Origin of the sequence: Alexandriicola marinus (assembly GCF_004000435.1) — a bacterium.
Lineage (GTDB): Bacteria > Pseudomonadota > Alphaproteobacteria > Rhodobacterales > Rhodobacteraceae > Alexandriicola > Alexandriicola marinus.
The window spans coordinates 55,423-110,852 of sequence record NZ_RBVZ01000006.1; the positions used below are offsets into that span (position 1 = coordinate 55,423).

Consider the following 55,430-nt stretch of genomic DNA (forward strand, 5'->3'; position numbering starts at 1 on the left):
TCCCGACCGGCCGGATCGCAGAGGGCATCGCCCGGATCAGGGCCGCGATGGGATGATCCAAGTCCTGGATATATCACAGGGGCAGTTTTGGCCCTATAGCGAGACCGCCGCCCCTCATTACAGAGAAGGAAAGCGCGGGTCGCCCGGGTGATCCGCGCGCATGCCTATTTCACGGGAGATCAGACCAGATGAAGATGACGACCGAAGAAGCCTTCGTCAAAGTGCTTCAGCGCCACGGAATCGAACACGCCTTCGGGATCATCGGTTCCGCCTTCATGCCGATTTCGGACCTTTTCCCCCAAGCCGGGATCAAGTTCTGGGATTGCGCGCATGAAGGTTCGGGCGGGTTCATGGCCGACGGCTTCACCCGTGCCAGCGGCAAGATGTCGATGATGATCGCCCAGAACGGCCCGGGCATCACCAATTTCGTGACCCCGGTCAAGACAGCCTACTGGAACCATACGCCCCTTCTGCTGGTCACGCCGCAGGCGGCGAACAAGACACTCGGACAGGGCGGGTTCCAGGAAGTCGAACAGATGAAGCTGTTCGAGGACATGGTCGCCTATCAGGAAGAAGTCCGTGATCCCTCGCGCATTGCAGAGGTGCTGAACCGCGTGATCCTGCAGGCCAAACGCGCCTCCGCGCCCGCGCAGATCAACGTGCCGCGTGATTACTGGACCCAGGTGATCGACATCGAGCTGCCCGCCATGGTCGAATTCGAGCGCCCCTCGGGCGGCGATACCGCCATCGCAGAGGCCGCGCGCCTGCTGAGCGAGGCGAAATTCCCGGTGATCCTGAATGGCGCGGGCGTCGTGCTTGCCGGGGCGATCCCGGCCTCTGCGGCACTGGCCGAGCGGCTCGATGCGCCCGTCTGCGTGGGCTACCAGCACAATGACGCCTTCCCCGGCTCGCACCCGCTTTTCGCGGGGCCGCTGGGCTATAACGGATCGAAGGCGGGGATGGAGCTGATCGCGCAGGCCGACGTGGTGCTGTGCCTCGGCACAAGGCTCAACCCGTTCTCGACCCTTCCCGGCTATGGGATCGACTATTGGCCGAAAGACGCACAGATCATCCAGGTCGACATCAACCCCGACCGGATCGGCCTGACCAAGAAGGTCAGCGTCGGCATCGTGGGCGATGCCCGCAAGGTCGCCGAAAGCATTCTCGGCCGTCTGTCCGGCACCGCCGGCGATGAGGGTCGCGAGGCCCGCAAGGCACTGATCGCCGGAACGAAATCCCGCTGGGCGCAGCAGCTGTCCTCGATGGATCACGAGGATGACGACCCGGGCACGACGTGGAACGAACGGGCTCGCAACGCCAAGCCCGACTGGATGAGCCCGCGCATGGCCTGGCGCGCGATTCAGGCCGCACTGCCGAAAGAGGCGATCATCTCGTCCGACATCGGCAACAATTGCGCGATCGGCAACGCCTATCCCTCGTTCGAAGAGGGCCGGAAATACCTGGCGCCGGGGCTCTTTGGGCCCTGCGGCTATGGCCTTCCCTCGATCGTGGGCGCCAAGATCGGCTGCCCCGATGTGCCGGTCGTGGGTTTTGCCGGCGACGGTGCCTTCGGCATCGCGGTGAACGAGCTGACCGCTATCGGCCGGGGCGACTGGCCGCCGGTCACGCAAGTGGTTTTCCGCAACTACCAATGGGGCGCGGAAAAGCGGAACACGACATTGTGGTATGACGACAATTTCGTCGGCACCGAGCTGGGCGAAGATGTGTCTTATGCCGGGATCGCAAAGGCCTGCGGGCTCGAGGGGATCGTGGCACGCACGATGGATGAACTGACCGAGGCGCTGCGCGTGGCCATCGACAACCAGATGAACCACGGCAAGACGACCCTGATCGAAGCGATGATCAACCAGGAACTGGGCGAGCCTTTCCGCCGCGACGCCATGAAGAAGCCGGTTGCCGTCGCCGGCATCGACCCGGCCGACATGACGCCGCAGTCGGCCGCCTGACGGGATGACGCGAGGCCGGACGCCAATTCCACTGACACCGGGCCGACGGGGGCACAGACCCCGGACGGCCCGGGCTCCGGCACCGCGATCCCATGCCTTTTGAACTGAGTATCCTGTCGCTGGGCTGGATCGCCCTGGTGACAACGCTGGCCGGCGTGATCCGGGGCTATTCCGGCTTCGGCTTTGCCGCGATCATCCTGCTGGGGTCCGGCCTTGTGACCAATCCCGTGAATTTCGTGCCTGTCGTCGTGATCGCCGACCTTTTTCTGACGACCGGACAGGCCCGCAGCATCCGCAAGGAGATCGACTGGCGCCGCATTCTGTGGCTGGCGCCCGGCGCGCTGCTCGCAATGCCGGTTGGTATCGCCGCCGTCGCGCAGATGGGCGACGATACCGCGCGGCTGACGATCTCGCTTCTGGTGCTGGCGGTGACTGCCCTTCTCTGGACGGGCTGGCGGACCAGCACCCCCCTTGGGGCACCGGCCCATGTGGCGACGGGCGTTGTCTCCGGTATTGCGCAGGGCGCGTCGCTGGGCGGCCTGCCCGTCGCGGCCTTCTTTGCTGCTCAGCCGTTCCCTGCCCAGACCTTTCGCGCCACGATCATCGCGTTTTTCTTCCTGATCGATCTGGTCGCGCTCCCGCTGATGACGCGGGCGGGCCTTGTTTCGCTTGATACGGTTGTGGCAACGGCGATCTTCCTGCCCTTCATGGCCCTGGGCGTCTGGTACGGCTCCCAAAGGTTCCGGGCCGCCGCGCCCGAGGATTTCCGCCGCTATGCGCTTCTGCTTCTGACGGTGCTTGCGCTGGCGGGCGTGGTGCGGAGCATCGCATGACCGGCCCCGTCGCATCCGTAATGGAGGGCGCGCCGTGATCCTCGTTCTCAACGCGGGCTCGTCCTCGATCAAATTCGCGCTGTTCACCACGACGCTCGAGTTGCGGCTGCAGGGCCTTGCCGCCGAAATCGGATCGGGCGGCTTTCTGGAGGTGAATGGCGCACGCACCCCGATGCCCCTCGTTGATCACAAGGCCGCTCTGTGCGCCGTTCTGCAGGCGCTGAACGCGGCGGGTGTCTCGCTCTCGCATCTCGATGCCGCGGCGCACCGCGTGGTCCACGGCGGCAGCCGCCTGACCGCCCCTGTCCGGATCACGCCGGATGTGCTGGCCGAGATCGCGGCCTGTTCGCCGTTGGCGCCGCTACACAATCCGCACAATCTGGCGGCCATCGAAACGCTTCACGAACTGGTGCCGGAGCTTCCCCAATATGCCAGTTTCGACACCTCGTTTCATGCAACCAATCCGAAGGTCGCGACCCGCTATGCGATCCCGAAGATGATGGAGACCAAGGGCATCCGCCGCTACGGGTTTCACGGGCTGAGCTATGCCTCGCTCGTGGCTGCGCTGCCCCGGATCTCGGGAGGCGCCGTGCCCGCGCGACTTCTGGCCTTTCACCTCGGCAACGGCGCCTCGCTTTGCGCGATCCTCGATGGCCGCTCTGTGGCGACCACGATGGGCTATTCCCCGCTCGACGGTCTGACCATGGGCACGCGCGCCGGCGGGATCGACGCGAATGCGGTGCTGAGGCTGGTGGAGGAAAACGGGCTCGAGAGGACAAAGGCGATCCTGAACCACGAAAGCGGGCTTCTGGGTCTGTCGGGCGGCAAATCCGACATGCGCAAGCTGATGCTGGATCCCTCCGCCGAAAGCGCCTTCGCGGTCGAGCATTTCTGCTACTGGTCCCTGCGCCATGCCGGATCGCTGATCGCGGCGATGGAGGGGCTGGACGCGATCGCCTTTACGGGCGGCATCGGAGAGAACGCCGTCGGCGTGCGGGCGCGCATCCTGCGAGGGCTCGAATGGCTGGGCGTGCAGATGGACCCGATGGCAAATCATCGGGGCGGCCCGCGGCTCCACACCGCAGCAAGCAAGGTCGCGATCTGGATCGTGCCCGCCGAAGAAGAGCGGATGATCGCGCGGGATGCGTTGTCACTGATGACAGGCGCGGCATGACCCACAGGTTCTGCCCTCTCCGCTGGCCCGACGGGCGCGGTCAGTCCGCGACCAATGCGGCGGTCAGGGCCGTCGCCGCGACGATGTCGTTGACCGTGGCTCCCCGGCTCAGATCGCAGACCGGCCGCCGAAATCCCTGCAGCATCGGCCCGATCGCCTGCGCGCCGGCCAGTTCCTGCGCCAGCTTGTACGCGATGTTGCCGGCATCGAGAGACGGAAAAACCAGCACGTTCGCATCACCGGCGCCAAGCCCCTTGGCCGCCGCGATCCGGGGATTCAGCGCCGCATCCGCCTGGACCGGGCCGGTGAAACCGGTGTCTTCCGCCGCGCGGCGGACATCATCGACACTTGGCCCCGCGCCGCTCGCCCCCGTCGAGAACGACAGAAGCGCGACCCGCGCCACACCCAGCAAGGCCTCGCCAGTCGCCGCAGAGGCCCGGGCGATATCGCCCAAGGCCGCCGCGTCCGGCGCCACGTTGACCGCGCAATCGGCAAAGATCATCTCCCGCCCATCGGGAAAGACCATCAGGAAATACGACGAGGGCACCGCAACCCCGTCGGCCAGCCCAATCGCCATCGAAGCGGCCTCGATGACCCGGCGTGTGGGGCTGTCAGCACCCGCGACCATGGCATCGGCTTCACCAGCCGCGACCATCGCGGCAGCCCGATACAGCGGCTTGGCCAGAAGCCTCCGGGCCAGCGCCTCTTTCATGCCGCGCGCGGAAACGAGCGCGCCGACCTGCGCTTCGGTCGTAGGTGCGATCCCGACCGGGCGGCAGATGGCCTCGTCTTCCAGGCGGCTCATCGCCGCCGCGACGCGCGGCTCGTCCGCCTCGGGAAACACGATCCGCGCCTGCCGCGCACGGGCCGTGGCAAATGCCTGTTCGAGGACCGTCATTCCATTCTCCACCTTTCCGCCAAGGAGCCAGCCATGACAGACAGCGTCAAGATCAACCGGGGCCTCAAGGGCGTGTATTTCGAACGGTCCGCCGTCAGCCATATCGACGGCGCAAAGGGAGAGCTGAGCTATCGTGGCTATTCGATCCACGACCTCGCGACCCATGCCAGCTTCGAAGAGGTCTGTTATCTGCTCATCCACGGCGAGTTGCCCGGTGCAGACGATCTTGCCCGGTTCGATGCGACTTTGCGGGCCAATCGTGCCGTCCCCGACGAGGTGATCGAGGTCATCCGAACCTGCGCCGCGGGCCACCCGATGGACGTGCTGCGGACCGCCGTCTCGGCCCTGGCCGCGCTCGACCCGGCAAGCGCGGATGCCAGCGAAGAGGGCTTTCTGGCCAACGGGCTCAGGCTGATTGCGCAGGTGCCCACGCTGATCGCGGCGCACGAGGCGATCCGGACCGGCCGCGATCCCGTCGCGCCGGACCCCGCGCTTGGCCATGCGGCCAACTGGCTCTGGATGCTCAAGGGCCAAAGGCCGTCGGATGACGCGGCCCGACTTGCGGATGTGGATTTCATCCTTCACGCCGAACATGGCGCGAACGCATCGTCCTTTGCCGCGCGGGTGACGGTGGGCACCGAGGCCAACCTGCACGGCGCCATCGTCACCGCCCTGTCGACGCTGGCGGGCCCAGCGCATGGCGGCGCGGCCGAAGACGTGATGAAGATGGTCCACGAGATCGGCACGCCCGAGAATGCCGCCGCCTACGTCAAGGCCAAGCGCGCCAATCGCGAAGCCGTCACCGGCTTTGGCCACCGGGTCTACCGTGCCGAGGATCCGCGCGCACGCCACATGCGCGAAGGCGTCCGCAAGCTGGGCGAGGAGATGGGCGCGCCCGAATGGTACGAGATCCTTCAGGCGGTGGTCGAGGCGATGAAGCCCTATGCAAGGCACGGGCTGAACGTGAATGTCGATTTCTATTCCGGCGTGATCTACCAGCTGCACGGAATCCCGATGGACCTTTACGTGCCGATCTTCGCCATCGGGCGGATGCCCGGCTGGGTGATCCAATGCCTCGAACAGCGGCGCGGCAACATCCTGATCCGCCCGCTCACACTCTATAACGGGCCGGAAATGCGGGACTGGATCCCGATGGATGCGCGCTGACGTTCCTTTGGATAAGTGATTTTCAAAACAATTGTTTGCGCTCGGGCGCGAAACCGGGAAACTCTTCCGGGCCGAGTCAGGGGAGGGACAGGACAATCATGGCGAACGGGCAACCCGATCTCGATCTTTCTCCAAAGATCTCGGACGAAATCCGCCAGACGACCTGCTACATGTGCGCCTGCCGCTGCGGCATCAACGTGCACATGAAGGCCGGCGCCGACGGCAAGAAGAAGGTCGCCTATATCGAGGGCAACCGCGACCACCCGGTGAACAAGGGCGTTCTTTGCGCCAAGGGATCGGCGGGGATCATGCAGGTCAACGCACCCTCACGTCTGCGGGCGCCCCTGAAACGGGTGGGACCCCGCGGATCGGGCGAGTTCGAGGAGATCTCGTGGGACGAGGCCCTGCAGATCGCCACCGACTGGCTCGCCCCCTTGCGGGCCGAGGCGCCCGAGAAGCTGGCATTCTTCACCGGCCGCGATCAGTCGCAAAGCTTCACCTCGCTTTGGGCGCAAAGCTTTGGCACACCGAACTACGCGGCGCATGGCGGATTCTGTTCCGTCAACATGGCCGCCGCGGGTATCTACACCATGGGCGGGGCGTTCTGGGAGTTCGGCCAGCCCGACTGGGACCGCACGAAACTGTTCCTGCTGTTCGGCGTGGCCGAAGATCACGACAGCAACCCGATCAAGATGGGGATCGGCAAGATCAAGGAACGCGGAGCCCGGATGATCGGGATCAACCCGATCCGGTCGGGCTATAACGCGGTCGCGGATGACTGGCTGGGGATCACGCCGGGCACGGATGGCCTGTTGATCCTGTCGCTGATCCATTGCCTGATGAAGGCCGGTCGGATCGACCTCGATTACCTTGCGCGGTTCACCAATGCCTCGTGCCTCGTGAACGAGGACCCGGATTCACCCCAGAACGGGCTTCTGCTGCGTGACGAAGAGGGTGAACCCCAGGTCATCGACCGCCGCACCGGAAAGCTGGCGCCCTGGAACGGTGCAGGCGTGGAGCCCGACCTGTCGGCCACCTGGCGCCACAAGGGCGTGACGCACCGGCCCGTCCTGCACCATATGGCCGACCGCTATCTGAGTGATGACTACGCCCCCGAAGCCGTCGCCGACCGCTGTGGCATTCCGGCCCGGCGCATCCGTGCGGTGGCAGGCGAAATCGCGCGTGTGGCCTTTGACGAGGCGATCACGCTCGACCGGGAATGGACGGATTTTCGCGGCGTGACTCACAAGACGATGGTGGGCCGCCCGGTCTCCATGCATGCGATGCGCGGCATCTCGGCCCATTCGAACGGGTTCCAGACCTGCCGGGCCCTGCATATGCTGCAGATCCTGATCGGCAGCGTCGAGACACCCGGCGGCATGCGGTTCAAGCCGCCCTATCCCAAACCCGCCACCGCGCATCCCAAGCCGCATTGCAAGGTCACGCCCGGCGCGCCCCTCGATGGGCCGCATCTGGGCTACCCGCATGGCCCCGACGATCTGTGTCTGACCGATGATGGCCGCCCGGCCCGGATCGACAAGGCGTTCTCGTGGGAAAACCCGATGTCGGCCCACGGGCTGATGCATATGGTGATCTCGAACGCGCATGCGGGCGATCCCTACAGGATCGACACGCTGTTCATGTACATGGCCAACATGTCGTGGAATTCGTCGATGAATACGTCGGGCACCATGAAGATGCTGACCGATACGGATGAAAACGGCGAATACGTCATTCCGCGCATCATCTATTCGGATGCCTATTCATCCGAGATGGTCGCCTATGCCGACCTGATCCTGCCCGATACCACCTACCTCGAACGGCACGATTGCATCAGCCTGCTCGACCGGCCTATCTGCGAGGCCGACGCCGTGGCCGATGCGATCCGCTGGCCCGTGGTCGAACCGGACCGCGACGTGCGGGGCTTTCAGTCGATGCTTTGCGATCTGGGGGCCCGGCTTGGGCTGCCCGGCTTCGTGAACGACGATGGCAGCCAGAAATACGCCGATTACGCCGATTACATCACCAACCACATTCGCCGCCCCGGTATCGGCCCGCTGGCCGGATGGCGCATGGGCGAGACCGGCCTTCAGGACGGTCGGGGCAATCCGAACGAGGGCCAGATCGACAGCTATATCGCCAATGGCGGTTTCTGGATGAGCCATGTCCCCGGCGAGGCCGCGTTCTACAAACCCTTCAACACCGCCTATCAGGACTGGGCGGTGAAGATGGGCTTCTACGACAGCCCCCAGCCCTACATCTTCCAGCTCTGGTCCGAACCGATGCGCAGGTTCCAGCTTGCCGCCGAAGGCGAGGGCGTGAGGCAACCGCCCGATCACCTGCGCGCCCGGATCGCAGCGACGATGGACCCCTTGCCCATCTGGTACGCGCCGATGAGCGAAGCGCTCGAAGATGACGGCGCCTATCCCGTTCATGCCCTGACCCAGCGCCCGATGGCGATGTATCATTCATGGGGCACCCAGAACGCATGGCTGCGTCAGATCCACGGGCACAATCCCCTATACCTTCCCACAAAGATCTGGGAGGCGAACGGCTTTGCCGAGGGCGACTGGGCGCGGGTCACCTCGCCCCATGGCAAGATCACGGTGCCCGTGGCGCATATGGCCGCGCTGAACGAAGACACCGTCTGGACATGGAACGCGATCGGTAAACGCAAGGGCGCATGGGCGCTGGATGACGACGCGCCCGAGGCCACGAAGGGCTTCTTGCTCAATCACCTGATCCACGAGCTTTTGCCGCCCAAGGGCGACGGGATGCGCTGGTCGAATTCCGATCCCATCACCGGCCAGGCGGCATGGTTCGACCTGCGGGTGAAGATCGAAAAGGCGCCCGCCCCGGCAGAGGCCAAGCCCGCCCTGCCCCCGATCAAGTCACCCGTGGGCCGCGGCCCCAGATCGCTTGCCTGGAAGGTCGGATCATGAAGACACGCCACCTGTTTCTGCTGATGGCCCTTCTCGTGGCGATCATGGTCGGCACCTTCATCTGGTTCGTCGCGACATGGTCGCCCGAGGACAACCCCTCGCTGACCGACCTCGCCCGGCCACCTGTTCATTCTGACCGCATCGACGGATTGACATGACCCAGCTCCCTCCCCCCTCCTCCGTCAAGCTTGGCCTTGTGATCGACCTCGACACCTGTGTCGGATGCCACGCCTGTGTCGTGTCGTGCAAAGGCTGGAACACCGAGAATTACGGCGCCCCTCTTGCCGACGAGGACCCTTACGGCGCCGATCCGGTGGGAACCTTCCTCAACCGGGTGCATTCCTACGAGATCCAGCCCGACGAGGGGGCCGCTCAGCTTGTCCATTTCCCGAAATCCTGCCTGCATTGCGAGGATGCGCCCTGCGTGACCGTCTGCCCGACAGGCGCCAGCTACAAACGGGCCGAGGACGGGATCGTTCTTGTCAACGAAAGCGATTGCATCGGCTGCGGGCTGTGCGCCTGGGCCTGCCCCTATGGCGCGCGCGAGATGGACGTGGCCGAAAAGGTGATGAAGAAATGCACGCTCTGCGTCGATCGCATCTATAACGAGAACCTGCCCGAGGAAGACAGGGTGCCCGCCTGCGTGCGCACCTGCCCCGCCGGCGCGCGGCATTTCGGCGATCTGGGCGACCCCGACAGCGATGTCAGCCAGCTTGTCGCGGAACGCGGCGGACTGGACCTGATGCCCGAGCAGGGGACAAAACCCGTCAACAAGTACCTGCCGCCCCGCCCGCGCGACAAAGCGCCGGAATACGACATCCTCGCCCCCTATCTGGAGCCGGTGACGGATACGCCCAAGGGCTTTGTCGGCTGGCTCGACCGGGCCTTGTCGGCCCTTCCGGGAGGAGAGTGACCATGCATCCCGCACCCTCCGTCATCATCTTCACCTCGCTCTCCGGTCTTGGCTTCGGGCTGTTGTTCTGGCTTGGTCTGGGGGTTCTGGCGCCCACGGGCTGGGTCGCCTTCGTCTTCTTCGTGATCGCCTATCTGCTGGCGGTGGGTGGGCTTCTGGCGTCGACCTTTCACCTCGGCCACCCGGAACGGGCGCTGAAGGCCTTTACCCAGTGGCGGAGCAGCTGGCTCAGCCGCGAGGCCTGGGCCTCGGTCGCCGCGCTGATCGTCATGGCGCTTTATGGCGCGGGGCTGGTGTTCTTCGGGACGCGGATCGCCCTCCTCGGCTGGATCGGCGCGCTTTTGTCGATCGGCACCGTGCTGACGACCTCGATGATCTACGCGCAGATCCGCGCCGTGCCGCGCTGGCACCACTGGAGCACGCCAGCCATGTTCCTGAGTTTCTCGCTGGCCGGGGGCGCGCTTCTGGCGGGCGAGATCATGATCGCCCTGCCCCTGCTTGCGATCGCGGGCACGATCCAGGTCTATACCTGGATCGACGGCGACAGCCGGCTTGCCCGGTCGGGCACCGATATCGCATCGGCCACGGGCCTTGGCACGACGGGCACCGTCCGCGCGTTCGAGCCGCCGCATACGGGCACCAACTACCTCTTGCGGGAATTCGTCCACGTGATCGGCCGCAAGCACAGTCGGAACCTGAGGGTGATCGCGCTGGCTTCGGGCTTTGGCGTGCCGATCCTCTTGATGCTCCTGCCGTTCAGCCACATGCTCGCGGCGCTGGCCGTGCTGTTTCACCTGGCGGGGCTCTTCGCGTCCCGCTGGCTGTTCTTCGCAGAGGCCGAGCATGTGGTGGGCCTTTACTACGGCAAACGCTGAAACGTCGCCTGACCTTTGATACCCGGACAGATTTCCGCGATCCTGATCTTGCATCCCGGACCACAGCGGTGGAACCTCCGCCCGGAGGAGGAGGTGTCGGATGTCAAAGGCTGCGCGCTTCGGCGATCTTGAGGGTGCGTCGGTGTTCATCACCGGCGGGGCCAGTGGCATCGGCGGGGCCCTGACCGAGGGCTTTGCCGCGCAGGGCGCACGCGTCGCGGCGGCCGATCTGCTGGACGGCTCTGATCTGGGCGCGCGCATCCGCGCCGAGCACGGGACCGAACCGATGTTCGTCCAATGTGACGTGACAGACACCCCGGCACTGACCGCCGCGATGGAGCAGGCCGCAGGCGCGCACGGGCCCATCTCGATCCTCGTCAATTGCGCCGCCAATGACATGCGGATGGAGGCCGACACCGTCACACCCGAGACATGGGAAGCGATGATCGCCGTCAACCTGACGCATTACTTCTTTGCCGCACAGACCGCAGCCCGGATGATGCGGGCGCAAGGCGGCGGGTCGATCATCAACTATTCGTCGATTACCTATGCGCTGGGCAGCGAACGGATGTCGCCTTACGTGACCTCGAACGCGGGGATCGTCGGCATGACACGGGCGCTGGCGCGGGAATGGGGCCGGGACGGGATCCGCGTCAATGCGATTGCGCCGGGTATGGTTCTGACCCAGAAACAACTCGACATGTGGGTGACCGAGGAATCGATCACCCGGTTCATGGAAAAGCAATGCCTCAAGCAGCGCATCGGCCCCGCCGACCTCGTCGGCCCGACGCTGTTTCTGGCTTCTGCCGCCAGCGCGATGATCACCGGTCAGGTGGTCGCCGTCGATGCCGGCGTGATCTCGACGGGGTAGACATGTCAGCAGACTGGATCGCATTGGACTGGGGCACGACGCATCTGCGCGGCTGGGCGATGTCGGGCTCGGGCAGCGTGCTGGATGAACGCACGTCCGATGCCGGAATGGGGCGGCTTACGCCCGAGGACTTTGAACCGGCCCTGCTGGACCTGGCCGGGGACTGGATCGACGGCCCCACGACGGCGATCGCCTGCGGCATGGTCGGCGCACGACAGGGCTGGACCGAAGCCGCATATACGCCGGTGCCAGCCGAACCGCTCGGCGCCCAGTTGACCCGCGCACCGACGACGACACCGGGACTGAAGGTCCTGATCGTGCCGGGCATGAGCCAGAAGACCCCGCCCGACGTGATGCGCGGAGAAGAGACCCAGATCGCGGGGTTCCTCGCGCTCAACCCCGGCTGGGACGGGATTCTCTGCCTGCCGGGCACCCATACCAAATGGGTCGAGGTCAGCGCGGGCGAAGTGGTCAGTTTCCAGACCGCCATGTCCGGCGACCTGTTTGCCGCGATTTCCGGCCACACGGTGCTGCGGCATTCGGTCGGCGGCGAAGAATGGTCGGATGATGCCTTCGACGCCGCACTCTCCGACGCGATTTCGCGGCCCGAGCGGCTGGCCTCGCGGCTTTTCGGCATTCGTGCGGCCGGGCTCCTGTCCGATCCGGCGCCGGGGGCGGGGCGTGCCACGCTTTCGGGGCTGCTTATCGGGGCAGAACTGGCGTCTGTCCGGCCCTACTGGCTTGGCCGCCAGATCGCCGTGATCGGGGCACGGCGGCTGTCGTCGCTTTATGTCCGGGCGCTTGGCAAACAGGGCGCGCCGGCGACCATTGTCGACGCGGACCGGATCACGCTTGCGGGGCTGACTTCCGCCTGGCGAAACTGGAAGGGAGGCGCCTGATGCGCAATATCATCGCGATCCTGCGGGGGATCACCCCCGCCGATGCACCATCGGCCTGCGCCACATTGATCGAGGCGGGGATCACCCGGATCGAAGTGCCCCTGAACTCGCCCGACCCTTATGACAGTATTGCGGCGATGGCCCGCGCCCATGGCGACGAGGCCCTGATCGGCGCGGGCACTGTTCTGGCCGTCGAAGAGGTGGGTCGCGTGGCACAAGCGGGCGGCAGGCTGGTCGTGTCCCCGAATTGCGATCAGCGCGTGATCGTCGCGACCAAGACCGAAGGCATGCAAAGCTGGCCCGGCGTCATGACGCCCAGCGAATGCTTTGCCGCGCTGAAGGCCGGGGCGGACGGGCTGAAGATCTTTCCCGCCTCCCTGATCGGGCCCGGCGGCATCAAGGCCATGCGGGCGGTCCTGCCGCCCGGCACACAGGTCTATGCCGTCGGTGGCGCGGGCCCTGCGAATTTCGCCGACTGGATCCGGGCCTCGGCCGACGGTTTCGGGATCGGCACGGCGCTCTACACACCCGGAATGCCGGTGGCGGACATCGCCACACGCGCGAAAGACATCGTATCCGCTTATGACGCGGCCATGGAGGAATGCAGCTCATGATCTATGACGATACCGCCTGTCTTCTGGGGGAAGGCCCCCTGTGGCATCCCACCCGTGGGGAATTCTTCTGGTTCGACATCCTCGGCCAGCGGCTTCACCGCAAAGGGCAGAACTGGAACTTCGGAGAATTCGTCTCGGCCGCGGGATGGGTCGATGACGACACGCTGCTTGTCGCCTCGGAAACCGCGCTGATCCGGTTTTCGCTGTCCAGCGGCGCGCGCGAGACCGTGGTCGCGCTCGAGGCCGACAATCCCGTGACCCGCTCGAATGACGGGCGCGCCGATCCGCAGGGCGGCTTCTGGATCGGAACGATGGGCAAGGAGGGCGAGGACGGCGCCGGCGCGATCTGGCGGTTCTACAAGGGCGAGTTGCGGCGGCTCTATGCCCCGATCAGCATACCGAACGCCATCTGTTTCGCCCCCGATGGCAATACGGCATATTTCGCCGACACACCGACCCAGCTGATCATGCGCGTCTCACTCGACGCCGATGGCTGGCCTGTGGGCGAACCCTCGGTTCACATCGACCTGCGGGAGGCGGGGCACAACCCCGATGGCGCCGTCGTCGATCAGGATGGCATCCTGTGGAACGCCCAATGGGGCAGCCACCGCGTCGCGGGATATGACCTATCGGGACAGGAGATCGGCGCATTCGAGTTTCCGGCCCCCCAGACCAGCTGCCCGGCTTTCGGCGGGCCTGACCTTACGACCATGTTCTGCACTTCCGCCGCTGTCGGGCTGTCGCAGCCGACGGTCGCTGCCTTCCCCCTCTCCGGGCAGACCTTCTCGGTCGACACACCGCATAAGGGACAGGCCGAGCACCGGGTGATCCTCTGACCCGCACCGGAAAGGGTGTCTCGTGAAGCCGACCCTTGGCGTTTGCTATTATCCCGAACACTGGCCCGAGGACGTCTGGGCCAGTGACGCGGCCCGCATGGTCGAGGCCGGGATCCTCTGGGTCCGGATCGGGGAATTCGCCTGGTCCCGGATGGAGCCGGAACCGGGCCGGTTCGACTGGGGCTGGCTGGATCGCGCGATCGAGACCCTGGGCGCGGCGGGGCTTCGCGTCGTTCTGGGCACACCCACCGCAACGCCGCCCCGCTGGATGCTGGATCGCCATCCGGACATGTTGGCCTTGGATGCGAAGGGCCGGCCCCGGGGGTTCGGTTCGCGGCGGCACTATTGCTTTTCCCATATGGGCTACCGCGAGGAAAGCCGCCGGATCACCCGGTTGCTGGCAGAGCGATATGGCCGCAACCCGCATATCGCGGCATGGCAGACCGACAATGAATACGGCTGCCATGACACGGTTCTGAGCTATTCCGACGCGGCCCGCGACGGGTTCCGCGACTGGCTTGCGCAACGCTATCAATCGACGGATGCGCTCAACCGGGCGTGGGGCAATGTCTTCTGGTCGATGGAGTATGACAGCTTCGATCAGGTGGGCCTGCCGAACCTGACGGTGACCGAACCGAACCATCCGCATCTTCTGGCCTTCCGGCGCTATTCCTCGGATCAGGTGGTGGCCTTCAACCGCATCCAGACCGAGGAAATCCGGAAATGCTCTGACGCGCCGATTGCCCACAACTACATGGGCCGGATTCTCGATTTCGATCATTTCGCCGTCGGGGCCGACCTCGATATTGCAAGCTGGGACAGCTATCCCATCGGGTTTCTGTCCGACCGCCTGGAAGAGACCGAGGCCTTCAAGCGCGCCTTTCTGCGACAGGGCCACCCGGACAATCAGGCGTTTCACCATGATCTTTACCGCGCCGTGGGGCGTGGCCGCTGGTGGGTGATGGAACAGCAGCCCGGCCCCGTGAACTGGGCCCCGTGGAACCCCGCGCCCCTGCCCGGCATGTGCAGGCTCTGGGCGTGGGAGGCCTTTGCCCATGGCGCGGAATGCGTGAGTTTCTTCCGCTGGCGGCAGGCGCCTTTCGGACAGGAACAGATGCATGCGGGGCTCTTGCGGCCCGATAGTGCCGCCGCGCCGGCCTTGGCCGAGGTGATGCAGGTCGCAGGCGAAATCGCCGATCTGGGCGAGATCGGGCAGGCGCAGGCACCCGTTGCGCTGATCTTCGACTATGACAGCGCCTGGGCCTGGGAGGCGCAGCCGCAGGGGGCCGATTTCGATTATTTCCGGCTCGTGTTTTCGGCCTACAAGGCGCTTCGCCGGGCGGGGCTGTCGGTGGATATCCTGCCGCCCGACACTGCCGACCTGTCGGGATATGCGCTTGTTCTGGCGCCGGGACTGCTGACGGTCGGGCAGCCGCTTGTACGCGCGATCTCGGCCACCGCTGCGCAAGTCCTGCTTGGCCCCAGAACCGATACCAAGACGCCGGACTTGTCGATCCCCGACCCGATGGGGCCGAATATCGAGGGCCTCGATATCACCGTCGCGCTGAGCGAGAGCCTGCCCCCCGGGATCGAGGTTCCCCTCGAGGGCGGAGGCCGGTTCATCCGCTGGTTCGAACATGTCGAGGGCACCGCCAAAACGCGCCGGCAGACCAAGACAGGCCATCCTGCGATCGCCTCTGCAGGGCCCCTGCATTACCTTGCCGGCTGGCCCGATGACGAGACGTTCCATGGCATCGTGTCAGACCTTGCCCGCGAGGCCGGGCTGAGCCCGCGCGACCTGCCCGACGGGCTACGCCTGCGTGACACCGCCGGGCGGCGCTTTGTCTTCAACTATTCCGCCGAGCCGCTGGACTGGGAAGGAAAGACGCTTCCCGCCGCAGGCATTCTCTGGGAGGAGATCTGATGCGACATTTCGGAACAACGAAGGACGGGCGCGAGGTCCATGCCATCGACATATCGAACGGCAGGCTTGGCGCGACGATCCTGACCTATGGCGGCATCCTGCAGGACCTCCGCCTTGACGGGGTTGATCACTGGGTCACGCTGGGGTCGGACAGGCTGGCCGACTACGAGGCCGGGATGGGGTATTTCGGGGCGATCGTTGCGCCAGTGGCCAACCGGTTGCGCAACGCACAGGCGCCCATTGCGGGGCGGGTTCACGAATTCGAGGCCAATCAGGACGGCAAGCATATCCTGCATTCGGCTTCCTGCGGGACGCATCTCAAGATCTGGACCGTGGCGCAACGCGACGCATCCTCCGTCACACTGACCTGCGATCTGCCGGACGGAGAAGGCGGGTTTCCCGGCAACCGCACGATCGAGGCGCGGTTCGAGGCGATGGCGCCCACCACGCTCAGGATGACGCTTCGGGCAACGACGGATGCGCCCACGCTGATGAACCCGGTCAATCACAGCTATTGGAACCTTGATGGCTCGGACGGCTGGGCCGGGCATCACCTGCGCGTCGCCGCCGAGGATTACCTGCCGGCTGACGATGCGATCCTGCCCACGGGCGAGATTGCGCCGGTGTCAGGCACGCAATTCGATTTTCGCGAGGGCCGGATCATCACGCCCGAGGACACGCAGCTTGATCACAACCTGTGTCTGACGGGTGGCAAGACGGCCCTGCGCGAGGTTCTGTGGCTGCGCGGCACCTCGGGTCTGGCGATGGCCATCGCAACGACCGAACCGGGCATTCAGATCTTTGACGGCCGCGCGCCCGGCAGGCCGGGCGATCCGGTCCATCAGGCGCTGGCGATCGAACCGCAGGGCTGGCCCGACGCGCCCAACAACCCGGCTTTCCCCGCCATCGACCTCGCCCCCGGCGACACCTACGAACAGGTGACGGAGTGGCGGTTCAGCCAGCCCTAGTGCTCGTCGATTGCCAAAGACACGCCACCCGGCACCCACCGGTTGAGCCCCGGACAATCATCTCGGCGCGGTCACAGCGCAGGAGCGCCTGTGCCGGTGTCCCGCCGATGTGGTGAAGGTCGTGATCGATCAGGTCCTGTCGCATAGCTCGGATCAGCATCCGCGGTACATCGAAAGCCGCCGGGACCGCACCAGCCCACAGGCAGAGCGGTATGTCCGGGCCGATCCAAAGCGCGACGGTGGCACGGCGAACATGGTCTTCCGGCCCGATCACAAGGGGGCGACAGATCGCGTTCCCCCATGGTCCGGATGGCCGATCTGCCCAATGCCGGATTCTTGGAGGCCTAGGCATGGCTGCCGGTCAAGGCCCCTCAAGCCGCCCAAGCCGTCGATGTTCCGGAGACCAGGAACGACGATGTCCAGCACAGCCACCGGGAAGCCCCGGCATTCCGGACAGCACGCGACGGATTGCGGTTCGAAGAGACGATCGCCCCCCTTTTCTCCGGCGCGGGCAGCGGCTAGCGTCCGGCCATGAGTGCAACTTCATCACCCCGTCACGGCAGCTACGACATCGTCATCATCGGCGGCGCGATCATGGGATCGAGCGTCGCGTGGTGGACGCTGCGCGACCCCGATTTCACGGGCCGCGTGCTCGTGATCGAGCCGGAACCGGGCTATGAGCGAGCGGCGACAAGCCTGACGAATTCCTGCATCCGGCAGCAGTTCGGAACCGAGGTGAACATCCGGGCCTCGCAATTCGGCGCGGAATTCGTCAATAACTTCCGAAACTTCATGGAAGACGAGGCTGCGCCGGACATTCCCGTCTGGTCGTTCGGTTACCTCTACCTCGCGCAAAGCGAGGCGATGGCACATGTGCTGCGGCAGAACCATGCGCTGCAATCGGGCCTTGGGGTCGCCACGCAACTCCTCTCGCCCGCTGAGATCGCCGAGAGATATCCGTTCTACGACCTGGATGGCGTGACCCTCGGCTCGCATAATGCAGTGGATGAGGGCTATTTCGATGGTGGCACCGTCTTTGACTGGTTCCGCAGAAAAAGCCGCGCGCTGGGGGCGGAGTGGGTCACCGCGCGCGTGACGGATCTTCGCCGGGATGGCAGAAGGATTTCCGCCGTCATGCTCGATACCGGCGACGAGGTGGCCTGCGGCGCGGTCGTGAATTGCGCGGGCACGCGGGGACCCGAGATTGCCGCGATGGCCGGCCTCGACCTGCCGGTCGAACCACGCAAACGCTTCAGCTTTGTTTTCGAGGCCGAGGATCCGCTGCCCGTGGCCCTGCCCCTGACCATCGACCCCTCGGGCCTGCATGTGCGCAGCGACGGGCCGCGCACCTATCTGGCGGGCTGCGCGCCCGCAGACGACGCGCCTGTCCAACCCGACGATTTCGAGATGGATTGGGATATCTGGGAAGACCGCGTCTGGCCCACGCTGGCCGCCCGGGTGCCCGCCTTCGAGAGGATCCGTCTGCGCACCGCATGGGCGGGACATTACGACTATAACACGCTCGATCAAAATGCCGTTCTGGGGCCCCATCCCGAGATCACGAATTTTCACTTCTGCAACGGGTTCTCGGGTCACGGTCTTCAGCATTCGCCCGCAATCGGGCGCGGCCTGTCCGAGATGCTGATCCACGGCGCGTGGCGCAGCCTCGACCTGTCGGACCTGTCCGTCACCCGGATCGCAGAGAACCGGCCCCTGATCGAACCCGCTGTCATCTGAAAGGGAGTTACCATGCTCAAGAAAATCGTCCTGACCGGTGCCTGCGGCGCCCTTGGCACCGTCCTGCGCGAGCCATTGTCCCGGATGGCGGAAACCCTTCTGTCGACGGATATCGCCGCCGCGCCCGAAACACTCCTGCCGAACGAGACTTTCGTTCAAGCCGACCTCGCCGAACGCGACCAGATCGAGCCGCTGATGGAGGGCGCCGAGATGGTCGTGCATTTCGGCTCCTATGTCGATGAGGGGCCGTTCGAGACGCTGCTTGGCCCGAATTTCATCGGTGCCTACAATATCTATGAAAGCGCCTACCACGCCGGCGTCAGGCGGGTGATCTTTTCCTCATCCGTGCATTCGGTCGGGATGTATCGCGCGAACGAAGGGATCGACCTCGATGCCCGACACCGGCCCGATACCTTCTATGGTCTGGCCAAGTGCTTCACCGAGGACATGGCCCGCATGTATTGGGAAAAGCGCGGGCTCGAGACGGTATCGCTTCGCATCTTTTCCTGCACGCCCGAGCCCGGCAACGCCCGGGCCCTGTCGACCTGGCTGAGCTACCCCGACCTTGTCCGGCTGGTCAGCCGGTCGATCGACAGCCCGACCGTGGGTTACACCGAGATTTTCGGCATCTCGAACAATGACCGCGCGCAGGTGTCGAATGCCAAGGCCTCGTTCCTTGGCTACCGGCCGAAGGACAACGCCGAGGATTACGCCGACAAGGTGCTCGGCAAGGGCCTGAAGCCCGATCCGCAGGACCCGCAACACATGTGCCTTGGCGGGCCCTTTGCGATCGTCCCGCTGGGCGAAAGCGGGGTCGCGATGATCCGCAAGATGAGCGAGGCTGCGGGCGACTAGGCGCCCCGGCCCTCAGGGTCAGGCGACGGATTGCCGGATCGCGCGGATGTTCTCGCCGTAAGGGGCCGGGTTGTCGACCGACCCGCCCCGGAACACCGCGGACCCGGCGACAAGGGCATCGGCGCCTGCCGCCACGACCTGAGGTGCGGTTGAGGGATCGACGCCGCCATCGACCTCGATATGGATCTCGCGATCCCCGATCATCGCGCGCAGCTCGGCGATCTTGCCGGTCATGTCGAGGAACTTCTGGCCGCCAAAGCCCGGGTTCACCGTCATCACGCAGACCAGATCGGCCAGATCGAGGCAATGGGCCACCGCAGAGGCAGGCGTGCCGGGATTGAGCGCGACACCGGCCTTCATCCCCGCGCCACGAATGGCCTGCAAGGTGCGGTGGATGTGGGGGCCGGCCTCGACATGGGCCGTCAGGATATCGGCGCCCGCGTCGGCAAAGGCGTCGATATAGGGATCGACCGGCGCGATCATCAGGTGAACGTCCATCACCGTCGTGATGTGCCGGCGGATCGCCTTGCACAGGGCCGGGCCGAAGGTCAGGTTGGGAACGAAATGCCCGTCCATCACGTCGACATGGATCCAGTCGGCGCCCTGTGCCTCGACGGCGGCGATCTCGCGGCCGAAATCGGCGAAATCGGCAGACAGGATCGAGGGTGCGATCTTCACGGAACGGTTGAATGGCATCGGCGAAGCATCCTTTTTGTGCAGACGCGCCTGCAATAGCGCGGTTCGGACCGGACGTCACGATGTGCCGCATGGTCTTGCCGCCGTGTGGACGATAAGGTCCCAGAGGTTTACGTTTGGATACGGTGATGACGGTTGTTACCCTCAGAATAGACGACATCTTGGCGCCCGGCGAAAGTGTGCGGCTGACACGATCGACGCTGTCGACCAAACGGCCACGCGCACTCCATAGTCAGGATTTCTTCGAGCTTATCTGGGTTCAGAACGGGCGGGTGCGGCATCACCTGCCCGGCGGACGGGAAGATCTGGGCGAAGGGTCGTTGCTTTTCGTGAGCCCCGGCCACAGTCACGCGCTTCAGGGACTTGGGGAGGCAGCGATCCTTGTCGCGGTCGTGTTCCGGCCCGAGTTGATCGTCGCAATGGGCGAAAGACACGAAGCCCTGCGAGGTGAATTGTTCTGGGCCGATGGCGATGCGCCGGTCCGGCTCCACAGGGAGCCGCGCCAGCTGGCCGAGATCAACCGCGCGGCGCTCCAACTTGAACGCGGGCGGACCGACGCTCTCGAGGCGGAGGCATTCCTGCTTCCGCTGATGTCCCGGCTTGTCGGGACGGGCCCGAGGATACCGGCCGACGCGCCCGACTGGCTTGTCGCCGCATGTGAGGCCGCGCGGGATCCTGACGTATTTCGCGAAGGGGCCGCCGGTTTTGTGCGCGTGGCCGGCAAGGCCCACCCCCATGTGAGCCGCACGGCCAAGGCGATCCTCGGGCAAAGCCCGACGGATTACATCAACGCCCAGCGCATGGCCTTCGCGTCGCGACGATTGCTTGGATCGGATGACAACCTCGCCGATATCGCGGCAGAGTGCGGCATCCCGAACCTGAGCCATTTTCACAAGCTGTTCCGCCAGACCTATGGCCAGACCCCGCTGAAATACCGTGCGGCCCGCCAGAGGGAACTCGTCCAGCCCGATTAAGGCAACGGCCCGGTCTGCCAGAGCTGAACCTTGAGCGCCCCGTGCGGCACGGGAACGCCAGGTTTCAGGCCGGGCAGCTTCGTTGCCTTGGCAAGAGACGGCTCGCTTGTCACTAGGCCCACGCGCCAGCCCGAGAACCTTTCGGAAAGGGTCCGGCCGAGCGCACCGTAAACGGCCTGCAAGCTGGACTTGGTCCCGATCCGGGCGCCGTAGGGCGGATTGACGATGACGAGACCCGGGGGGCCGTCCGGCCTGCGCAGATCCGACACCGATTGCACCGCAAAATCGGTGGCGCCGTCGACACCTGCGCGGACGGCATTGGCTTGGGCCATCTCGATCACGCCGCGATCCCGGTCATAGCCACGGAAATGGTGCGGCGTCTCGGCTTGGCCGGCGCGCCGCTGGGCCGCCAGTTCATCGGGATCGAAAAGGGCGAGCTTTTCAAAATCGAACGCGCGATCCCGACCCGGCTGAAGGCCGAGCGCGATCTCGGCCGCTTCGAGAACGAAGGTTCCGGAACCGCACATCGGGTCGATCACCGGCTCGTCTCCGCGGTAGCCACATTCCCGCAGGAAAAGGGCGGCAAGCGTCTCGCGGAGCGGCGCCTTGCCCACGGCCTCCTTGTGGCCGCGACGGTGAAGCGGCTCACCCGAGGTGTCGACGCTGATGGTCGCGCGGTTCTGCTCGATCCGCACCTTGATCGACAGGCCGTCCGCCCCGATCTGGACGCCGGTCTGACGCGCAATGGCATGGCCCACGCGTTCGGCAACGGCGCCCTGATGATAGATTTTCGACGCCTTGCAGGTTGCATCGACGCGGATCGGCACATCGGTGCGCAACAGGGCCGCCCAATCCACGGCCTCTGTCCGCTCATGCAGTTGCGGCAGGTTCATCACCTTGAACGAGGCCACCCGCGCCAGAACCCGGCCCGCGCCGCGCAGCTCGAGGTTTGCGCGCATCACATCGCGCCACCCGCCGGTCAGCGTCACGCCGCCCGGAACTGCACCACGCACGGCAAAGCCCGCCTCGCGGGCCTCGGCCTCGAGACCGGGCTCGAGCCCCGGCGTTCCCATGAGGAAGATTTCGAACTGACCCTTCATCCCCTCGCGATACAGCGAAACGCCCGTCTCTGCGAGGGCCTTCGCTTCATCTTGCGAATCCGTCCTTCGGCCCCTATGTTCTGCCTCGAGAGGTTGGCGCGGGCAGGCGCCTCGCCAACCCGGTCAGGTCCGGAAGGAAGCAGCCGTAACGAGCCCCGCTTGGGTCGTTGTCCAGCCTCTCACCTCGATCCCTTGCCAAGGAGGATATCATGGCCATTGTCGTCAGCCTCCGGGCAGGACGGGCGTAAGACCCGCCGGCCCGAAGATGCCCTGTCCGGAACGCCGGGAGCGAACCGGATCACGCTGTCTTCTTTCGGGATCATTCCTTTGAACACATCAGAACTCGCCGTCCTGGGATGGACGGATCATTTCGCGCGCCAGATCAACGATGAGACGGTCGGCGCGCCCGCGCGTGTCATCGAGGTATCACGCGACCACCTGACGGTGCTGACACCAGAGGGCCAGATCACACTCGTCACGCCCGACGAAACCGGACTTTACGCCGTGGGGGACTGGGTCCTTCACGACGGGAGCCGCGTGATCACCCGGCTCGACCGGATGACAGAGATCGTGCGCAAGGCCGCCGGACCACAGGCCGGACGCCAGCTGATCGCGGCCAATGTCGATACGCTTGCGGTCGTCACCTCCTGCAACGCCGATTTCAACGAGGCCCGGCTGGAACGATATCTGGCGATGACGGCGCAGGCAGGGTGCCTGCCGCTGATCGTCCTGACCAAGGCCGATCTGTCGGATGACGCCGATGAACTGGTCAAACGCGCGGCGCGCCTGTCGCCGCTGGTGACCGCCATCGCGATCAACGCCAAGGACCCGGAGGATGCCAATCGGCTGGCCCCGTGGTGCAGCAAGGGGCAGACCCTTGCACTGGTCGGATCGTCGGGGGTGGGCAAGACCACCTTGCAGAACCACCTCACCGGTCTGAGCGAACTGACGCAGGATATCCGGGAGGATGATGCCAAGGGGCGGCACACGACAACGGCGCGCGCCCTGCGTCCGACGCTGGCCGGCGGCTGGCTGATCGACACCCCCGGTATCCGCGAACTTGCCCTGACGGATGCGTCCGATGGGATCGACGCCGTCTTTGCCGAGATCACCGATCTGGCCGGGCAATGCCGGTTCAACGATTGCGCCCATGAAAGCGAGCCCGGCTGCGCCATCAAGGCCGCGATCGAGGCCGGCGATCTGGACCCCGACCGGCTTGAACGCTGGCGCAAGCTTCAGCGGGAGGACCGGTTCAATTCCGAATCCGTGGCCGAGGCCCGGGCCCGGTTCCGCAAGTTGGGCAAGATGTACCGCATCGGTAAGGATCGCGGCGAAACAAAGCGCCGCTAGGGCCGGGCCGAGGTGAGTTGGCCGCCGGTTGCCCAACTCATCTGGGCATCGGTTTCGACGGCACAGGGCCGGGCGCGGCGGAGGCTGACCAGCGCCGCGCCCGACTCCATCCCGCCATCGACGAGGATGCGCAGGGCGGCCATGCCCGACCTGCCGCACCCGCCGAAGCAATGGACAAGGACCCGCCCACCCGCCGCGAGCGTTTCGCGCACCTGATCCGAGATCGCGGCCCACGCCCCCGCGTCAGACGCCGGCACGCCGAAATCGGCCACCGGCACATGCAGCCATGTCCCGCCCTGGGCCGTCACATCCTCGCCCAGGCCCGCCGATCCCTTTCGCGCGAGTTCGGGCAATTCGCACATGCTCAGCACGATATCGGGCCGCCACGCCAGAAGCCTGTCGCGATCCGCCCCATAATGCCGGGTGCGGCCCGGCATCGGCGACAGGGCAAGCGTCCCGCCCAGTGCCTCCAGCGGGTAGATCGCGAAATCATCCATTGAGCTGATCCTTCTGAACGCACATCAGGCCACTCCCTCCACGACCTGTCCGGGATGCGCTTCTGCCCAGTCCGACAGGAAGGCCGCAACCTCCGGATCGCCGGCGAACTCGATCGCTTGCCGCGGCAGCGCGACCCCATGGTCAAGCACGAGGCGCAGGCATTCGATGTGGTCGCGATCGGGCCTTGCCAGCGCATTTTCCGATCCATGCAGGATCGTGGTCAAGAGCGTGCCACCATATCCGTTGATCCGTGTCAGATCCGGACGCAGCGAGATCAGCCAGCCCAATGTCGCGGGAAGACCCTCCCATCCGGCGATCTGGACCGGCGGCAGGCCCATCTCGTCCGGCCGGTCATATTCGACCCCCAGTGCGACCAGCGCCTTCATGTGATCGAGTCTTCCGGGCAGGGAGACGAGGTCGCGCAGTATATCGCGGTAGGCCGGCGCAAGCCGTTCCGGGTTGATGTACTCGCCTGCAGGAACGTCCCCGCGAGCGGCGCCGGCCAGAAGCGTTTCTTCCCGCGTCAGGTCAACCGTGCCCCCCGCCTCGGCAATCATGCGGGCGAGGTCTGCGTGGCCGAAAACCTGCGCATAGGCATGGGCCGAGGCACCCTGCCATTCGGCCCGTGGATTGGCCCCGGCCCCGAGGAGGCGTTCGCATAGCTCGGCCGAGGCGCCCCGCCGGGCAAGCTGATGCAACACGGGGATCACGAAGGGCGGCTCGCCCCCGATCACGCGTGCGTCGTATTCATTGGGATCAGCGCCCGCCTCAAGCAACAGCGAGACCGCCTGCACATCGTCGAAATCGATCGCACGCAGGAGGGCATTTGTTCCCGAGGGCCGGGCCCCGGCAGCCAGAAGCAGCCGCAGCCCCTCGTGATGGCCAAGCTCGGTCGCATGATAAAGCGACTCCCCGTCATCTGGCTCGGCCCCGTGATCCAGAAGCCATTTGCCCAGCGTCATGTTGTCGGCATGACCGATCGCCAGATACAGAACCGAGAGCCCATTGTCCGTGCCCTCTTGCGGCTGGGCATCGTTCACATCGGCGCCATGCGCCAGCAGCATCTCGGCAATGGCCATCATGTCTTCTGCCCGGTCGGGCCAGACATGGATCATGCGCGAACGGGCCAGATGAACGATGGGGCGGACAGGGCCCGCCAACCGGGTCGCCAGTCCGGGGTCGCGGTCAAGCGCGCGGGCCACCGCCTCCCGGTCATAGATGGCGACTTCCAGCCCGAAGACGCCCTTTGCCAGATCGGGCGTGTCGTCCAGCAGGGATTTGGCAACGCCGGTCTGCCCATGAGCAATCGCGATCTTGAGCCTTTGCAGGCGCGCCGCGCGATCAAGGCCAAGCGTCTCGATGCTCAGCTTGAGTTGCGGCCAACTCGGGTAGCCGGCCTCGCGGGCCACGACATGCAGACAATCGGCATGACGCAGCCTGTCCGGCCCGGGGGGCGGGTCCAGCTGCGCGGCGATTCGGTTCTGCGCGGCGGCATCGCCGTTCAGCGCCGAACGCCGCAGGTCTTTCGCCGAACGGCGAAGCTTGTCGAGGGAATGGGTCATCGTCTTCCTCATCCATCGCCCGCCGGTCCGCCAAACCGGGCATGAGAAAGACCGTGATGAAACGGCTTTCGGTCAGTGCTTGGGGTGCCGGAAACGGCTTTCCGCGGACCAGGATGCCTCCCCTTGGGCAGGACCAGCCTAGCCGCGCCGCGCCTGTCAGGCAAGCACAGCGCTTTACCCCCGCCTCCCCCGACCTTAGGTTGCCTCTGCCGCCCCAAGGAGCCCGCGACATGTCCGACGCCCCCGTCTACCAGGTGCTTGCCCGCAAATACCGGCCTGAAACCTTCGCCGACCTTGTCGGGCAGGACGCTATGGTGCGCACGCTGCGAAACGCCTTCGAGGCGGGCCGCATCGCGCAGGCCTTCATCATGACGGGCATCCGGGGAACGGGTAAGACGACGACGGCCCGGATCATCGCCAAGGGTATGAACTGCATCGGCCCGGACGGAACCGGCGGTCCAACCACCGATCCCTGCGGCAAATGCGAACATTGCGTGGCGATCATGGAAGGCCGCCATGTCGATGTGATGGAGATGGACGCGGCGTCTCGGACCGGCGTGGGAGATATCCGCGAGATCATCGACAGCGTGCATTACCGGGCGGCGTCCGCGCGCTACAAGATCTACATTATCGACGAGGTTCACATGCTCTCGACAAGCGCGTTCAACGCGCTTCTCAAGACGCTGGAGGAGCCGCCCGCGCATGTGAAATTCATCTTTGCCACCACCGAGATCCGCAAGGTGCCGGTCACCGTCCTGTCGCGGTGCCAGCGGTTCGATCTGCGCCGGATCGAACCCGAGGTGATGATCGCCATGCTGCGCCGGATCGCGGATGCCGAAGGCGCGCAGATCGCGGATGATGCGCTGGCGCTGATCACCCGGGCCGCCGAAGGCTCGGCCCGGGATGCGCAATCGCTTCTGGATCAGGCGATCAGTCATGGCGCGGGGGAAACGACCGCCGATCAGGTGCGCGCGATGCTGGGGCTGGCGGATCGCGGACGGGTCATGGACCTCTTCGATCACATCCTCAGGGGCGAGGCCGCAGCCGCGCTGACCGAACTCGGTGGCCAATATGCCGACGGCGCCGACCCGATGGCGATCCTGCGTGATCTGGCGGAGATCGCGCATTGGGTCAGCGTGATCAAGATCACGCCCGAGGCCGCGGATGATCCGACCGTCGGCCCGGACGAACGGGCACGTGGTCAATCGATGGCCGAAGCCCTGCCGATGCGTGTTCTGACGCGGATGTGGCAGATGCTTCTCAAGGCGCTGGACGAGGTCGGCACCGCGCCAAACGCGATGATGGCCGCCGAGATGGCCGTGATCCGGCTGACCCATGTGGCCGATCTGCCCAGCCCTGAAGAACTGGTGCGCAAGTTGCAGGACAGCCCTCCCCCGACAGGTGGCGGGGGCGGCGGGCAACCGCGCGCGCCGCAGGTGGCGCCCCCCGATCCCGGTGGCCGTCAGCCCGGCCCGACCCACAGCGCGCCGTCGGGCCCATCGGCCCGCCTTGCCGTTGCCGTTGATGCCGAAGAGGCGCTTGCCCGGTTCGGCCGGTTCGAGGACGTGGTCGCCCTGATCCGGCAACACCGCGACGTGAAGCTTCTGGTCGAGGTCGAAACGGGCCTGCGGCTTGTCCGGTATTCCCCGGGGCGGATCGAGTTTCAGCCGGCCGAGGGCGCGGTGGCCGATCTGGCGCAGCGGCTTGGCTCGCGCCTTCAGGCGTGGACAGGCAATCGCTGGGCGATCTCTGTCGTCAGCGAAGGTGGCGCCCCTACCATCGCCGAAACCCGCGACGCCGAAGAAGCCGCCCTGCGCGCCGAGGCCGAGGAACATCCCCTTGTGCAGGCAGTCTTTTCCGCCTTTCCGAAGGCCCGGATCAGCGCGATCAAGAGCAGCGAAGACATCGCGACCGAGGCCAGCGAAGATGCCCTGCCCGAGGTCGACGAGGAATGGGATCCCTTCGAGGAAGACTGAACCGGAACCCGGACGCCCCGCGAGGATGTTTCGCCTTGTAGAGCAGCCCCGGCAAACCTAGTTTGACTAAAGCGCACGAACGAGGAGACCGTCGATGTTCAAGGGATTGGGCCAGATGGGCGACATGGCCAAGATGATGAAGGCCGCCCAGGAAATGCAAAGCAAGATGGCCCAGGTCCAGGAAGACCTCGAGACGATGACCGTCGAGGGCGAAAGCGGGGCCGGGCTGGTCAAGGCCACGGCCACGGCCAAGGGCGAATTGACGGCGCTGAACATCGACCCATCGATCTTCGACGCCTCCGAAAAGGAAGTGGTCGAGGATCTGATCCTTGCCGCGATCAAGGATGCGCAGGTCAAGGCCAGCCAGAAGGCGCAGGACGAGATGCGCAAGATCACCGAAAGCATGGGCCTGCCCGCGGATATGAAGCTCCCGTTCTGAGGGGGCGCGAACCGGCGGAGCGCCCGGCATGACGGACGGTCCCAGCGAAGATATCGAGGCGCTGATTGATCTTATGGCGCGGCTGCCGGGGCTTGGCCCCCGCTCGGCCCGGCGTGCGGTTCTGCACCTGATCCAGAAACGTGGAAAGCTGATGTTGCCGCTTGCGCAGGCAATGCAGGCGGTGGGCAGCACGGCCCGCGAATGCCTGAATTGCGGAAATATCGGCACCTCTGACATCTGCGGCATCTGCGACAACCCCAAGCGCGCCTCGGGCCAGATCTGCGTCGTAGAGGATGTGGCCGATCTCTGGGCGATGGAGCGGGCCAATGTCTTTTCCGGGCGCTACCACGTTCTTGGGGGCACATTGTCTGCCCTCGATGCGATCGGCCCCGAAGATCTGCGCATACCCAAGTTGCTTGACCGGGTCATCACCGAGGAAATCACCGAGGTGATCCTTGCCCTTTCAGCCACGATCGACGGGCAGACGACGGCGCATTACATCGCCGATCAGCTGCCGGGTGTGTCGGTCACCAGCCTCGCGCAGGGCGTGCCGGTCGGGGGGGAACTGGACTACCTCGATGACGGCACGATCACCGCGGCATTGAAGGCCCGCCGGAGCCTTTGATCCGCCGGGCCGGTCGCCGATGTCAGGCCTTGGCCTTTGCCTTGCCCGACGTCCGTCGCGACAGCTCGAGCCCGAGACCCGCCTTTGCCATCAGCGTGTTGAAGGCATCCAGGCCGTCCTGCTGGGCCTCTATCTGCGAGACCAGTCCGACGATCAGGCTGTCATCGAGTTCAACCTGTTCGAGCGCCGGGCGGATCCGATCCAGATCGAACGCCCCGGGCTTGCCGATCAAGAAGGGCGATTGCGGCGGCACGTCAAGCGCGCCCGTGCCTGAGGCGAGCGGGATCGACGATTGGGTCTGATCACTGATCGCGCCATCGGTCGAGAGATAGGTCGCGCGATGCTGCGGCGTGAGCAAGACAGAGACCGGATCATCGCTCTGCTTCCGCTGCAGGAAGAAATCGCCGACCGGGCGAAAGACCGGTGGCAGCGTGATGTTCACATAGCCACGGCATTCGAAGTTGGGATCGGGAACCGGGTCACCCGGCATGACGAAGGGATCGGACGGTAGCAGCGCCACGAGTGCCGTGCCATGGGCCGGGATCGTCACCACCTTGTTCAGCTTGAACGACTTGGCGTCGCTGTTGCCGCTCAGGCTGTATTCACCCGGCATCTGGTTTTCACCCGCGATATCGACGAACACCAGCGTATTGCCAAAGAGCGTCCGGTCGGCATCGGTGATCGGAGACGTCACGAATTCCAGCTGAAAGGAATAGGCCACGTCCTCGAGGTTGCTGATCTTGAGGAAATATCCCTGAAGGACAGTATCGGCCGGCCCTTCCGGAGATTGCGGTTTGTAGACGAGTTCAAAGTGAGAGACATTCATTGCGAAAACCTCGCTGTCTGCAGATGAAATGATAGGCCGCGGCCCGTGAATACGGGGGGCCGCGTGAATCCGGAGCCTAACCGGGCCCAATACTCACCGAAATGCAGGATTCCATCCGTTGACCCGGAGAACCGGTGTCCTAGCCAGCAAGCGCGGAACAGGTCGCCTCGGACCATTCCGGCGTTGGCACCCAGCCAAGACCCTGCCCCTGCGGCGTCATGGAATAGAAACTCCAGCCATCGACATCGGCATGAGTTGCCAGCAGGTCGTCGCCGGGCCGGACAAAGCCGCTGGGCTGGGCATCCTCGCGGCGTGCAGCGCGCAACATCAGCATCCCGCCCTTCCATCCGAAACACGAACTCTCATACCCGGTCGGAACCGGCAAATCCTCGATGAAGGTCAGAACCTGCGTATCGAAGGGCGAAAGCTCGGTCTGCTGGGTATCGACGTCACATTCCCATTCCTCCTCGACCTCGCGGATCATCGCGACGAGGGCCTGCGCCTCGGGATCGAGGTCGGGTTCGGTGGTGGTGCAATCCGCCGGGAACTGGGCGAGACCCAGAGGCGAGGAAAAGCAGTATCCGGCGCGGTCGAAGACAAGGTTTCGGGTGAACCAGAGCGCGTCGCAGATCTCTTGCGCGGCGGCCGGTACGGGCGCCGAGAGCAGCGTGGCGGCGAATGCGGCGGATACGGAAATGCGTGAAAATGGAACAGACATGAAAAGGCCCTCGCGAATGACACCTGAGTGTCGCCCACGAAGGCCCTTTCGATCAAGTCACGGGCGTGGCCCGGATCAATCCTCGTCTTCGTCGTCGTCATCCCCGCCGGACGGCAGGTTGAACAGGCTATCGGCATCGATGACCCGCGGCATCGACTCGTCGTCATCGTCGTCCACAAGGTCGTTCCGGTCGTCGTCGTCATCAGTCAGCGAGAATGTCTCGAGACCGGCGATGGCTGTCGGCATCTTGGGCTCTGTCGACATGCTGAGGCTTTGTTCGGTCGAGACCAGCTTGCGACGCTCGTCATCAGACATCACCTCGCCTTCGCGGGCCTTCTTCGCGGCGGCCTTCTGGACGGCGGCGTCCAGCTCGGACTGCTTGCACAGGCCCAGCGCGACAGGATCGATCGGATCGATATTGGAGATGTTCCAGTGGGTCCGTTCGCGGATCGACTGGATCGTCGGCTTGGTCGTGCCGACCAGCTTGGAGATCTGGCCATCGGTCAGCTCGGGGTGGAACTTCACCAGCCACAGGATCGAGGCGGGCCGGTCCTGACGCTTGGACAGCGGGGTGTAGCGCGGGCCACGACGCTTTTCCTCGCCGACGGCGGCGGGGTTGAACTTGAGCTTGAGCCTGCGAGCGGGATCCTGCTCGGCCTTGTCGATCTCGTCCTGGGTGAGCTGATTGTTGGCGACCGGGTCAAATCCCTTCACACCAGCGGCGACATCGCCGTCGGCAATGCCCTGCACTTCCAGCTCATGCATCCCGCAGAATTCGCCGATCTGCTTGAACGTAAGCGTCGTGTTGTCCACCAGCCAGACGGCGGTGGCCTTCGCCATAATCGGTTTGTCAGCCATGTGCGGCACCTCTCGAATACACGTCTTTCCCCTGCCCCGGTCCGGGGCGAGCCGCGGAGGCTCGGGTTCTCTTTGTCGGGGAACTCGGAGCGTATATAGTGACGCGGCCCTTCGGAGGAAAGATGAAAATGCGTTACCTGTTGGCTGTTTTCCTGTGTCTTGCCGCGCCGCTTCGCGCCGAGGATACCGCCGGGGAGTTCGATTACTATGTCATGGCGCTGTCTTGGTCGCCCAATTGGTGCGAACGGGAGGGCGATGCGCGCGACAGCCCGCAATGCGATCCGGCGAAGGATTTCGGATGGGTGCTGCACGGGCTTTGGCCGCAATACGAACGCGGATGGCCGCAGGATTGCTTTTCCCCGCATCAGCCGCCCAGCCGGGCTATGACGCGCGACATGGCGGATATCATGGGCACATCCGGCCTTGCCTGGTACCAGTGGAACAAGCACGGCAGCTGTTCGGGGCTGTCGCCGGCCGAGTATTACGATCTGGCCCGCGCGGCCTATGACAGCGTCGTCCGGCCCGAAGTCTTTCGAAGGCTTCCCGATGCCGTGCGGCTCCCGGCCGCGCTGATCGAAGAGGCCTTCATCGCCGACAATCCCGAGATCACGCCCGACGGTCTGACCGTGACCTGTCGCGACGGATACATCCAGGAGGCCCGGATCTGCCTGACCCGGGACCTCGAGTTTCGTGAATGCGGGGCGGATGTGGTGCGGGACTGCACGCTCGACGACGCGCTTTTTTCACCCGTCAGATAAGATGAAGGGCAGGCCCGTGGGCCCGCCCCTCCGCTATTGTCAGCCGATCGCGGCAGCGCGCACATCGTCGTCGATGTGGTCGACATATTGTTCGAAGTTCTCGGCGAACATCTCGAGCAGACGCTTGGCCTGGGCATCATAGGCGGCCTTGTCTTCCCACGTCTCGCGCGGATCGAGCAGACCGTCATCGACGCCATCGACCGAAACCGGAACGTCGAAGCCGAAATTCGGATCCTTGCGGAACTGCGCCTCGGCGAGCGAACCGTCAAGCGCCGCGGCCAGAAGGGCCCGGGTTGCCTGGATCGGCATCCGGCTGCCTTCGCCATAGGCGCCGCCGGTCCAGCCGGTGTTGACGAGCCAGCAGGTCGCCCCATGCTGGGCGATCTTGTCCTGAAGCAGCTTGCCATAAACCTCGGGACGGCGCGGTGTGAACGGTGCACCGAAGCAGGTCGAGAAGGTGGGCTCGGGCTCGGTCACGCCACGCTCTGTGCCGGCGACCTTTGAGGTGAAGCCCGACAGGAAGTGATACATCGCCTGCGCCGGTGTAAGCCGAGCAATGGGGGGAAGAACTCCGAACGCATCACAGGTCAGCATGATGATGTTCTTGGGATGCCCGCCAAGACCCGTCTTCGACGCGTTCGAGATGAATTCCAGCGGATAGGCGCAGCGCATGTTGGCCGTCAGGCTGTCATCTTCATAATCAAGCTCCCCGGTTTCGGGGTCGGCGATCATGTTCTCGATCACGGTGCTGAACTTGGTGGTCGTGGCAAAGATTTCGGGCTCGGCGTCGGGAGAGAGCGAGATCGTCTTCGCGTAGCAGCCGCCTTCGAAGTTGTAGGTGCCACGTTCGGACCAGCCGTGTTCGTCATCGCCAATCAGCGTGCGCGACGGGTCGGCCGACAGCGTCGTCTTGCCGGTGCCCGAGAGGCCGAAGAAGATGGCAGTGTCGACCGGGTTGCCCGGCGCATGGTTGGCCGAGCAATGCATCGGCATGATGCCTTTTTCGGGCATCAGGTAATTCAGCAGGGTGAAAACCGATTTCTTGTTTTCGCCGGCATATTCGGAGCCGCCGATCAGGATCAGCTTCTTGTCGAAGTTGAGGGCGATCACTGTCTCGGTCCGGCAGCCGTGCCGTTCGGGATCGGCAAAGAAGGACGGGCAGTTGATGATCGTGAAATCGGGCGTGAAGGTGTCCAGCTCTTCGCGCTCCGGCACCCGCAGAAGGTGACGGATGAACAGGCCGTGCCACGCGTATTCGGTCACCAGCCGCACATCGAGACGATGGGAGGGGTCGGCACCGGCGAACAGATCCTGCACATAGTAATCCTTGCCCTTCATGTGCTCGAGCATGTCGGCATGGAGGATATCGAATTTCGACGGCTCCATCGGCGGGTTGTTTTCCCACCAGATCGTGTCTTCGACCGACGGTGTCCGCACGACGAATTTGTCCTTGGGCGACCGACCGGTATGCTTGCCGGTGGTGGCCAGAAGCGCGCCGCCGGGCAGAAGCCGGGCCTCGCCCCGGCAGACCGAGGCCTGCACCAGGTCGTGGTCAACAAGGTTATAATAGACCGAGCCCAGCCCCGCGATGCCTTGCTGTTCAAGGGTCATGTCGGAATTGACGCGTCCATGGGTCATTACAATTGCTCCTCGCTGTCCAAGGGCGATCATCGCCCGGATCGGAGTCGCATAACATGATGTTTTCCAAGGTGAACAGGCCCATGACGGCCCGTTAGCGCAACCATTCCCATGTTAACGCCAACAGCCTCACGGCACGGTTCACGGGTGAGGCATTTTAGCCATTCAGAAGGAGTTTTCGCGGCAAATATGACGCGCCTGCCTGTTCGAAACCCGTTTAGGGATTGATTCGCGGCCCGGTTTTGGGCTTCTAGTCAAAGAAAAACAGGCAATAACAACGATTGAGCAGCAGAAGGTTTCGTTCCCATGTCGAAAATCGCACTGGTGGACGACGACAGGAATATCCTGACGTCGGTATCCATGACCCTTGAGGCTGAAGGCTTCGAAGTAGAAACTTACAATGATGGCCAGTCGGCTCTGGATGCGTTCAACAAACGTATGCCCGACATGGCCGTTCTGGACATCAAGATGCCCCGCATGGACGGCATGGACCTGCTTCAGCGGCTCCGCCAGAAGACATCCATGCCCGTCATCTTTCTCACCTCCAAGGACGACGAGATCGACGAAGTCCTCGGCCTTCGGATGGGCGCGGACGATTATGTCAAGAAACCGTTCTCCCAGCGGCTTCTGGTGGAACGCATCCGCGCGCTTCTGCGCCGCCAGGATGTGATCGCAGGCGACATCGTGGAAACCGGCGAAGATGCCAAGGTCATGGTCCGCGGCCAGCTGACGATGGACCCGCTTCGCCATGCCGTGACATGGAAAGGTCGCGATGTTTCCCTAACGGTGACCGAATTCTTGCTTCTTCAGGCATTGGCGCAACGGCCCGGCTTCGTGAAGTCGCGCGATCAGCTGATGGATGTGGCCTATGATGATCAGGTCTACGTCGATGACCGGACGATCGACAGCCATATCAAGCGGCTGCGCAAGAAGATGCGCCAGACGGACGAGGAATTCTCGGCAATCGAGACGCTTTACGGTATCGGATACCGCTACAACGAAGAATAGGACATGACGGCTACGCCGCATATCGACGTTCGTGATCTCAACTCGGTGCGCCGCGCTGCAAAGCAGGCGGCGTCCGAGGAGGGCGAAGTCATTCTCGGGGACGACTGGCTCGACCCCGACAAGACAAGCAGTGAGATGGTCGAACGCCGGCGCCGCCGGTCTGTTCTTGCGCTTCACAAATCGCCGCTGGCGCGCAAGATCGTCACGTTCAACCTCGTGGCCCTGATGATCATCGTGGCAGGAATGTTCTTCCTGACACCGGCCCGCGACAACCTGACCTTCCAGCGCGCGAACGGCCTCGTCAACGAGGCCGAACTGATCGCCGACGTGTTCGAAGCACAGCTTCCCGGAACATCGCCCGTCAACCTTGTGACCGGCGATGGCATCGACATGCGCGAGACGCTGACCGGGCTGAGCCTGCGTGGCGGGCTTGAGCTCTACGTCTTCGACCCCACCGGCGCCCTGGTGGGCGAGGCGCTTGGCCCCGCGGTCGTGGCCGACGTCCCGGGCCTTCAGCGCGACGATTCCGGGATGTTCATCACCCGGACACTGAATTCCCTTTGGGAAGGTTTGGCGGGGCTTTTCTCACCGACATTGGGCCAGGATACAGCGTTCGATACGCGCGACACCGCACGACGGCTTGTCGAGACCGCAATGGCGCGCGGCACCATCGTCGAGACCGACCAGGATCCGCAGGGCAAGACGATCTTCGCGGTCGCGACCCCGATCATCCAGAACGGACAGCCCGTCGGCATCGTGGCAATCACCAGTGCGGCGGGCGAGGTCGATGCTCTGGCTGCGCAGGAACGTGAACAATTCTTCCAGATGCTTCTGATCGGTATTGTTCTGTCGATCGCTCTCAGCCTTGTTCTGGCATCGACCATCGCCAATCCGATCGCCGATCTGGCCGCCGCCGCAGAACTGGGCCGCGATCGCAACGCCCGCAAGATGCAGCCCGATCGCATCCGCATCCCCGATCTGACCGCCCGGCCGGACGAGATCGGCCGACTGTCGGGTGCCCTGCGCGGCATGGTGACCGCGCTCTATGACCGGATCGAGGCGAACGAACAATTCGCAGCCGATGTGAGTCACGAGATCAAGAATCCCCTCGCCTCTCTCAGATCGGCCGTCGGCACCATGCATGTGGCCAAGCGCGACGATCAGCGCGAACGCCTGCTTGAAGTGATCGAGCATGATATCCAGCGGCTTGACCGCCTTGTCACCGATATCTCGGCGGCATCGCGCCTCGACAGCGAACTTGTCCGCGAACAGGAAAAGCCGTTCGACATGCTCAAGATGCTGCGCAATCTGAACGAATTCCTTGCCAAGGAAGCCGAATCCAAGGGCGTGGATTACATCACGGACCTGCCGGCCCATTCGATCGAGATGCAGGGCCTCGAAGGACGACTGGCCCAAGTCTTTGTCAACCTGATCACCAACGCGATTTCCTTCTGCGGTGAGGGTGACGCGATCCGCGTCTGGGCCCGCAGGCGCGAGAACCGCGTTCTGATCGTGGTCGAGGATACCGGCCCCGGCATCCCCGACAACGCGCTGACAAAGGTGTTCCAGCGGTTCTATTCCGAACGGCCCGCAGACGATTTCGGCAACAACTCCGGGCTTGGTCTCGCGATTTCGAAACAGATCGTCGAGGCACATGGCGGTGTCATCTGGGCAGAGAACATCCGCCCGACCGATGCCGATATCACGTCAGAGCCGCTTGGCGCCCGCTTTGTCGTCGGTCTCCCGGTCTGAGCCATGTCCGCGGACATGTCGTCCGACGCCGAAACCCTGCATGCCTCCTGCGTTTCCCTGGATGGGCGCGCCGTCCTGATCACGGGGGCCTCGGGTTCCGGGAAATCCGCACTGGCGCTTGGACTGATTGCACGCGGCGCGGGGCTGATCGCGGATGACAGAACGATCCTCACGCGGCGCGGGCCGGACCTGATCGCAAGCTGCCCCGAACCGATCCAGGGCCTGATCGAGGCGCGCGGCGTCGGCCTTCTGAATGCAGCGCCCCATCCTCCGGCCCCGGTATGCCTCGTGGTCGATCTCGACATGTCGGAAACCGAAAGATTGCCACCCGCCCGGGAAGTGACAATTCTGTCGATATCCCTGCCCCTGATAAACAAGGTTGAGAGCAGCCATTTTATTGATGCGGTCCTGCTCTATCTTCGACAGGGACGGAGTCATTGATGAACGAGCCTGCCCCCTCCCCCGCGGCGCCGCACGCCGACGACAGCCGCCAGCACGTTGTGCTGGTTACGGGACCCTCCGGCGCGGGAAGGTCAACCGCGATCAACGCGCTTGAGGATCTGGGCTTCGAGGTGATCGACAATCTGCCACTGAGCCTCTTGCCGCGGCTGATCGACGGACCTCCCCTCGATCGACCGATCGCTCTGGGCATCGATGTGCGAAACCGGGATTTCGGAACCGAAGCCCTGATCCAGACAATCGACAATCTCGCGTCACGTCCCGGCATCCGGGAGACGGTCCTGTATATCGACTGCGATGTGGACCGGCTCGTCGAGCGGTATTCGGAAACCCGTCGCCGCCATCCGCTGTCACCGAACGAGGCCCCGTTGATTGGGATCCGCCGGGAACAGGAGCTTCTGATACCGATACGGGCCCGGGCCGATATCCTGATCGACACCTCGGGCAACAATCCCCACGATCTGAGGGCCGAGATCGACCGATGGTTCGCGGCACCCGGGGGACGCTCGCTTTCGGTCACGATCCAGTCCTTCTCCTACAAGCGGGGCCTGCCGCGGGGGATGGATATCGTCCACGATGTCAGGTTCCTGAGCAATCCGCATTGGCAGCCCGAGCTGCGCGCGCTTGACGGCCGCGACGCCGATGTTGCGGCCCACATCGAGGCCGACCCGAATTTCCGCCCGTTTCTGGACAGGGTTCTTGATCTGACGCGGTTCCTGCTGCCGGCCTATCGGGCCGAGGGAAAGACCTCTGTCACCATCGGTTTCGGATGCACCGGCGGCAAACACAGGTCGGTTGCGCTGGCCGAACAGGTCGCGAGCGCCCTTGCAGAAGATGGCTGGCCTGTGTCTAAACGTCACCGGGAATTGGAGCGTCTGGACGCGGCACTGGCCGACAACAGGGGGAACAGGGATTGATCGGTGTCGTGATCGTGGCACATGGCGGACTGGCCCGTGAATATCTCGCGGCGGTCGAGCATGTGGTCGGACGACAGGACGGAATCATCGCCATCACGATCCTGCCGGACGACGATCGCAACGCCAAACAGGCCGAGATCTGCGACGCGGCCGACAGTGTCGATACGGGTGACGGCGTGGTCATCGTGACCGACATGTTCGGCGGATCGCCGTCGAACCTTTCGCTCAGGGCCTGCAGCCCCTCGAACCGCCGTATCCTTTATGGCGCGAACCTGCCGATGCTGATCAAACTTGCCAAATGCCGGGCCCGACCTGTGCCCGAAGCGGTCGAAGCTGCGATGGCGGCTGGCCGGAAATACATCGATTTTCACGTCGGGACCGACGATGTCGGGGCCTCCCAGAAAGCAGGCTAGTGTATGGACATGAACGGTACGACGAGAGACCTCAAGATCGTCAACATCAAGGGATTGCACGCACGCGCCTCGGCCAAGCTGGTCGAAGTCGTCGAGGCCCACGAAGGTTCCGCAACGATCCGCCATAACGGCGCCGAGGCGTCAGGTGACAGCATCATGGGGCTTTTGATGTTGGCAGCTTCGAAGGGAAGCACTATTGAAGTGGAAACTTCCGGGCCCGATGCTGCGGCTCTGGCGGATGCCATTGAACGACTTGTGGCGGACCGGTTCGGAGAACCTGATTAACGCGCGCCGGCCATGCCCGGCCTGCCGGTAGAATGAGGCGCAGATTGACGGATCGCACGGACTATATCTCCGTCGACCCCAAATCGGACGGTCCCACCTATGACCGTCGGAACCTGACCTATTCAAACACATTCGACAGCACCATCAAGCGGAACACGATCCGGACGATCGAATGGCTGACCGGCAAGCTGGCGATCATCCGGATGCTGCGGACGTTCCAGAGAACGGGCCCACATGAGCGGCGGCGGATCTGGAGCGATGCGCTCGACGTGATGGGGATCGAACTTCTGACACCCCCCGAGCAGATCGCGAACATCCCCCCCAAGGGCCCGGTCATCTTCGTTGCAAATCATCCGCACGGGTTGGTGGATGGCATGGTCATCGCGGCCTTGGTCAGCAAGGTGCGGCCGGATTACAAGATACTCGTCCGCTCCATTCTGACGGGGATCGATGAAACAGCGGCCAGTTTCCTGATCCCTGTGCCCTTTCCACACGAAGACGATGCTCAGAAGAAGGGCATCGCCATGCGGGCCGAGGCAATGGCCATGCTCGAATCAGGGGGGGCAATCGCGCTGTTCCCGTCAGGGGTGGTTGCCGCATCGGAAACCATGTTCGGCCCGGCGGTCGAAGCAGAATGGAACGTCTTTACCGCGAAGATGATACGCCGGTCCGGTGCAACGGTCGTGCCGATCTTCTTTCCCGGATCAAATTCGCGGCTCTATCTGATGGCAGACAAGATCTCGGCGACGTTGCGTCAGGGTCTCTTGCTTAACGAGATCGTGGCCTCCTGCAAGAAGCCACAGGCTCCGGTGATCGGCGCCCCAATCCCTCAGGACGAGATCGACGCCCGCATCGGCGATCCGCGCGCATTCATGGCCTGGCTGCGCGATCACACCCTCGCCCTGGGCAAGTGACGCGTCACCGGGTCGGAACCGGCGTCTCCCCGCGATAATCGTAGAACCCGCGCCTTGTCTTGCGACCAAGCCAGCCAGCCTCGACATACTTTGTCAGCAGCGGGCAGGGGCGGTACTTCGTATCCGCCAAACCGTCGTGAAGAACGTTCATGATGGCAAGGCAGGTATCGAGCCCGATGAAATCGGCCAGCTCGAGCGGCCCCATCGGGTGGTTCGCCCCGAGTTTCAGCGAGGTATCGATCGATTCGACCGACCCTACGCCTTCATACAGCGTATAGATCGCCTCGTTGATCATCGGCATCAGGATGCGGTTGACGATGAAGGCCGGGAAATCCTCGGAGGTCGAGGCCTTCTTACCCAACCTCTCGACCACGCCAAGGCAGGTGTCGAAGGTTTCCTTGTCCGTCGCGATGCCCCGGATCAGCTCGACCAGTTGCATCACCGGCACCGGGTTCATGAAGTGAAATCCCATGAACTTTTCGGGCCGGTCCGTGCGCGCGGCAAGCCTTGTGATCGAGATCGAGGAGGTGTTGGAGGTCAGGATCGTATCCGGCTTCAGATGAGGTCCAAGATCCTCGAATATCGCGTGTTTGACCGTTTCCCGTTCGGTCGCGGCCTCGATGATCAGATCGGACGGCCCGAGATCGGTCAGCGACAATGTCGTGGAGATCCGCGCCATCGCGGCGGCACGTTCCTCTTCGGCGATGATACCGCGCGAGACCTGCCGTTCCATATTGCGCGATATGAGGGATCGGCCTGATTCCAAAGCCTCTTCGCTGATATCCGTGATCAGCACATCGTAGCCTGCCAAAGCAAAGACATGGGCGATTCCATTGCCCATCTGGCCGGCCCCGACAACACCCACTTTCTCAATCGTCATCGTCTATCCCCGGATCGCGCGATCGCCTGCACCATAGGCTTCGCCTGCGTGGGGCGGCAAGGCCGGGGGCGGCAAAATCGTCATGGCGGCAGGAAACTTAGCCAAATCGAAAGCCTTTTGAGCGAATCTCACGGGCGCCGATCATGAGAGGTGGCGGGTCGCATGAGACACGAGCAGATCGAAGGGGACACGATCGACTATCATCCCTGCCGATACGGAAATTCGAAGATCTTCTTTCGCGGGCCGCGGAGGTCGCTGAAAGATCGCTATGTGGCGTTCATCGGTGGGACGGAAACCTATGGCAAGGGGGTCGAATATCCGTTCCCGGCACTGGTGGAGGAGTCCACTGGCATCACCTGTGTGAATTTTGGCTGCGTGAATGCGTCGGTCGACGCGTTTTTGCCTGAATCGGCGATCCATGATGCCTGCCATTCGGCCATGCTCAACATCGTCCAGGTGATGGGCGCGCACAACATGTCGAACCGGTTCTATACCGTTCATCCACGCCGCAATGATCGCTTTGTCCGGGCCTCTTCGGTCCTCAGGGCAATCTATCCCGAAGTTGACTTCACGGATTTCTGTTTCACACGTCACATGCTGGCCTCGCTCTACGAGCTGTCGCCAGAGCGGTTCGAGATCATCCAGTCAGAGCTTCAGATGGCATGGCGCGCCCGGATGCGCAGCTTTATTCAGGAAATCGGGTCCCACACCTTGCTGTTGTGGTTTTCCGAGACGCTTCCATCCGATGCCCATCTGGGTGACCGGAGCGATCCGATCAACGGCGATCCGCTTTTCGTCACGCGCAGCATGATCGACGAATTGCGTCCCCATGTTCAGGGCGTGATCCTCGTCCAACCGCCGGCCCGCAAGGGCGGATCCGTCGACAAATCCCCTTTGCTCAGCCCCAAGGCCCATGAAACCGCCGCTGAAATCGTCTCCGACGCGCTGACCAAACGGCTCCGGACCTAACCGAAAAGGGGCCCCGAAGGGCCCCTTGAAACGACGCTGGCCGATGTAGCCGGGTCAGAGCTTTTCCGTCAGCTCCGGCACGGCGGAAAACAGATCGGCAACGAGGCCGTAATCGGCAACCTGGAAGATCGGGGCCTCTTCATCCTTGTTGATCGCAACGATGACCTTGCTGTCCTTCATCCCGGCCAGGTGCTGGATCGCGCCGGAAATTCCAACCGCGACATAAAGGTCAGGCGCCACCACCTTGCCGGTCTGGCCAACCTGCCAGTCATTCGGGGCAAAGCCCGAATCCACGGCAGCGCGCGACGCGCCGACAGCCGCGCCCAGCTTGTCAGCCAGCTTTTCGATCAGGGCAAAATCCTCTTCGGACCCGACGCCCCGGCCGCCCGAGACGACGACGCCCGCACTTGTCAGTTCGGGACGGTCGCTTTCGGCAACCTTGTCCTCGACCCAGGACGACAGGCCCGGATCGCCGGCGGCACCGATGTTTTCAACGGGCGCCGAATTGCCGGTGCCCGCCGCGTCGAACCCAGAGGCCCGGATCGTCAGAACCTTCTTGGCATCCGACGACTTGACCGTCTGGATCGCGTTGCCCGCATAGATCGGACGTTCGAACGTGTCGGCATCGACCACGCCGGACAGATCCGAAATCACCATCACGTCAAGCAGGGCCGCAACCCGGGGCATGACGTTCTTGGCGTCCGTCGTCGCCGGGGCGACGATGTGGTCATAATCGCCCGCAAGGCTCACGATCAGATCGGCGGTCGGCTCGGCCAGCCTATGTCCGAGGACGGCATCCTCGGCGCAAAGCACCTTTGCCACGCCGTCGATCGTGGCGGCCTCGGCCGCCGCCGCAGAGGCGGAGGCCCCGGCGCAAAGCACGGTCACATCGCCAAGGCCGGCGACCGCGGCCACGGATTTGGCGGTGGCATCCATCGCCAGCGCGCCGTCTGTCACTTCACCAATCAGAAGAACCGCCATCAGATCGCCCCCGCTTCCTTGAGTTTCGATACCAGCTCATCGACAGAGCCCACGATGATCCCCGCCTTGCGGGCCTCGGGTTCGGTCGTCGACACGATCTCGAGCCGCGGCGTCACATCGACCCCGTAATCCGACGGTGCCTTTTCATCGAGCGGTTTTTTCTTGGCCTTCATGATGTTGGGCAGCGAGGCGTATCGCGGCTCGTTCAGCCGCAGATCGACCGTGACGATCGCCGGCATCTTGACTTCGATCGTCTGCAGACCGCCATCAACCTCGCGGGTGACCTTGGCACTGTCGCCCTCGACCTCGAGCTTGGAGGCAAAGGTCGCTTGGCTCCAGCCCAAAAGCGCGGCGAGCATCTGGCCGGTCGCGTTCATGTCATTGTCGATCGCCTGCTTGCCGCACAGCACCAGACCCGGCTGTTCCTCGTCGACGATGCCCTTGAGGATCTTGGCCACCGAAAGCGGCTCGATATCCACATGCACATCATCCGCAGCGACAACGAGGATCGCACGGTCGGCCCCCATGGCCAATGCCGTGCGCAGCGTTTCCTGGCTTTGCTTGACGCCGATCGAAACGGCGACGACCTCGGTTGCGATCCCCGCCTCTTTCAGGCGGATCGCCTCTTCGACGGCGATCTCGTCGAAGGGGTTCATCGACATCTTTACATTGGCAAGATCAACACCGCTTCCATCCGCTTTCACGCGAACCTTCACGTTGTAATCAATCACCCGCTTTACAGGCACGAGGACCTTCATCGGCATTTCTCCCAAAGCGCAGCCTTCATTTTCGCAGACCCGTGTATCCAAAAGCCCAGGTCCGCAACAGTGCAAAATCGACGCGGGAGCACCCCGCAACGCCACGTCCCGTTCGCAGCGCCCTCAGCTGTCTGCGACAGTCAGGCTGATCTTGCCGATATGGGCCGAGCTTTCCATGCGGGCGTGGGCCTGTGCCGCCTGCCCCAGATCGAAGGCCTGATCCATGACGGGGGCGATACGCCCGGCCTCGAGCAGGGGCCAGACCTCCCGCGCCAGCGCATGGGCGATCCGCGCCTTGGCGACATCCGATTGCGGGCGCAGGGTCGATCCGGTCATCGTCAGCCGCCGCACCATCAGAGGCGCAAGGTTCAAGGTCACCTTGGGGCCCTGAAGAAAGGCGATCTGAACCAACCGGCCATCATCGGCCAATGCCTTGATGTTCCGGGGAATATAGTCGCCACCCACCATGTCGAGGATCAGGTCGGCCCGGCCTTCGGCTGCCATGACATCGACGAAATCCTCGGTTCGGTAATTGATCGCGCGGTCGGCGCCCAGCGCCTCGCAGGCGCGGCACTTCTCATCCGACCCGGCGGTCGTGAAGACGCGCGCGCCGAAATGGCGGGCAAGCTGGATCGCTGTTGTCCCGATACCGGAGGTGCCGCCATGAACCAGAAAGGTCTCACCGCCCCGCAATCCGCCCCGCATGAACACGTTCGACCAGACGGTGAAGAAGGTCTCGGGCAGGCAGGCCGCCTCGCGCAGACCCATGCCGCGCGGCACTTTCAGGCAATGTGCGGCGGGCGTCACGGCATAATCGGCATAGCCGCCGCCGGGCAGCAGGGCACAGACCGCGTCGCCCTCGGCAAGGCCGGTCACGCCATCGCCTATGGCCGCGACATGGCCCGACGCCTCAAGCCCCGGCAGATCACTGGCCCCGGGCGGCGGATTGTAGGCGCCAGCACGTTGAAGCGCATCGGGCCGGTTCACACCGGCGTGCGCGATCCGGATCAGCACCTGCCCGAAGCCGGGCGTCGGAACCGGGCGTTCTGTCAGCGCCAGAACATCCGGCCCGCCGGGGCTCCTGATTTCAACGGCGCGCATCGTGGTTGTCATGGTCATCCCTCTTGTCCCGGGCCAGATGGTCGACCCGGTCTATGACAAATCCCGAGAGAAAAGAGAATGGTCGCAGCAGATTTGCCCCGACGCGGGCTAGTCCTGCGGCGCCCAGCGGCCAGGCAGATCGTCGCGTCGTGCGGCCTTTGGCGCGCGGATCGGCGCCGTGGCGCGTGACAGGATCCCGGTCAACGGCTTGAACAGGGGATTGCCCGACACCTGGGCCTTTGCCTTTTCGAACCGCATGACGTCGGCGATCCGTCTGTCGATGAATTCATCGGTTGCGGTGTGCCCCTCGCTCATGTCGCCCAACCAATAGAGCACGACCGAACTCCAGACCGCCGAAAGCGTCATCCGTTTGGTGTACCAGTTCACGTCTTCCGACGTGTCGCCGATTGCGCGCCACATCGCATCGGCCGTTCCCCAGATCAGCCGCCCGCCCTCGGCCGCATGATGCGGCAGGGCGAAAAGGGCCGACCCTCGGCGCACGACCTCCTTGTCGGACACGACGTCGAGCCGGGTCCGGATCGCAAGGGCGATCTTGTCCTGAACGCGCATCGTATCCAGATCGGCCTCGGCAAGGGCAATCTCCATGGCGCGATCGCCCTGTTCGTGGAACATGACCGCAAGGTCCGTGGCGCCGCGCGGGCACAGGGCGCGCGCCTCCTGCACGGTCATCCCCGCGTCGCGCGTCGCGGCGGCAAAGGCCTCTGGTGACCAGCCGTCGAATGGCACATGCATCACGATCGCGTCGAGCAGTCGTTGTTTCGTCTCATCGGGGATGGTGCCTGCCATGGCGAATGGGCCTCCTTGGATATCACGGACTGGACAAATGGCCTCTCCCTTGTTATAGGCCCAATTCCTGCTTTTCCAGCAACTCAAACTTAGAAAGGTGGTGAAAACCACATGCAGGTCAGCGTTCGCGACAACAATGTCGATCAGGCTCTTCGGGCCCTGAAGAAGAAGCTGCAGCGTGAGGGTGTCTTTCGCGAGATGAAGCTTCGGCAACATTTCGAAAAGCCGTCCGAGAAAAAAGCACGCGAAAAGGCAGAAGCGATCCGGCGTCAGCGCAAGCTCGCACGCAAGAAAGCCCAGCGCGAAGGAATGATGTAAGTCATCGTTTTTCGCCAAGCCGAATTAGAGAAACCCCCGAGCATACCGCCCGGGGGTTTGTCTTTTTCCGGACCAGCGCCTTATCCCGGATCCGGAATCTGCCGCCCCCTCTGAACCGCAGGCCGATCCATGAACCGATCAAGGTAGGCCGGCACGTTTTTCAGATCATCCCATCCGACAAGCTCTTTCGCGCCATAGTATTCGAGGCCGCCCAACCAGGGAGCGAGGGCGATATCAGCGATGGTAAAGGGCCCGGCGATCCAGTCCCGGCCCTCAAGCGCGGTCTCGAGAACGGCAAGAAGTCGTCTGGCTTCGGAGACATACCGCTCCCTCGGGCGGGGATCTTCGATTTCCGAGCCGGCGAACTTCACGAAAAAGCCCAGCTGCCCGAACATCGGACCCACGCCGCCCATCTGGAACATCGTCCATTGAAGCGCGTGATAGCGGTCCTGTGCCGTGTCGCCCAGAAGCGCGCCGGATTTCTCGGCCAGATAGACAAGGATCGCACCGCTTTCGAACAGTCCGATCGGTGTGCCATCCGGCCCGTTCGGATCGATGATCGCAGGGATCTTGTTGTTCGGATTGAGCGACAGGAACGCATCGCTTTTCACATCTGCATCCGACAGCGTGACGAGATGAGGCTCGTAGGCCAGCCCGGTTTCTTCGAGAGCAATGGAGGCTTTGACCCCATTGGGCGTGGGGAAGGAATAGAGCTGGATCACCGTCGGATCCGCTGGTGGCCAACGTCGCGTGATCGGAAAGTCAGTCAAATCGAACATGGAGGGCTCCTTGGAATGCATTCCCTCTACATATGGGAAATGGCCCTCGAAAAACCCCCTACTCATGTGCGCAGAATGCTTTAAGAGTGTGCATCGTTGCGAAGGCAGGCATCAACGACCGGCCATATGCAAAGACAAACAGTGAGTGGGGACAGTCTCGTGCTTAACGAATTCAAGGATTTCATCGCCAAAGGCAATGTCATGGACATGGCCGTCGGCATCATCATCGGCGCCGCCTTCACGGCGATCGTCACGTCGCTCGTGGGCGACCTGATCAACCCGATCATCGCGCTCTTTACCGGCGGGATCGATTTCTCGGGCTGGTTCTATGTGCTGGGCGAGGGCGAATGCGCATCCGTCGCAGCATGCACCGAGGCCGGGGTATCCGTCTTTGCCGTCGGCAACTTCATCATGGCCGTCATCAACTTCCTGATCGTGGCCTTCGTGGTCTTCATGCTGGTCAAGATGGTCAACCGCATCAAGTCCGCAGCAGAGAAGCCCGCAGAGCCCGTCGCCGAAGAGCCCAAGGGCCCCACGGCCGAGGAACTGCTGGCCGAAATTCGCGACGCGTTGAAGGCTCAGGCCTGATCCTTCTCGACAATCGTCAGACGCAAGGGGCGCTGAGCAATCAGCGCCTCTTTTTCGATGTCTCTAGCCCTCTTTCAGGGCCAGGGACGGCGACAGAACGTCGATCCCGAGCGCCTTGCCCACTGCATAGTAGGTCAGTCGACCGGCATGCACGTTCAGACCGTTCAACAGGTTGGGGTCTTCCTCGCAGGCCTTGCGCCAGCCCTTGTCGGCCAGATCGAGCAGGAACGGCAGTGTCGCGTTGCCCAGCGCAATCGTCGAGGTGCGGGCCACCGCACCCGGCATGTTGGCCACGCAGTAATGCATGATGCCGTCGACGTCGTAGATCGGATCTTCGTGGGTCGTTGGACGGGATGTCTCGAAACACCCACCCTGATCGATGGCCACGTCGACAAGGGCCGCACCGGGCTTGAGATCTGACAACTGGTCTTTCGAGATCAGCTTGGGGGCCGCCGCGCCGGGGATCAGCACAGCCCCGATGATCATGTCGGCCTCGGCCGCCAGTTCGGCCGTGTTGCCCCGGCTGGCATAGCGCGTTCCGAACAGGGTTCCGAACGTATCATCAAGGTAGCGCAGCCGCTGGATCGACCGGTCGAGCACTGTCACATCCGCGCCCATGCCCGCTGCCACCCGTGCCGCGTGGGTTCCGACGACACCACCGCCGATCACGACCACACGCGCGGGGCCAACACCCGGAACGCCGCCCATCAGGACACCCCGCCCGCCGTTGGCCTTTTGCAGCGTCCAGGCTCCGACCTGCGGGGCAAGTCGCCCCGCCACTTCGGACATCGGCGCCAGAAGCGGCAGACCACCACGATCATCCGTCACCGTCTCGTAGGCGATGCAGGTCGCACCGGAGGCAATCAGGTCGCGGGTCTGATCGGGATCGGGCGCGAGATGCAGGTAGGTAAAGAGGATCTGCCCGTCCCGTAGCATCGCCCGTTCCACGGGCTGCGGTTCCTTGACCTTCACGATCAGGTCTGCGGTCGCGAAGATGGTCCCGGCATCCGGCGCGATCAGGGCGCCCGCCGCCTCGTAATCCGCATCCTCGAACCCCGCCCCCTGACCCGCGCCCGCCTCGACGGTCACCTTATGGCGATGCGACACGGCCTCCCGCGCGGCATTGGGCGTCAGGCCGACGCGAAACTCCTGCGGTTTGATCTCTTTCGGGCATCCGATATGCATGAGCGACTCCTCCTGTCTGATCTCAGCATGCGCGCCCCGCCCCGCAATTGCTTGGACATTCCTTGTGCCTTTTGGCACGGTCGCGGGAAATCGTTGCGCCAATTCATCCAAAGACGAAAGATCAACGCGCATGTCGCAGATTGACGATACGGACCGACGCCTGCTTGCCGCGCTTCAACGTGACGGCCGGCTGTCGAATGCACAGCTGTCCGAGCAGGTGAACCTGTCGCCCTCGGCCTGTCACAGGCGGGTTCAGCGCCTTGAGCAGGAGGGGTGGATTCGCGGCTACGTCGCGCTTGTCAATCCACGCAAGGTCGGCCGTCCCGCCACCGTCTTTGTCGAGATCACGCTCAGCGGTCAGGCGGACGAGGTTCTCGACGCATTCGAGAAGGCGGTCGCCCGGGTGCCCGAGGTTCTCGAATGCCATCTGATGGCGGGCACGGCCGACTACCTTCTCAAGGTGGTGGCGCGTGACACCGACGATTTCGCCCGGCTGCACCGGCGGCATTTGGCCTCCCTGCCCGGCGTCGCGCAGATCCAGTCGTCGTTCGCGCTCAGGACCGTTCGCCAGACGACGGCCCTGCCGCTCTGATCGGGCGCCCCGCATGTCAGACACCGATGTTGATCCCCACCATCCGCTGCGCGCCATGATCGGCCGGCTCGAGGCGCTGGGTGATGCCGAAACGGTCGATCTGCGGATGCTGCTTCGCGCCTTCGGCGAGGCCTCGTTCGTCCCGGCGCTGACGGTGCCCGCGATCCTCGTGGTCTCCCCCCTGTCGGGGATTCCGCTGTTCTCGACGATCTGCGGACTCAGCATCGCGCTGATCTCGATCCAGATCGTCCTGCGGCGCCGGCACCTCTGGCTGCCCGGGTTCATCCTTGACCGAAGGGTCAATGGGCCGCGCCTGAAACGGGCGCTGGCCCGGCTCCACCGGGTGGCAGATTGGATTGACGAGCGCACGACCGAAAGGCTTCGGATATTTCGTCACCGACCCTTGTCGTGGCTGGTGCCGGTGGCCTGCCTGATCTGCGGGCTGGCGATGCCGTTTCTGGAGCTGGTGCCCTTTTCGTCCTCAATTCTGGGGACGGCGGTGATCTTCTTTTCGATCAGTCTTCTGGCGCGGGACGGGCTTTTCGTCGTTCTGGGCCTGGTCATGATGGGGATCGCCTCGACGATCCCCCTCTTTGTGCTTGGTCAGATCACCGGTGCCTGACGCGCTCTAGGGCAGCGTGCCGTTCAGAACATAGCGCAGGATATCGACGACCTGCCCCGGCTCTTCGGCGACGGCCAGTGCCGCGGCATCCACCTCCTTGAGCGCGTGAGCATGCTCGGGCGGATGCAGGATGATGAGCGACTTTCCAAGCGCCGCGGCATAGCCCGCGTCGAAGGCGGCGTTCCACTGCTTGTACTGGGTGCCAAAGCGGACGACGACGATATCGGCATCCTCGATCCCCTTGCGGGTGCGGATCGCATTGACCATCGCGCCCTTGTGGTCGTGCCAGAACTTGTTCTCTTCGGCGCCAAGGATGGCGACACCGCAATCGTCACTGGCCGCATGATCGGTTACCGGCGCGCTGAACACGACATCGAGGCCCTTTGCCCCGCCCATGATCTGCTCGCGCCAGTCGGTGTGAATCTCACCGGACAGATAGACTTTCAGCATGTGCATTCTCCCTTCATGCCCATGATCGAGGCTTACCCGCGTAGCGTGCCGCCCGTGGCTTTCTCGACCTTTTCGACGATCTTCGCCGCCACCGCATCGATATCGGCATCCTTCAGCGTCGTGTCGGTCGGCTGAAGGCGGACGGTGATCGCCAGCGATTTCTTGTCATCGCCGAGGCTTCCGCCGACGAATTCGTCAAAGACCCGAACCTCGGCGATCAGCGCCTTGTCGGCCCCCTGTGCGGCGTTGACCAGCGTCAGCGCCTCGACCCCGCGATCGACGACAAAGGCAAAGTCGCGCTCCACGGGCTGCAGATCAGAGATGGCAAGCGCACCGCGCGCGGTCGATTTCGACCGGGAGGCCGGAATCTCGTCGGGCCAGATGCAGAAGGCCACGACAGGCCCCTTCACATCCAGTTCGCGCAGGATTTTCGGGTGCAATTCACCAAAGATCCCAAGCGTCTTTTTCGGGCCGAGGCAGATGCGGCCATGCCGGCCCGGATGCCACCACTCGTCTGCACCGCGCAGGATCTGAACCTTCTCGGGCGCGCCCAGCGCCGACAGGACGGCCTCGGCATCGGCCTTGGCGTCATAGACATCGAGCGCCCGCGATGTGCCATGCACATCCTTGGGGCCGGTCCGGCCCACGCGAATGCCCACGACCTGAAGGTGCTGTTCTCCGGGTTCGCCGCCGTGGAAGGCATCGCCGACCTCGAACAGCGCCATATCGCCGAAACCGCGCGCCTGATTGCGCGCCGCTGCCCGCAAGAGCCCGGGCAGGAGCGAGGGGCGCATATGGCTCATCTCGCTCGAGATCGGGTTTTCGAGCATCGTCGCGTCGTCACCGCCGCCGAACAGGGCCGCGACCTCCTGATCGATGAAGGAATAGGTGACGCATTCGTTCAGGCCCAACGAGGCACACATCCGCCGGGCCGCGCCGGATTTGCGCTGGGTCGGCGTCAGGATCGGGGCAGGCACGCCCGGCTCGACCCGCGACAGCGGCTTGCCCTCGAGCTTGGTCAGCGATACGATCCGCGCAACCTCTTCGACAAGGTCGGCCTCGCCCATCACGTCGGGGCGCCAGCTGGGCACTTGGGCCATGTCGCCATCCATGACAAAGCCCAGCGCCTCCAGAACGGCGCGCTGGGTGTCGGCCGGGATATCCATGCCCACGAGAGACGAACATCTGTCGGCATCGTGCCGATAGGCGCGCGAAGTGTCGGGCACGGCACCCGCGACGATCATCTCGGACGCTTCGCCGCCCGCATGATCGACGATCATGCGCACCGCCATATCAAGCCCTTGCGGCGTGAAAGCCGGATCGACACCCCTTTCGAACCTGTAACGGGCATCGGAATTGATCTTCAGCGAGCGGCCCGTATAGGCGATCTGGATCGGGTCCCAATAGGCGCTCTCGATGAAGACGTTCACGGTCTCGTCGGTGCAGCCGGTCTCTTCGCCGCCCATGATACCCGCGATGCTTTCGGGGCCATTGCCGTCCGAGATGATCATCTGACCCGCCTCGAAGGTATAGGTCTTGCCATCGAGCGCGAGGATCTGTTCCCCGCCCTTGGCACGGTGAACCCGGATATCGCCCGCGACCTTGTCCGCGTCGAAGACGTGCAGAGGTCGGTTGCGGTCATAGGTAAAGAAGTTCGTCACATCGACGAGGAAGTTGATCGGCCGCAGGCCGATGGCACGCAGCCTGTCCTGAAGCCATTCGGGCGATGGCCCGTTCTTCACGCCACGGATCAGCGTGCCGCAGAACAGCGGACAGCCATCGCGGGTATCCTCGTCGATCGTCACGGCGATCCCGGCCTCGAAGCTGGGCGCGACGGGCGTGAACGGACGCGCGATCAGCTGCCCCAGCCCACGGGCGGCCAGATCGCGGGCGATGCCCTCGACCCCCAGCGCATCGGGACGGTTGGGCGTGATCGCGATCTCGATAACCGGATCGACCTTAGCGGGATCATTCTCGGCCAGCCAGTCGATGAACCGGTCACCGACCTCGCCCGAAGGCAGTTCGATGATGCCGTCATGTTCGTCCGACAGCTTCATCTCGCGCTCGGAACACATCATGCCGTAGCTTTCGATGCCACGGATCTTGCCGACACCCAGCGTCACGTCGATGCCCGGCACATAGACACCGGGATGCGCGATGACGACGGTGATCCCCTCGCGCGCATTGGGCGCCCCGCAGATGATCTGCTTTTCGCCCTGATCGGTCGCAACCTGGCAGACCCTCAACCTGTCGGCATCCGGGTGTTCTTCAGCCTTGAGGACCTTGCCGATGGTGAAATCGGCCAGTCGTGCGGCGGGGTTCTCGATCCCCTCGACCTCGAGGCCCAGATCCGTCAGCGCCTCCGCGATCTCATCGACCGTCGCATCGGTGTCGAGGTGATCCTTGAGCCAGCTCAGGGTGAATTTCATCGCGCGTCATCCGTCGAAAAATATGTGTCAGCGGGGGTCTAGCCCAGATACGTGGCGGGATAAAGCCGCCCTCCGCCTAGTCACGCCGGCTGCGGCCTTGATGCTTGTGCGCCTTGAGCCAAAGCGACACGCCCAGCGCTGGCAGCAGGATCACGGCCCAGCCCAGCGCGTTCAGGACCGTCAGCCTGAGTTTGGCCCCGAACGGTGCATCGGACAGCCAAAGCGCGACATGCCCACCCACGATCAGGGCAAGCAAGGCGCCGATGGCAATTGGGGCAAGTGTGCGTCGCATACCCGGGGAGGTAAGCCCCCCTGCCGCGCTGTCCAGCCGGGCCTATTGCATCAGGTCGCCACGGATCGTGAAGGGATCGTCGTTGAAACAGGTGGTGAAGATCGCGCTCCAGCCGGTGGGAAAGGACGGCCTGTCGAAGACAAGCGTCACCCGGCCCCAATCCGTCGATATCTGGTCGTCGATCCCGACAAGCGCGGCCGGGCAATCCCCCGCGCCGGGCGCGATCCAGTATCCTTCGTGAATATCGCGATTGTCATAGTTCCCGGCCAGCCCTTCGAAATAGAGCGTGGCCTCGATCTCGCCCCACGGCAGGCGGTACATGGCAAAGCCTTCCATCTCTTCGGAGTAGTAGGCATCACCGCGCGGGGTGGACCAGACCTCGTCGGCCACGGCCGGCGCGGCGGAAATGAAGGCCGCGACACAGGTGGCGGCGGTGCGGATCATCACGATGGGTACCCTCCCTGAACAGACACCGAAAGCCTAGCCCGGAGCATCCGGCAAGGAAAGGTGACCTGGCCAGGGTGGGGAACAAACCTGCAAGGGACGGCGGGTGGGGCGATGCGCGGCACGCGCGAGCGTCATCCCGGCGTCACGCACCCCCGTGCAGCGTCGGCACGTCGAGCGCCGAAAAACCATAGTGGCGCAGCCAGCGCAGATCGCTGTCAAAGAACGCGCGCAGGTCGGGGATGCCGTATTTCAGCATGGCCAGCCGGTCGATCCCGATCCCGAAGGCAAAGCCCTGCCACTCGTCCGGATCGATGCCCGCGTTGCGCAGCACGTTGGGATGCACCATGCCCGAACCCAGAACCTCGAGCCAGTCATCGCCCTGCCCGACCTTGACCTGCCCGTCGACCCATTCGCATTGAACATCGACTTCGGCCGAAGGTTCGGTGAACGGGAAATGCGAAGCCCGGAACCGGGTCTTCACCTCTGTTCCGAAGAACGCGGTAAAGAATTCCTCAAGGACCCATTTCAGGTTCGCCATCGAGATGTCACGGTCGATCGCCAGACCCTCGACCTGATGGAACATCGGCGTATGGGTCTGGTCGTAATCGGCGCGATAGACGCGGCCCGGGCAGATGATCCGGATCGGCGCGCCGGTCTTTTCCATCGTGCGGATCTGGACGGGCGAGGTATGGGTGCGCAGCACATGCGGCGGGCGGTTATCGCCGTCGGCGCGGTGGGTATAGAACGTATCCATCTCGGCCCGCGCGGGGTGGTGGCCCGGGATGTTGAGCGCGTCGAAATTGTACCAGTCGCTTTCGATCTGCGGCCCTTCCGCGACGCTGAAACCCATGTCGGCAAAGATCGCCGTGATTTCCTCGGTCACCTGGCTGATCGGGTGGATCGTGCCCTGCGCCCGGGCGCGGGCGGGCAAGGTCACGTCCAGCCATTCCCCCTTGAGACGCTCTTCCAGGGCGGCATCGGCCAGTGCGGTCTTGCGGGCGGCAAGGGCGGCGTTGATCTCGTCCTTCAGGGCGTTGAGCGCGGGGCCGGCAACCTGACGCTCTTCGGGGGTCATCTTGCCCAGTTCGCGCATCTTGAGGCTGATTTCGCCCTTCTTGCCGACGGCCTGAACCCGCAACTCTTCGAGCGCAGCCTCGTCGGCGGCACCGGCAATCAGGTCGATGTATTTGTCGCGCAGGTCGTCCATGAACAATCCCCAAGAAACCGTCGCAGGACGGTTAGCGCCGGGGGCCGCGATTTGCAACCGCGCGCAGGGCTATTCAAGGCGGCGGATCTCGTCATGGGCATGACGCAGCCGCGCACCGAGGCTGCGCACGACATTCGACAGGATCGCGGGGATCAGGCCCGGCCGCTCCGCTGACAGGTCCCGCAACTCCGCCACCGGCAGCGCATAGCAGGTGGCCGCACCCTTGGCGTGGGCATCGGCGGCCGTGGCCGCGCCGTCGGCAAGCGCCGCTTCGCCAAAGCATTGGCCGGGCCCCACTGAGACAAGCCGCCGGGACCGCCCGTCAGCGCCGGGCAATGTCAGATCCACAACGCCGCTCGCGACCAGAAAGACCGCCTCGACCTGGGCGTCATGCGCGATGATCTGTTCCCCATCGCCGTAGCGGTAGACCCGCACGATGGATTCCAGCGCGCGGTAATCCTCGGACGACAGACCCGACAGAATGCCCATGTCGGGCAGGGCATAGCGGGCGGTATCCGACATTTCCTGATGCCCCATCAGCAGCCGCGTCTCGGCCTGTTCCAGCGCGGCGTCCAGATCGGGAAGAAACTCCACCGGGAGGCCCTCGGCCTCCGCCTCGACACGGACAAGCCCGCTTGATCCTGCGCCGGACACGCCAGACAGCGTTACCCGGTAACCAGTGTTGCAGAACGTCATCAGGGACTGGACCAGCATCCGCGCCGCAGGCCGTTCGACCGAGCCTGCCCGTGCCAGATCGATCACGATCTCGGAAAACGTGGCAGCGCCCTCGGTCAGGGTTCGGATCACCGTCTCCATCCCACCGAACCGCAGCGCCCCCTGAAGCTCGAGGACCAGCACCTTTCGTCCATGTTCGCGCAGATAGGCCCGCGCACCCGCCGAGCGCACCCGTTTCGAGCCTGCCTCCCCGAGGTGATAGCTGTGGCGGATCACCGTGCCCGGCTGGTTCGACTGGGCAAAGGCATGAAGCCCGAATGTCCGCGACACCTCGCGGCAGGTCTCCACGCCGCGCACGCTGTTGCCGAAGGTATCGAGCCGGGGCGACCAGACGGCGATGCCGCCCTGCCCTGGAAGAACGGCGATGATCCCGCCTGCGACCCCACTTTTTGCGGGAATCCCCACCTCATAGGCCCATTGCCCAGCATAATCGTACATGCCGCAGGTATTCATCAGGGTCAGCACATCCTGAACGGCATCGGCCGAAAAGATCCGATCCTCCGTCCCGGGAGCGACGCCCATATTGCCCAGAACCGCCGCCATCCGCGCCATGTCGGCACATGTCACCTCGATCGCGCATTGCTGGAAATAGAGGTCGAGCACCTCTTCGGGATCATTCTCGATCATGCCCGAATTCAGCATCAGATAGGCGATCGCCCGGTTTCGATGCCCCGTGGCCTTTTCCGAAACATAGACATCCTGATCGATCGCAAGGTCACGTCCGGCAAGGCGGCTGAACAGCTGCCGCATCTGATCGACATCGCCGGGCCCCGTCAGAAGCGACGCGACAGAGATCGCACCGGCGTTGACCATCGGATTGAACGGGCGGTTGTTCGTCTCATCGAGGATGATCGAATTGAACGCCTCGCCCGTCGGCTCGACCCCGACATGTCGCAGGACTTTTTCCCGACCGTGACGCATCAGCGCCGCGCCATAGGTGAATGGCTTGGACATGGACTGGATCGTGAAGGGAACATCTGCCTCGCCGATGGTGTAGCAGGTGCCATCCAGCGTCACGACGGCCATGCCGTAGGCTTCGGGATCGGCTTTG

At 64.1% G+C, this 55,430-nt stretch carries 57 protein-coding genes and 1 other RNA gene (2 of these 58 only partly in view); 36 read left to right on the top strand and 22 right to left on the bottom strand.

Annotated features, from left to right (window positions below; genetic code table 11):
• The 4 genes from pdxR to EP376_RS16420 form a co-directional block, all read left to right on the top strand.
• A protein-coding gene (pdxR, locus tag EP376_RS16405; RefSeq protein WP_127656702.1) for a MocR-like pyridoxine biosynthesis transcription factor PdxR crosses the window boundary here: on the top strand, window positions 1-56 show its end. The gene continues 1,390 nt to the left of window position 1, outside the view; only the last 56 of its 1,446 coding nucleotides appear in the window; its start codon lies off the left edge, out of view; it ends in the stop codon at window positions 54-56.
• A 132-nt stretch (window positions 57-188) separates the two neighbouring features.
• Window positions 189-1,967, top strand: coding sequence for a sulfoacetaldehyde acetyltransferase (gene xsc, locus EP376_RS16410; protein WP_127656703.1), 1,779 nt, complete (start codon window positions 189-191; stop codon window positions 1,965-1,967).
• Window positions 1,968-2,059: 92 nt separating this feature from the next.
• A complete protein-coding gene (locus EP376_RS16415) occupies window positions 2,060-2,800 on the top strand; it encodes a sulfite exporter TauE/SafE family protein (RefSeq protein ID WP_127656704.1) in 741 nt (246 codons plus the stop codon).
• Window positions 2,801-2,834: 34 nt separating this feature from the next.
• Window positions 2,835-3,974: an acetate/propionate family kinase gene (locus EP376_RS16420; RefSeq protein WP_240652474.1), complete on the top strand. Its 1,140-nt coding sequence runs from the start codon at window positions 2,835-2,837 to the stop codon at window positions 3,972-3,974.
• 40 nt (window positions 3,975-4,014) lie between these two features.
• Here EP376_RS16420 and EP376_RS16425 read toward each other — a convergent pair whose 3' ends face one another.
• The gene (locus EP376_RS16425; protein WP_127656705.1) at window positions 4,015-4,872 is read right to left on the bottom strand and encodes a phosphate acyltransferase; all 858 of its coding nucleotides are present in this window, start codon (window positions 4,870-4,872) and stop codon (window positions 4,015-4,017) included.
• 33 nt (window positions 4,873-4,905) lie between these two features.
• Between EP376_RS16425 and EP376_RS16430 the strand changes: the two genes are divergently transcribed.
• The 13 genes from EP376_RS16430 to EP376_RS16485 all read left to right on the top strand — a co-directional run bounded on the left by EP376_RS16430 (window position 4,906) and on the right by EP376_RS16485 (window position 19,473).
• The gene (locus EP376_RS16430; protein WP_127656706.1) at window positions 4,906-6,039 is read left to right on the top strand and encodes a citrate/2-methylcitrate synthase; all 1,134 of its coding nucleotides are present in this window, start codon (window positions 4,906-4,908) and stop codon (window positions 6,037-6,039) included.
• 98 nt (window positions 6,040-6,137) lie between these two features.
• Complete coding sequence (locus EP376_RS16435; RefSeq protein WP_127656707.1) at window positions 6,138-8,981, top strand: molybdopterin oxidoreductase family protein; 2,844 nt, start codon at window positions 6,138-6,140, stop codon at window positions 8,979-8,981.
• Window positions 8,978-9,139 (top strand): hypothetical protein, encoded by a 162-nt coding sequence (locus tag EP376_RS23030; protein WP_164744956.1) that lies wholly within the window; start codon window positions 8,978-8,980, stop codon window positions 9,137-9,139. The genes EP376_RS16435 and EP376_RS23030 overlap by 4 nt, the downstream gene beginning before the upstream one ends.
• Window positions 9,136-9,894: a 4Fe-4S dicluster domain-containing protein gene (locus EP376_RS16440; protein ID WP_127656708.1), complete on the top strand. Its 759-nt coding sequence runs from the start codon at window positions 9,136-9,138 to the stop codon at window positions 9,892-9,894. Before EP376_RS23030 ends, EP376_RS16440 begins: the two co-directional genes overlap by 4 nt.
• A 2-nt stretch (window positions 9,895-9,896) precedes the next feature.
• Window positions 9,897-10,769, top strand: a complete 873-nt coding sequence (locus EP376_RS16445; protein ID WP_127656709.1) for a dimethyl sulfoxide reductase anchor subunit family protein — start codon at window positions 9,897-9,899, stop codon at window positions 10,767-10,769.
• Between the two features lie 100 nt (window positions 10,770-10,869).
• Complete coding sequence (locus EP376_RS16450) at window positions 10,870-11,640, top strand: SDR family NAD(P)-dependent oxidoreductase (RefSeq protein WP_127656710.1); 771 nt, start codon at window positions 10,870-10,872, stop codon at window positions 11,638-11,640.
• 2 nt (window positions 11,641-11,642) lie between these two features.
• Window positions 11,643-12,539, top strand: a complete 897-nt coding sequence (locus EP376_RS16455) for a 2-dehydro-3-deoxygalactonokinase (RefSeq protein ID WP_127656711.1) — start codon at window positions 11,643-11,645, stop codon at window positions 12,537-12,539.
• Window positions 12,536-13,153 (top strand): 2-dehydro-3-deoxy-6-phosphogalactonate aldolase, encoded by a 618-nt coding sequence (locus EP376_RS16460; protein ID WP_127656712.1) that lies wholly within the window; start codon window positions 12,536-12,538, stop codon window positions 13,151-13,153. Before EP376_RS16455 ends, EP376_RS16460 begins: the two co-directional genes overlap by 4 nt.
• Window positions 13,150-13,989: an SMP-30/gluconolactonase/LRE family protein gene (locus tag EP376_RS16465; RefSeq protein WP_127656713.1), complete on the top strand. Its 840-nt coding sequence runs from the start codon at window positions 13,150-13,152 to the stop codon at window positions 13,987-13,989. Before EP376_RS16460 ends, EP376_RS16465 begins: the two co-directional genes overlap by 4 nt.
• 22 nt (window positions 13,990-14,011) lie before the next feature.
• Window positions 14,012-15,913, top strand: a complete 1,902-nt coding sequence (locus tag EP376_RS16470) for a beta-galactosidase (RefSeq protein ID WP_127656714.1) — start codon at window positions 14,012-14,014, stop codon at window positions 15,911-15,913.
• Complete coding sequence (locus EP376_RS16475) at window positions 15,913-16,881, top strand: aldose epimerase family protein (RefSeq protein WP_127656715.1); 969 nt, start codon at window positions 15,913-15,915, stop codon at window positions 16,879-16,881. Before EP376_RS16470 ends, EP376_RS16475 begins: the two co-directional genes overlap by 1 nt.
• Window positions 16,882-17,412: 531 nt before the next feature.
• Complete coding sequence (locus tag EP376_RS16480; RefSeq protein WP_127656716.1) at window positions 17,413-18,618, top strand: NAD(P)/FAD-dependent oxidoreductase; 1,206 nt, start codon at window positions 17,413-17,415, stop codon at window positions 18,616-18,618.
• 12 nt (window positions 18,619-18,630) lie between these two features.
• A complete protein-coding gene (locus EP376_RS16485; RefSeq protein WP_127656717.1) occupies window positions 18,631-19,473 on the top strand; it encodes an NAD-dependent epimerase/dehydratase family protein in 843 nt (280 codons plus the stop codon).
• Between the two features lie 18 nt (window positions 19,474-19,491).
• On the opposite strand, the gene rpe is transcribed toward EP376_RS16485, so the two are convergent.
• Window positions 19,492-20,169 (bottom strand): ribulose-phosphate 3-epimerase, encoded by a 678-nt coding sequence (gene rpe, locus EP376_RS16490; protein ID WP_127656718.1) that lies wholly within the window; start codon window positions 20,167-20,169, stop codon window positions 19,492-19,494.
• 128 nt (window positions 20,170-20,297) lie between these two features.
• Here rpe and EP376_RS16495 point away from each other — a divergent pair, with 128 nt between their 5' ends.
• Window positions 20,298-21,143, top strand: coding sequence for a helix-turn-helix transcriptional regulator (locus EP376_RS16495; RefSeq protein WP_127656719.1), 846 nt, complete (start codon window positions 20,298-20,300; stop codon window positions 21,141-21,143).
• Here the strand turns inward: EP376_RS16495 and EP376_RS16500 are convergent.
• Complete coding sequence (locus tag EP376_RS16500; RefSeq protein ID WP_127656720.1) at window positions 21,140-22,243, bottom strand: THUMP domain-containing class I SAM-dependent RNA methyltransferase; 1,104 nt, start codon at window positions 22,241-22,243, stop codon at window positions 21,140-21,142. The genes EP376_RS16495 and EP376_RS16500 overlap by 4 nt on opposite strands.
• A gap of 87 nt (window positions 22,244-22,330) precedes the next feature.
• On the opposite strand from EP376_RS16500, the gene ffs reads away from it, so the two are divergent.
• Window positions 22,331-22,427, top strand: an RNA gene (gene ffs, locus EP376_RS16505) — signal recognition particle sRNA small type.
• Between the two features lie 32 nt (window positions 22,428-22,459).
• Window positions 22,460-23,593, top strand: a complete 1,134-nt coding sequence (gene rsgA, locus EP376_RS16510) for a ribosome small subunit-dependent GTPase A (protein ID WP_338068407.1) — start codon at window positions 22,460-22,462, stop codon at window positions 23,591-23,593.
• On the opposite strand, the gene EP376_RS16515 is transcribed toward rsgA, so the two are convergent.
• Together EP376_RS16515 and EP376_RS16520 are read right to left on the bottom strand one after the other, a co-directional pair.
• The gene (locus EP376_RS16515) at window positions 23,590-24,090 is read right to left on the bottom strand and encodes a phosphatase domain-containing putative toxin (protein WP_127656721.1); all 501 of its coding nucleotides are present in this window, start codon (window positions 24,088-24,090) and stop codon (window positions 23,590-23,592) included. The two genes, rsgA and EP376_RS16515, sit on opposite strands and share 4 nt — an antisense overlap.
• 24 nt (window positions 24,091-24,114) lie before the next feature.
• Window positions 24,115-25,653 (bottom strand): ankyrin repeat domain-containing protein, encoded by a 1,539-nt coding sequence (locus EP376_RS16520; RefSeq protein ID WP_127656722.1) that lies wholly within the window; start codon window positions 25,651-25,653, stop codon window positions 24,115-24,117.
• A 230-nt stretch (window positions 25,654-25,883) separates the two neighbouring features.
• On the opposite strand from EP376_RS16520, the gene EP376_RS16525 reads away from it, so the two are divergent.
• The 3 genes from EP376_RS16525 to recR all read left to right on the top strand — a co-directional run bounded on the left by EP376_RS16525 (window position 25,884) and on the right by recR (window position 28,693).
• Complete coding sequence (locus EP376_RS16525) at window positions 25,884-27,629, top strand: DNA polymerase III subunit gamma/tau (RefSeq protein ID WP_127656723.1); 1,746 nt, start codon at window positions 25,884-25,886, stop codon at window positions 27,627-27,629.
• A gap of 94 nt (window positions 27,630-27,723) precedes the next feature.
• Complete coding sequence (locus EP376_RS16530; RefSeq protein WP_127656724.1) at window positions 27,724-28,068, top strand: YbaB/EbfC family nucleoid-associated protein; 345 nt, start codon at window positions 27,724-27,726, stop codon at window positions 28,066-28,068.
• A 28-nt stretch (window positions 28,069-28,096) separates the two neighbouring features.
• Window positions 28,097-28,693 carry a recombination mediator RecR gene (recR, locus tag EP376_RS16535; protein WP_127656725.1) on the top strand — a complete coding sequence of 199 codons (597 nt, stop codon included), beginning with the start codon at window positions 28,097-28,099 and terminating at the stop codon, window positions 28,691-28,693.
• Window positions 28,694-28,715: 22 nt separating this feature from the next.
• On the opposite strand, the gene EP376_RS16540 is transcribed toward recR, so the two are convergent.
• From EP376_RS16540 to EP376_RS16550, 3 genes are all read right to left on the bottom strand, one after another.
• Complete coding sequence (locus tag EP376_RS16540; protein ID WP_127656726.1) at window positions 28,716-29,519, bottom strand: hypothetical protein; 804 nt, start codon at window positions 29,517-29,519, stop codon at window positions 28,716-28,718.
• A gap of 139 nt (window positions 29,520-29,658) precedes the next feature.
• Window positions 29,659-30,237: a DUF4453 domain-containing protein gene (locus EP376_RS16545; protein ID WP_127656727.1), complete on the bottom strand. Its 579-nt coding sequence runs from the start codon at window positions 30,235-30,237 to the stop codon at window positions 29,659-29,661.
• A gap of 75 nt (window positions 30,238-30,312) precedes the next feature.
• The gene (locus EP376_RS16550; RefSeq protein WP_127656728.1) at window positions 30,313-31,095 is read right to left on the bottom strand and encodes a DUF1013 domain-containing protein; all 783 of its coding nucleotides are present in this window, start codon (window positions 31,093-31,095) and stop codon (window positions 30,313-30,315) included.
• Window positions 31,096-31,223: 128 nt separating this feature from the next.
• Between EP376_RS16550 and EP376_RS16555 the strand changes: the two genes are divergently transcribed.
• Window positions 31,224-31,853, top strand: coding sequence for a ribonuclease T2 family protein (locus tag EP376_RS16555; protein WP_127656833.1), 630 nt, complete (start codon window positions 31,224-31,226; stop codon window positions 31,851-31,853).
• A gap of 39 nt (window positions 31,854-31,892) precedes the next feature.
• Here EP376_RS16555 and EP376_RS16560 read toward each other — a convergent pair whose 3' ends face one another.
• Entirely contained in the window at window positions 31,893-33,491 is a 1,599-nt protein-coding gene (locus EP376_RS16560; RefSeq protein WP_127656729.1) for a phosphoenolpyruvate carboxykinase, read from the bottom strand.
• Window positions 33,492-33,797: 306 nt separating this feature from the next.
• Between EP376_RS16560 and EP376_RS16565 the strand changes: the two genes are divergently transcribed.
• Genes EP376_RS16565 through EP376_RS16595 form a run of 7 tightly spaced genes read left to right on the top strand, consistent with a single transcriptional unit; the run spans window position 33,798 to window position 39,239 of the window.
• On the top strand, window positions 33,798-34,499 hold the full coding sequence (locus EP376_RS16565) for a response regulator transcription factor (protein WP_127656730.1): 702 nt from the start codon (window positions 33,798-33,800) through the stop codon (window positions 34,497-34,499).
• Between the two features lie 3 nt (window positions 34,500-34,502).
• On the top strand, window positions 34,503-36,251 hold the full coding sequence (locus tag EP376_RS16570; RefSeq protein WP_127656731.1) for a sensor histidine kinase: 1,749 nt from the start codon (window positions 34,503-34,505) through the stop codon (window positions 36,249-36,251).
• 3 nt (window positions 36,252-36,254) lie between these two features.
• Entirely contained in the window at window positions 36,255-36,692 is a 438-nt protein-coding gene (locus EP376_RS16575; RefSeq protein WP_238928890.1) for an HPr kinase/phosphorylase, read from the top strand.
• Complete coding sequence (gene rapZ / locus EP376_RS16580; protein ID WP_127656732.1) at window positions 36,692-37,627, top strand: RNase adapter RapZ; 936 nt, start codon at window positions 36,692-36,694, stop codon at window positions 37,625-37,627. Before EP376_RS16575 ends, rapZ begins: the two co-directional genes overlap by 1 nt.
• Window positions 37,624-38,040 carry a PTS sugar transporter subunit IIA gene (locus EP376_RS16585; RefSeq protein WP_127656733.1) on the top strand — a complete coding sequence of 139 codons (417 nt, stop codon included), beginning with the start codon at window positions 37,624-37,626 and terminating at the stop codon, window positions 38,038-38,040. The genes rapZ and EP376_RS16585 overlap by 4 nt, the downstream gene beginning before the upstream one ends.
• 9 nt (window positions 38,041-38,049) lie before the next feature.
• A complete protein-coding gene (locus EP376_RS16590) occupies window positions 38,050-38,325 on the top strand; it encodes an HPr family phosphocarrier protein (protein WP_164744957.1) in 276 nt (91 codons plus the stop codon).
• A 32-nt stretch (window positions 38,326-38,357) separates the two neighbouring features.
• Complete coding sequence (locus EP376_RS16595; RefSeq protein ID WP_127656735.1) at window positions 38,358-39,239, top strand: lysophospholipid acyltransferase family protein; 882 nt, start codon at window positions 38,358-38,360, stop codon at window positions 39,237-39,239.
• A 4-nt stretch (window positions 39,240-39,243) separates the two neighbouring features.
• On the opposite strand, the gene EP376_RS16600 is transcribed toward EP376_RS16595, so the two are convergent.
• A complete protein-coding gene (locus EP376_RS16600) occupies window positions 39,244-40,119 on the bottom strand; it encodes a 3-hydroxybutyryl-CoA dehydrogenase (protein WP_127656736.1) in 876 nt (291 codons plus the stop codon).
• Between the two features lie 162 nt (window positions 40,120-40,281).
• Between EP376_RS16600 and EP376_RS16605 the strand changes: the two genes are divergently transcribed.
• Window positions 40,282-41,088, top strand: a complete 807-nt coding sequence (locus tag EP376_RS16605; RefSeq protein ID WP_127656737.1) for a DUF6473 family protein — start codon at window positions 40,282-40,284, stop codon at window positions 41,086-41,088.
• Between the two features lie 54 nt (window positions 41,089-41,142).
• Here EP376_RS16605 and EP376_RS16610 read toward each other — a convergent pair whose 3' ends face one another.
• From EP376_RS16610 to EP376_RS16625, 4 genes are all read right to left on the bottom strand, one after another.
• Window positions 41,143-42,069: an electron transfer flavoprotein subunit alpha/FixB family protein gene (locus EP376_RS16610; RefSeq protein WP_127656738.1), complete on the bottom strand. Its 927-nt coding sequence runs from the start codon at window positions 42,067-42,069 to the stop codon at window positions 41,143-41,145.
• A complete protein-coding gene (locus EP376_RS16615) occupies window positions 42,069-42,827 on the bottom strand; it encodes an electron transfer flavoprotein subunit beta/FixA family protein (RefSeq protein ID WP_127656739.1) in 759 nt (252 codons plus the stop codon). The genes EP376_RS16610 and EP376_RS16615 overlap by 1 nt, the downstream gene beginning before the upstream one ends.
• A gap of 123 nt (window positions 42,828-42,950) precedes the next feature.
• On the bottom strand, window positions 42,951-43,940 hold the full coding sequence (locus EP376_RS16620; protein ID WP_127656835.1) for an NAD(P)H-quinone oxidoreductase: 990 nt from the start codon (window positions 43,938-43,940) through the stop codon (window positions 42,951-42,953).
• A gap of 96 nt (window positions 43,941-44,036) precedes the next feature.
• Window positions 44,037-44,735: a COQ9 family protein gene (locus EP376_RS16625; protein ID WP_127656740.1), complete on the bottom strand. Its 699-nt coding sequence runs from the start codon at window positions 44,733-44,735 to the stop codon at window positions 44,037-44,039.
• A 111-nt stretch (window positions 44,736-44,846) separates the two neighbouring features.
• Between EP376_RS16625 and rpsU the strand changes: the two genes are divergently transcribed.
• Complete coding sequence (rpsU, locus tag EP376_RS16630; protein ID WP_091427324.1) at window positions 44,847-45,053, top strand: 30S ribosomal protein S21; 207 nt, start codon at window positions 44,847-44,849, stop codon at window positions 45,051-45,053.
• Between the two features lie 80 nt (window positions 45,054-45,133).
• Here rpsU and EP376_RS16635 read toward each other — a convergent pair whose 3' ends face one another.
• Entirely contained in the window at window positions 45,134-45,832 is a 699-nt protein-coding gene (locus tag EP376_RS16635) for a glutathione S-transferase family protein (protein ID WP_127656741.1), read from the bottom strand.
• A 159-nt stretch (window positions 45,833-45,991) separates the two neighbouring features.
• On the opposite strand from EP376_RS16635, the gene mscL reads away from it, so the two are divergent.
• Complete coding sequence (mscL, locus tag EP376_RS16640; RefSeq protein ID WP_127656742.1) at window positions 45,992-46,420, top strand: large conductance mechanosensitive channel protein MscL; 429 nt, start codon at window positions 45,992-45,994, stop codon at window positions 46,418-46,420.
• Between the two features lie 63 nt (window positions 46,421-46,483).
• Here mscL and ald read toward each other — a convergent pair whose 3' ends face one another.
• Window positions 46,484-47,605 carry an alanine dehydrogenase gene (gene ald, locus EP376_RS16645; RefSeq protein WP_127656743.1) on the bottom strand — a complete coding sequence of 374 codons (1,122 nt, stop codon included), beginning with the start codon at window positions 47,603-47,605 and terminating at the stop codon, window positions 46,484-46,486.
• A 130-nt stretch (window positions 47,606-47,735) separates the two neighbouring features.
• On the opposite strand from ald, the gene EP376_RS16650 reads away from it, so the two are divergent.
• Window positions 47,736-48,197 (top strand): Lrp/AsnC family transcriptional regulator, encoded by a 462-nt coding sequence (locus EP376_RS16650; RefSeq protein ID WP_127656744.1) that lies wholly within the window; start codon window positions 47,736-47,738, stop codon window positions 48,195-48,197.
• 13 nt (window positions 48,198-48,210) lie between these two features.
• On the top strand, window positions 48,211-48,819 hold the full coding sequence (locus tag EP376_RS16655; RefSeq protein WP_127656745.1) for an exopolysaccharide biosynthesis protein: 609 nt from the start codon (window positions 48,211-48,213) through the stop codon (window positions 48,817-48,819).
• A 6-nt stretch (window positions 48,820-48,825) separates the two neighbouring features.
• On the opposite strand, the gene EP376_RS16660 is transcribed toward EP376_RS16655, so the two are convergent.
• The 6 genes from EP376_RS16660 to glsA form a co-directional block, all read right to left on the bottom strand.
• Window positions 48,826-49,269: a YtoQ family protein gene (locus tag EP376_RS16660; protein WP_127656746.1), complete on the bottom strand. Its 444-nt coding sequence runs from the start codon at window positions 49,267-49,269 to the stop codon at window positions 48,826-48,828.
• A 32-nt stretch (window positions 49,270-49,301) separates the two neighbouring features.
• The gene (pheT, locus tag EP376_RS16665) at window positions 49,302-51,698 is read right to left on the bottom strand and encodes a phenylalanine--tRNA ligase subunit beta (protein WP_127656747.1); all 2,397 of its coding nucleotides are present in this window, start codon (window positions 51,696-51,698) and stop codon (window positions 49,302-49,304) included.
• Between the two features lie 76 nt (window positions 51,699-51,774).
• Window positions 51,775-51,990: a phenylalanyl-tRNA synthetase subunit beta gene (locus EP376_RS16670; protein ID WP_127656748.1), complete on the bottom strand. Its 216-nt coding sequence runs from the start codon at window positions 51,988-51,990 to the stop codon at window positions 51,775-51,777.
• Window positions 51,991-52,032: 42 nt separating this feature from the next.
• Entirely contained in the window at window positions 52,033-52,437 is a 405-nt protein-coding gene (locus EP376_RS16675) for a hypothetical protein (RefSeq protein ID WP_127656749.1), read from the bottom strand.
• 142 nt (window positions 52,438-52,579) lie between these two features.
• Window positions 52,580-53,644, bottom strand: a complete 1,065-nt coding sequence (gene pheS / locus EP376_RS16680) for a phenylalanine--tRNA ligase subunit alpha (protein WP_127656750.1) — start codon at window positions 53,642-53,644, stop codon at window positions 52,580-52,582.
• Between the two features lie 69 nt (window positions 53,645-53,713).
• Window positions 53,714-55,430, bottom strand: the 3' portion of a protein-coding gene (gene glsA, locus EP376_RS16685; protein ID WP_127656751.1) for a glutaminase A. It continues 125 nt past the right edge of the window; the window shows 1,717 of its 1,842 coding nt (coding positions 126-1,842); its start codon lies off the right edge, out of view; the stop codon is at window positions 53,714-53,716.

What these genes read in the sequence shown, in the direction of transcription:
- EP376_RS16520 (WP_127656722.1), bottom strand. Translation starts at nt 25,653, where the DNA reads ATGACCCATTCCCTCGACAAGCTTCGCCGTTCGGCGAAAGACCTGCGG.
- ald (WP_127656743.1), bottom strand. Translation starts at nt 47,605, where the DNA reads ATGCATATCGGATGCCCGAAAGAGATCAAACCGCAGGAGTTTCGCGTC.
- rpsU (WP_091427324.1), top strand. Translation starts at nt 44,847, where the DNA reads ATGCAGGTCAGCGTTCGCGACAACAATGTCGATCAGGCTCTTCGGGCC.
- EP376_RS16500 (WP_127656720.1), bottom strand. Translation starts at nt 22,243, where the DNA reads ATGAAGGGTCAGTTCGAAATCTTCCTCATGGGAACGCCGGGGCTCGAG.
- pheT (WP_127656747.1), bottom strand. Translation starts at nt 51,698, where the DNA reads ATGAAATTCACCCTGAGCTGGCTCAAGGATCACCTCGACACCGATGCG.
- EP376_RS16455 (WP_127656711.1), top strand. Translation starts at nt 11,643, where the DNA reads ATGTCAGCAGACTGGATCGCATTGGACTGGGGCACGACGCATCTGCGC.
- EP376_RS16515 (WP_127656721.1), bottom strand. Translation starts at nt 24,090, where the DNA reads ATGGATGATTTCGCGATCTACCCGCTGGAGGCACTGGGCGGGACGCTT.
- EP376_RS16560 (WP_127656729.1), bottom strand. Translation starts at nt 33,491, where the DNA reads ATGACCCATGGACGCGTCAATTCCGACATGACCCTTGAACAGCAAGGC.
- rpe (WP_127656718.1), bottom strand. Translation starts at nt 20,169, where the DNA reads ATGCCATTCAACCGTTCCGTGAAGATCGCACCCTCGATCCTGTCTGCC.
- EP376_RS23030 (WP_164744956.1), top strand. Translation starts at nt 8,978, where the DNA reads ATGAAGACACGCCACCTGTTTCTGCTGATGGCCCTTCTCGTGGCGATC.
- EP376_RS16545 (WP_127656727.1), bottom strand. Translation starts at nt 30,237, where the DNA reads ATGTCTGTTCCATTTTCACGCATTTCCGTATCCGCCGCATTCGCCGCC.
- EP376_RS16480 (WP_127656716.1), top strand. Translation starts at nt 17,413, where the DNA reads ATGAGTGCAACTTCATCACCCCGTCACGGCAGCTACGACATCGTCATC.
- EP376_RS16525 (WP_127656723.1), top strand. Translation starts at nt 25,884, where the DNA reads ATGTCCGACGCCCCCGTCTACCAGGTGCTTGCCCGCAAATACCGGCCT.
- recR (WP_127656725.1), top strand. Translation starts at nt 28,097, where the DNA reads ATGACGGACGGTCCCAGCGAAGATATCGAGGCGCTGATTGATCTTATG.
- EP376_RS16530 (WP_127656724.1), top strand. Translation starts at nt 27,724, where the DNA reads ATGTTCAAGGGATTGGGCCAGATGGGCGACATGGCCAAGATGATGAAG.
- rapZ (WP_127656732.1), top strand. Translation starts at nt 36,692, where the DNA reads ATGAACGAGCCTGCCCCCTCCCCCGCGGCGCCGCACGCCGACGACAGC.
- EP376_RS16595 (WP_127656735.1), top strand. Translation starts at nt 38,358, where the DNA reads ATGAGGCGCAGATTGACGGATCGCACGGACTATATCTCCGTCGACCCC.
- EP376_RS16430 (WP_127656706.1), top strand. Translation starts at nt 4,906, where the DNA reads ATGACAGACAGCGTCAAGATCAACCGGGGCCTCAAGGGCGTGTATTTC.
- EP376_RS16415 (WP_127656704.1), top strand. Translation starts at nt 2,060, where the DNA reads ATGCCTTTTGAACTGAGTATCCTGTCGCTGGGCTGGATCGCCCTGGTG.
- EP376_RS16540 (WP_127656726.1), bottom strand. Translation starts at nt 29,519, where the DNA reads ATGAATGTCTCTCACTTTGAACTCGTCTACAAACCGCAATCTCCGGAA.
- xsc (WP_127656703.1), top strand. Translation starts at nt 189, where the DNA reads ATGAAGATGACGACCGAAGAAGCCTTCGTCAAAGTGCTTCAGCGCCAC.
- EP376_RS16440 (WP_127656708.1), top strand. Translation starts at nt 9,136, where the DNA reads ATGACCCAGCTCCCTCCCCCCTCCTCCGTCAAGCTTGGCCTTGTGATC.
- EP376_RS16550 (WP_127656728.1), bottom strand. Translation starts at nt 31,095, where the DNA reads ATGGCTGACAAACCGATTATGGCGAAGGCCACCGCCGTCTGGCTGGTG.
- EP376_RS16570 (WP_127656731.1), top strand. Translation starts at nt 34,503, where the DNA reads ATGACGGCTACGCCGCATATCGACGTTCGTGATCTCAACTCGGTGCGC.
- EP376_RS16670 (WP_127656748.1), bottom strand. Translation starts at nt 51,990, where the DNA reads ATGCGACGCACACTTGCCCCAATTGCCATCGGCGCCTTGCTTGCCCTG.
- EP376_RS16575 (WP_238928890.1), top strand. Translation starts at nt 36,255, where the DNA reads ATGTCCGCGGACATGTCGTCCGACGCCGAAACCCTGCATGCCTCCTGC.
- EP376_RS16620 (WP_127656835.1), bottom strand. Translation starts at nt 43,940, where the DNA reads ATGACAACCACGATGCGCGCCGTTGAAATCAGGAGCCCCGGCGGGCCG.
- EP376_RS16610 (WP_127656738.1), bottom strand. Translation starts at nt 42,069, where the DNA reads ATGGCGGTTCTTCTGATTGGTGAAGTGACAGACGGCGCGCTGGCGATG.
- EP376_RS16650 (WP_127656744.1), top strand. Translation starts at nt 47,736, where the DNA reads ATGTCGCAGATTGACGATACGGACCGACGCCTGCTTGCCGCGCTTCAA.
- EP376_RS16435 (WP_127656707.1), top strand. Translation starts at nt 6,138, where the DNA reads ATGGCGAACGGGCAACCCGATCTCGATCTTTCTCCAAAGATCTCGGAC.
- EP376_RS16615 (WP_127656739.1), bottom strand. Translation starts at nt 42,827, where the DNA reads ATGAAGGTCCTCGTGCCTGTAAAGCGGGTGATTGATTACAACGTGAAG.
- EP376_RS16465 (WP_127656713.1), top strand. Translation starts at nt 13,150, where the DNA reads ATGATCTATGACGATACCGCCTGTCTTCTGGGGGAAGGCCCCCTGTGG.
- EP376_RS16555 (WP_127656833.1), top strand. Translation starts at nt 31,224, where the DNA reads ATGCGTTACCTGTTGGCTGTTTTCCTGTGTCTTGCCGCGCCGCTTCGC.
- EP376_RS16655 (WP_127656745.1), top strand. Translation starts at nt 48,211, where the DNA reads ATGTCAGACACCGATGTTGATCCCCACCATCCGCTGCGCGCCATGATC.
- EP376_RS16495 (WP_127656719.1), top strand. Translation starts at nt 20,298, where the DNA reads ATGACGGTTGTTACCCTCAGAATAGACGACATCTTGGCGCCCGGCGAA.
- EP376_RS16475 (WP_127656715.1), top strand. Translation starts at nt 15,913, where the DNA reads ATGCGACATTTCGGAACAACGAAGGACGGGCGCGAGGTCCATGCCATC.
- EP376_RS16450 (WP_127656710.1), top strand. Translation starts at nt 10,870, where the DNA reads ATGTCAAAGGCTGCGCGCTTCGGCGATCTTGAGGGTGCGTCGGTGTTC.
- EP376_RS16445 (WP_127656709.1), top strand. Translation starts at nt 9,897, where the DNA reads ATGCATCCCGCACCCTCCGTCATCATCTTCACCTCGCTCTCCGGTCTT.
- EP376_RS16635 (WP_127656741.1), bottom strand. Translation starts at nt 45,832, where the DNA reads ATGTTCGATTTGACTGACTTTCCGATCACGCGACGTTGGCCACCAGCG.
- EP376_RS16485 (WP_127656717.1), top strand. Translation starts at nt 18,631, where the DNA reads ATGCTCAAGAAAATCGTCCTGACCGGTGCCTGCGGCGCCCTTGGCACC.
- EP376_RS16425 (WP_127656705.1), bottom strand. Translation starts at nt 4,872, where the DNA reads ATGACGGTCCTCGAACAGGCATTTGCCACGGCCCGTGCGCGGCAGGCG.
- pheS (WP_127656750.1), bottom strand. Translation starts at nt 53,644, where the DNA reads ATGGACGACCTGCGCGACAAATACATCGACCTGATTGCCGGTGCCGCC.
- EP376_RS16660 (WP_127656746.1), bottom strand. Translation starts at nt 49,269, where the DNA reads ATGCTGAAAGTCTATCTGTCCGGTGAGATTCACACCGACTGGCGCGAG.
- EP376_RS16600 (WP_127656736.1), bottom strand. Translation starts at nt 40,119, where the DNA reads ATGACGATTGAGAAAGTGGGTGTTGTCGGGGCCGGCCAGATGGGCAAT.
- EP376_RS16565 (WP_127656730.1), top strand. Translation starts at nt 33,798, where the DNA reads ATGTCGAAAATCGCACTGGTGGACGACGACAGGAATATCCTGACGTCG.
- EP376_RS16605 (WP_127656737.1), top strand. Translation starts at nt 40,282, where the DNA reads ATGAGACACGAGCAGATCGAAGGGGACACGATCGACTATCATCCCTGC.
- EP376_RS16590 (WP_164744957.1), top strand. Translation starts at nt 38,050, where the DNA reads ATGAACGGTACGACGAGAGACCTCAAGATCGTCAACATCAAGGGATTG.
- EP376_RS16625 (WP_127656740.1), bottom strand. Translation starts at nt 44,735, where the DNA reads ATGGCAGGCACCATCCCCGATGAGACGAAACAACGACTGCTCGACGCG.